Origin of the sequence: Mesorhizobium sp. M0923, assembly GCF_040319365.1 — a bacterium.
GTDB lineage: Bacteria > Pseudomonadota > Alphaproteobacteria > Rhizobiales > Rhizobiaceae > Mesorhizobium.
On the sequence record NZ_JAMYNW010000001.1, the window covers coordinates 394,840 to 450,880 of the forward strand.

60 protein-coding genes (2 of these 60 running past the window's edge) are annotated in these 56,041 nt (G+C 61.9%); 39 read left to right on the top strand and 21 right to left on the bottom strand.

All coding sequences use genetic code 11. The annotated features are described in order from the left end of the window. Together folB and folK are read left to right on the top strand one after the other, a co-directional pair. Positions 1-318, top strand: the 3' portion of a protein-coding gene (folB, locus tag NKH89_RS01850; protein WP_023717825.1) for a dihydroneopterin aldolase. The gene continues 42 nt to the left of window position 1, outside the view; 318 of the gene's 360 nt are visible here — the last part of the coding sequence; its start codon lies beyond the left edge, outside the window; the stop codon is at positions 316-318. Then, positions 302-823: a 2-amino-4-hydroxy-6-hydroxymethyldihydropteridine diphosphokinase gene (folK, locus tag NKH89_RS01855; protein ID WP_023717824.1), complete on the top strand. Its 522-nt coding sequence runs from the start codon at positions 302-304 to the stop codon at positions 821-823. The genes folB and folK overlap by 17 nt, the downstream gene beginning before the upstream one ends. A gap of 25 nt (positions 824-848) precedes the next feature. Here folK and NKH89_RS01860 read toward each other — a convergent pair whose 3' ends face one another. Next, positions 849-1,397, bottom strand: a complete 549-nt coding sequence (locus tag NKH89_RS01860) for a DUF924 family protein (protein WP_031193615.1) — start codon at positions 1,395-1,397, stop codon at positions 849-851. A 20-nt stretch (positions 1,398-1,417) separates the two neighbouring features. Continuing rightward, on the bottom strand, positions 1,418-3,253 hold the full coding sequence (locus tag NKH89_RS01865; protein WP_023717822.1) for a monovalent cation:proton antiporter-2 (CPA2) family protein: 1,836 nt from the start codon (positions 3,251-3,253) through the stop codon (positions 1,418-1,420). 230 nt (positions 3,254-3,483) lie between these two features. On the opposite strand from NKH89_RS01865, the gene NKH89_RS01870 reads away from it, so the two are divergent. Then, entirely contained in the window at positions 3,484-3,750 is a 267-nt protein-coding gene (locus NKH89_RS01870) for a hypothetical protein (RefSeq protein WP_023717821.1), read from the top strand. A gap of 62 nt (positions 3,751-3,812) precedes the next feature. Here NKH89_RS01870 and NKH89_RS01875 read toward each other — a convergent pair whose 3' ends face one another. From NKH89_RS01875 to NKH89_RS01890, 4 genes are all read right to left on the bottom strand, one after another. Further along, positions 3,813-4,367, bottom strand: coding sequence for a hypothetical protein (locus NKH89_RS01875; RefSeq protein WP_023717820.1), 555 nt, complete (start codon positions 4,365-4,367; stop codon positions 3,813-3,815). A gap of 87 nt (positions 4,368-4,454) precedes the next feature. After that, positions 4,455-5,549, bottom strand: a complete 1,095-nt coding sequence (locus NKH89_RS01880; RefSeq protein WP_352908353.1) for a YcjF family protein — start codon at positions 5,547-5,549, stop codon at positions 4,455-4,457. Beyond that, the gene (locus NKH89_RS01885; RefSeq protein WP_352908354.1) at positions 5,546-7,024 is read right to left on the bottom strand and encodes a YcjX family GTP-binding protein; all 1,479 of its coding nucleotides are present in this window, start codon (positions 7,022-7,024) and stop codon (positions 5,546-5,548) included. The genes NKH89_RS01880 and NKH89_RS01885 overlap by 4 nt, the downstream gene beginning before the upstream one ends. A 64-nt stretch (positions 7,025-7,088) precedes the next feature. Beyond that, positions 7,089-7,592 (bottom strand): SixA phosphatase family protein, encoded by a 504-nt coding sequence (locus NKH89_RS01890; RefSeq protein ID WP_023717817.1) that lies wholly within the window; start codon positions 7,590-7,592, stop codon positions 7,089-7,091. A 259-nt stretch (positions 7,593-7,851) separates the two neighbouring features. Here NKH89_RS01890 and dksA point away from each other — a divergent pair, with 259 nt between their 5' ends. Next, a complete protein-coding gene (gene dksA / locus NKH89_RS01895; RefSeq protein WP_023717816.1) occupies positions 7,852-8,268 on the top strand; it encodes an RNA polymerase-binding protein DksA in 417 nt (138 codons plus the stop codon). Positions 8,269-8,353: 85 nt separating this feature from the next. Here dksA and NKH89_RS01900 read toward each other — a convergent pair whose 3' ends face one another. Then, the gene (locus tag NKH89_RS01900; protein WP_031193614.1) at positions 8,354-9,106 is read right to left on the bottom strand and encodes a flagellar biosynthetic protein FliO; all 753 of its coding nucleotides are present in this window, start codon (positions 9,104-9,106) and stop codon (positions 8,354-8,356) included. Positions 9,107-9,308: 202 nt separating this feature from the next. Here NKH89_RS01900 and cckA point away from each other — a divergent pair, with 202 nt between their 5' ends. Beyond that, positions 9,309-11,882 (top strand): cell cycle histidine kinase CckA, encoded by a 2,574-nt coding sequence (cckA, locus tag NKH89_RS01905; RefSeq protein WP_352494572.1) that lies wholly within the window; start codon positions 9,309-9,311, stop codon positions 11,880-11,882. An 83-nt stretch (positions 11,883-11,965) separates the two neighbouring features. Next, positions 11,966-12,676 carry a purine-nucleoside phosphorylase gene (locus NKH89_RS01910; RefSeq protein WP_352844132.1) on the top strand — a complete coding sequence of 237 codons (711 nt, stop codon included), beginning with the start codon at positions 11,966-11,968 and terminating at the stop codon, positions 12,674-12,676. A gap of 51 nt (positions 12,677-12,727) precedes the next feature. Here NKH89_RS01910 and NKH89_RS01915 read toward each other — a convergent pair whose 3' ends face one another. Beyond that, complete coding sequence (locus NKH89_RS01915) at positions 12,728-13,123, bottom strand: hypothetical protein (RefSeq protein WP_352908355.1); 396 nt, start codon at positions 13,121-13,123, stop codon at positions 12,728-12,730. Positions 13,124-13,424: 301 nt separating this feature from the next. Here NKH89_RS01915 and urtA point away from each other — a divergent pair, with 301 nt between their 5' ends. From urtA to NKH89_RS01945, 6 genes are all read left to right on the top strand, one after another. Continuing rightward, complete coding sequence (gene urtA, locus NKH89_RS01920; protein WP_352448748.1) at positions 13,425-14,735, top strand: urea ABC transporter substrate-binding protein; 1,311 nt, start codon at positions 13,425-13,427, stop codon at positions 14,733-14,735. Positions 14,736-14,835: 100 nt separating this feature from the next. Next, positions 14,836-16,452: an urea ABC transporter permease subunit UrtB gene (urtB, locus tag NKH89_RS01925; protein ID WP_352908356.1), complete on the top strand. Its 1,617-nt coding sequence runs from the start codon at positions 14,836-14,838 to the stop codon at positions 16,450-16,452. Next, positions 16,449-17,681 carry an urea ABC transporter permease subunit UrtC gene (gene urtC / locus NKH89_RS01930; RefSeq protein WP_352855380.1) on the top strand — a complete coding sequence of 411 codons (1,233 nt, stop codon included), beginning with the start codon at positions 16,449-16,451 and terminating at the stop codon, positions 17,679-17,681. Before urtB ends, urtC begins: the two co-directional genes overlap by 4 nt. Positions 17,682-17,688: 7 nt before the next feature. Then, on the top strand, positions 17,689-18,435 hold the full coding sequence (urtD, locus tag NKH89_RS01935; protein ID WP_352789221.1) for an urea ABC transporter ATP-binding protein UrtD: 747 nt from the start codon (positions 17,689-17,691) through the stop codon (positions 18,433-18,435). 70 nt (positions 18,436-18,505) lie between these two features. Next, positions 18,506-19,201, top strand: coding sequence for an urea ABC transporter ATP-binding subunit UrtE (urtE, locus tag NKH89_RS01940; RefSeq protein ID WP_126041867.1), 696 nt, complete (start codon positions 18,506-18,508; stop codon positions 19,199-19,201). A 206-nt stretch (positions 19,202-19,407) separates the two neighbouring features. Continuing rightward, positions 19,408-19,608, top strand: coding sequence for a hypothetical protein (locus NKH89_RS01945; RefSeq protein WP_023717807.1), 201 nt, complete (start codon positions 19,408-19,410; stop codon positions 19,606-19,608). 45 nt (positions 19,609-19,653) lie between these two features. Here NKH89_RS01945 and NKH89_RS01950 read toward each other — a convergent pair whose 3' ends face one another. From NKH89_RS01950 to NKH89_RS01990, 9 genes are all read right to left on the bottom strand, one after another. Beyond that, positions 19,654-20,460 (bottom strand): DUF72 domain-containing protein, encoded by an 807-nt coding sequence (locus NKH89_RS01950; RefSeq protein WP_352494575.1) that lies wholly within the window; start codon positions 20,458-20,460, stop codon positions 19,654-19,656. Positions 20,461-20,489: 29 nt separating this feature from the next. After that, positions 20,490-20,960, bottom strand: coding sequence for a GNAT family N-acetyltransferase (locus NKH89_RS01955; RefSeq protein ID WP_352494576.1), 471 nt, complete (start codon positions 20,958-20,960; stop codon positions 20,490-20,492). Then, positions 20,957-21,367 (bottom strand): DUF302 domain-containing protein, encoded by a 411-nt coding sequence (locus NKH89_RS01960; RefSeq protein WP_352494577.1) that lies wholly within the window; start codon positions 21,365-21,367, stop codon positions 20,957-20,959. The genes NKH89_RS01955 and NKH89_RS01960 overlap by 4 nt, the downstream gene beginning before the upstream one ends. After that, a complete protein-coding gene (uvrA, locus tag NKH89_RS01965) occupies positions 21,367-24,288 on the bottom strand; it encodes an excinuclease ABC subunit UvrA (protein WP_352515887.1) in 2,922 nt (973 codons plus the stop codon). The genes NKH89_RS01960 and uvrA overlap by 1 nt, the downstream gene beginning before the upstream one ends. Positions 24,289-24,985: 697 nt before the next feature. Then, the gene (locus NKH89_RS01970; protein ID WP_352587084.1) at positions 24,986-25,279 is read right to left on the bottom strand and encodes a hypothetical protein; all 294 of its coding nucleotides are present in this window, start codon (positions 25,277-25,279) and stop codon (positions 24,986-24,988) included. A gap of 84 nt (positions 25,280-25,363) precedes the next feature. Then, complete coding sequence (locus NKH89_RS01975; RefSeq protein WP_352482251.1) at positions 25,364-25,969, bottom strand: ATP-dependent Clp protease proteolytic subunit; 606 nt, start codon at positions 25,967-25,969, stop codon at positions 25,364-25,366. 26 nt (positions 25,970-25,995) lie between these two features. Then, a complete protein-coding gene (locus NKH89_RS01980; protein ID WP_023717800.1) occupies positions 25,996-26,520 on the bottom strand; it encodes an SRPBCC family protein in 525 nt (174 codons plus the stop codon). Further along, positions 26,517-26,831: an ArsR/SmtB family transcription factor gene (locus NKH89_RS01985; protein WP_023717799.1), complete on the bottom strand. Its 315-nt coding sequence runs from the start codon at positions 26,829-26,831 to the stop codon at positions 26,517-26,519. The genes NKH89_RS01980 and NKH89_RS01985 overlap by 4 nt, the downstream gene beginning before the upstream one ends. Positions 26,832-26,912: 81 nt before the next feature. Next, on the bottom strand, positions 26,913-27,302 hold the full coding sequence (locus NKH89_RS01990; RefSeq protein ID WP_352908357.1) for a cupin domain-containing protein: 390 nt from the start codon (positions 27,300-27,302) through the stop codon (positions 26,913-26,915). Positions 27,303-27,510: 208 nt separating this feature from the next. On the opposite strand from NKH89_RS01990, the gene NKH89_RS01995 reads away from it, so the two are divergent. Beyond that, positions 27,511-28,023, top strand: a complete 513-nt coding sequence (locus NKH89_RS01995; RefSeq protein WP_023717797.1) for a single-stranded DNA-binding protein — start codon at positions 27,511-27,513, stop codon at positions 28,021-28,023. Between the two features lie 122 nt (positions 28,024-28,145). Further along, a complete protein-coding gene (locus NKH89_RS02000) occupies positions 28,146-28,568 on the top strand; it encodes an OsmC family protein (protein ID WP_352482253.1) in 423 nt (140 codons plus the stop codon). 8 nt (positions 28,569-28,576) lie between these two features. Here the strand turns inward: NKH89_RS02000 and NKH89_RS02005 are convergent, their stop codons facing one another. Both NKH89_RS02005 and NKH89_RS02010 read right to left on the bottom strand, forming a co-directional pair. Continuing rightward, positions 28,577-29,206 carry a MarC family protein gene (locus NKH89_RS02005; RefSeq protein WP_023717795.1) on the bottom strand — a complete coding sequence of 210 codons (630 nt, stop codon included), beginning with the start codon at positions 29,204-29,206 and terminating at the stop codon, positions 28,577-28,579. A 74-nt stretch (positions 29,207-29,280) separates the two neighbouring features. Beyond that, positions 29,281-29,811 (bottom strand): hypothetical protein, encoded by a 531-nt coding sequence (locus NKH89_RS02010; protein WP_352908358.1) that lies wholly within the window; start codon positions 29,809-29,811, stop codon positions 29,281-29,283. A gap of 86 nt (positions 29,812-29,897) precedes the next feature. On the opposite strand from NKH89_RS02010, the gene NKH89_RS02015 reads away from it, so the two are divergent. After that, positions 29,898-30,722 (top strand): helix-turn-helix transcriptional regulator, encoded by an 825-nt coding sequence (locus tag NKH89_RS02015; protein WP_352789237.1) that lies wholly within the window; start codon positions 29,898-29,900, stop codon positions 30,720-30,722. A 148-nt stretch (positions 30,723-30,870) separates the two neighbouring features. Further along, entirely contained in the window at positions 30,871-33,681 is a 2,811-nt protein-coding gene (gene gyrA / locus NKH89_RS02020; RefSeq protein WP_023717792.1) for a DNA gyrase subunit A, read from the top strand. A 56-nt stretch (positions 33,682-33,737) separates the two neighbouring features. Here gyrA and NKH89_RS02025 read toward each other — a convergent pair whose 3' ends face one another. Further along, positions 33,738-33,890, bottom strand: coding sequence for a hypothetical protein (locus NKH89_RS02025; RefSeq protein WP_023717791.1), 153 nt, complete (start codon positions 33,888-33,890; stop codon positions 33,738-33,740). A 196-nt stretch (positions 33,891-34,086) separates the two neighbouring features. On the opposite strand from NKH89_RS02025, the gene coaD reads away from it, so the two are divergent. From coaD to NKH89_RS02065, 8 genes are all read left to right on the top strand, one after another. After that, on the top strand, positions 34,087-34,587 hold the full coding sequence (gene coaD / locus NKH89_RS02030; RefSeq protein ID WP_023717790.1) for a pantetheine-phosphate adenylyltransferase: 501 nt from the start codon (positions 34,087-34,089) through the stop codon (positions 34,585-34,587). A 75-nt stretch (positions 34,588-34,662) separates the two neighbouring features. Beyond that, entirely contained in the window at positions 34,663-35,253 is a 591-nt protein-coding gene (locus NKH89_RS02035) for a peptidylprolyl isomerase (RefSeq protein ID WP_502895845.1), read from the top strand. Positions 35,254-35,280: 27 nt separating this feature from the next. Then, positions 35,281-35,793 (top strand): peptidylprolyl isomerase, encoded by a 513-nt coding sequence (locus tag NKH89_RS02040; protein ID WP_023717788.1) that lies wholly within the window; start codon positions 35,281-35,283, stop codon positions 35,791-35,793. Further along, positions 35,790-36,188, top strand: a complete 399-nt coding sequence (locus NKH89_RS02045) for a hypothetical protein (RefSeq protein WP_023717787.1) — start codon at positions 35,790-35,792, stop codon at positions 36,186-36,188. Before NKH89_RS02040 ends, NKH89_RS02045 begins: the two co-directional genes overlap by 4 nt. A gap of 12 nt (positions 36,189-36,200) precedes the next feature. Then, entirely contained in the window at positions 36,201-37,286 is a 1,086-nt protein-coding gene (gene queA / locus NKH89_RS02050; RefSeq protein WP_352587098.1) for a tRNA preQ1(34) S-adenosylmethionine ribosyltransferase-isomerase QueA, read from the top strand. Next, complete coding sequence (locus NKH89_RS02055; protein ID WP_023717785.1) at positions 37,276-37,545, top strand: hypothetical protein; 270 nt, start codon at positions 37,276-37,278, stop codon at positions 37,543-37,545. Before queA ends, NKH89_RS02055 begins: the two co-directional genes overlap by 11 nt. An 8-nt stretch (positions 37,546-37,553) precedes the next feature. Next, positions 37,554-38,684 (top strand): tRNA guanosine(34) transglycosylase Tgt, encoded by a 1,131-nt coding sequence (gene tgt / locus NKH89_RS02060; RefSeq protein WP_352482259.1) that lies wholly within the window; start codon positions 37,554-37,556, stop codon positions 38,682-38,684. Between the two features lie 221 nt (positions 38,685-38,905). Further along, positions 38,906-40,285 (top strand): glycosyltransferase family protein, encoded by a 1,380-nt coding sequence (locus tag NKH89_RS02065; RefSeq protein WP_352494583.1) that lies wholly within the window; start codon positions 38,906-38,908, stop codon positions 40,283-40,285. 26 nt (positions 40,286-40,311) lie between these two features. Here NKH89_RS02065 and NKH89_RS02070 read toward each other — a convergent pair whose 3' ends face one another. Continuing rightward, positions 40,312-40,731, bottom strand: coding sequence for a DUF4864 domain-containing protein (locus tag NKH89_RS02070; protein WP_023717782.1), 420 nt, complete (start codon positions 40,729-40,731; stop codon positions 40,312-40,314). Between the two features lie 242 nt (positions 40,732-40,973). On the opposite strand from NKH89_RS02070, the gene NKH89_RS02075 reads away from it, so the two are divergent. From NKH89_RS02075 to NKH89_RS02145, 15 genes are all read left to right on the top strand, one after another. After that, complete coding sequence (locus tag NKH89_RS02075) at positions 40,974-41,210, top strand: Lrp/AsnC ligand binding domain-containing protein (RefSeq protein WP_023674883.1); 237 nt, start codon at positions 40,974-40,976, stop codon at positions 41,208-41,210. A 172-nt stretch (positions 41,211-41,382) separates the two neighbouring features. Next, positions 41,383-42,795, top strand: a complete 1,413-nt coding sequence (locus NKH89_RS02080) for a circularly permuted type 2 ATP-grasp protein (RefSeq protein WP_023717781.1) — start codon at positions 41,383-41,385, stop codon at positions 42,793-42,795. Positions 42,796-42,847: 52 nt separating this feature from the next. After that, a complete protein-coding gene (locus NKH89_RS02085; RefSeq protein ID WP_352482308.1) occupies positions 42,848-43,207 on the top strand; it encodes a four helix bundle protein in 360 nt (119 codons plus the stop codon). Between the two features lie 63 nt (positions 43,208-43,270). After that, complete coding sequence (locus NKH89_RS02090; protein ID WP_023717779.1) at positions 43,271-44,212, top strand: alpha-E domain-containing protein; 942 nt, start codon at positions 43,271-43,273, stop codon at positions 44,210-44,212. Between the two features lie 61 nt (positions 44,213-44,273). After that, the gene (locus NKH89_RS02095) at positions 44,274-45,068 is read left to right on the top strand and encodes a transglutaminase family protein (protein ID WP_023717778.1); all 795 of its coding nucleotides are present in this window, start codon (positions 44,274-44,276) and stop codon (positions 45,066-45,068) included. A gap of 30 nt (positions 45,069-45,098) precedes the next feature. Beyond that, complete coding sequence (locus NKH89_RS02100) at positions 45,099-45,830, top strand: proteasome-type protease (protein WP_023717777.1); 732 nt, start codon at positions 45,099-45,101, stop codon at positions 45,828-45,830. Positions 45,831-45,888: 58 nt separating this feature from the next. Beyond that, positions 45,889-47,301: a pyridoxal phosphate-dependent decarboxylase family protein gene (locus NKH89_RS02105; protein WP_352642116.1), complete on the top strand. Its 1,413-nt coding sequence runs from the start codon at positions 45,889-45,891 to the stop codon at positions 47,299-47,301. Positions 47,302-47,429: 128 nt separating this feature from the next. Then, positions 47,430-48,197: a DeoR/GlpR family DNA-binding transcription regulator gene (locus NKH89_RS02110; protein ID WP_023717776.1), complete on the top strand. Its 768-nt coding sequence runs from the start codon at positions 47,430-47,432 to the stop codon at positions 48,195-48,197. Between the two features lie 125 nt (positions 48,198-48,322). Next, positions 48,323-49,849 (top strand): glycerol-3-phosphate dehydrogenase, encoded by a 1,527-nt coding sequence (gene glpD, locus NKH89_RS02115; protein ID WP_352482265.1) that lies wholly within the window; start codon positions 48,323-48,325, stop codon positions 49,847-49,849. Between the two features lie 39 nt (positions 49,850-49,888). Further along, positions 49,889-50,968, top strand: coding sequence for an ABC transporter ATP-binding protein (locus NKH89_RS02120; protein ID WP_352908359.1), 1,080 nt, complete (start codon positions 49,889-49,891; stop codon positions 50,966-50,968). 9 nt (positions 50,969-50,977) lie between these two features. Then, the gene (locus NKH89_RS02125) at positions 50,978-52,045 is read left to right on the top strand and encodes an ABC transporter ATP-binding protein (RefSeq protein WP_352908360.1); all 1,068 of its coding nucleotides are present in this window, start codon (positions 50,978-50,980) and stop codon (positions 52,043-52,045) included. A gap of 1 nt (position 52,046) precedes the next feature. Then, on the top strand, positions 52,047-52,913 hold the full coding sequence (locus tag NKH89_RS02130; RefSeq protein WP_023674893.1) for a carbohydrate ABC transporter permease: 867 nt from the start codon (positions 52,047-52,049) through the stop codon (positions 52,911-52,913). A gap of 1 nt (position 52,914) precedes the next feature. Further along, the gene (locus tag NKH89_RS02135) at positions 52,915-53,829 is read left to right on the top strand and encodes a carbohydrate ABC transporter permease (protein ID WP_023717772.1); all 915 of its coding nucleotides are present in this window, start codon (positions 52,915-52,917) and stop codon (positions 53,827-53,829) included. A 173-nt stretch (positions 53,830-54,002) separates the two neighbouring features. Continuing rightward, on the top strand, positions 54,003-54,269 hold the full coding sequence (locus tag NKH89_RS02140; RefSeq protein ID WP_031193610.1) for a DUF2160 domain-containing protein: 267 nt from the start codon (positions 54,003-54,005) through the stop codon (positions 54,267-54,269). 77 nt (positions 54,270-54,346) lie between these two features. Next, positions 54,347-56,041: the 5' portion of an ABC transporter substrate-binding protein gene (locus NKH89_RS02145; RefSeq protein ID WP_023717770.1), read on the top strand. The gene runs 33 nt beyond the window's last position; 1,695 of the gene's 1,728 nt are visible here — the first part of the coding sequence; its start codon is at positions 54,347-54,349; the stop codon falls past the right edge of the window.

Here is a 56,041-nt window from a genome sequence, read left to right on the forward strand (position 1 = left end):
CACGGTGTGCTGGACGAAGAGGAGACGCTCGGCCAGCGCTTTTATGTCGATGCGGCGCTCACGGTAGACCCCGGGCGGGCGCTGGTCGACGATTCTATCGAGGACACCGTCAATTACGGCATCGCCTTTGCGGTCATCGAAAAGATCATTACCGGCGAGCGGCGCTTTCTGATCGAAGCGCTGGCGCTCGAAGTGGCGAGGGCGCTGACGGCGCGGTTTCCGCAGATCAAAAAGGCCGAGATTACCGTGCGCAAGCCGAACGCCCCGGTGCCGGGTGTGCTCGATCATGTCGAGGTGACCGTTGTCTGGCCAGAATAGTAACAACAACACCGTCTATCTCAGCCTTGGCGGCAATCTCGGTGATCCGGCGAAGTCGATGGCTGCGGCACTGGGCATTCTGGATGCCGACGAGAGCACGCGCGTCGTTGCCGTTTCGTCGCTCTACCGAACGCCGCCCTGGGGCAAGCTCGATCAGCCGGATTTCCTCAATGCGGCGGCCGAGATCTCGACCGCGCTTGCGCCGCGGGCTTTGCTCGACCTTTGCCTCGACGCCGAGCGAAAACTGAAGCGGGTGCGGGAGGAGCGCTGGGGTCCGCGCCTGATCGACATCGACATTCTGGTGTTCGGTGACCGCATCATCCACGAGACCGGACTGGAGGTGCCGCATCCGCGCATGCTGGAGCGCGCCTTCGTGCTGGCACCGCTGGCAGAAATTGCACCGAAGCTTGTGGTCGACGGCAAGAGCGTGTCGGAGCGACTGGCCGCCGTCGACACGTCGGGTATTGAACGGCTGCCGTCAGGCCGGAAATGGTGGAAGACCTGACGCTGCCGCCATTGGTGGCCGAAAATCAGCCGGAAAACCCACCACCGTCGAGGAACATTTGTTCGTCCGGTGTCGTCTCCCGGCCAAGCATCCTGTTTCGGTGTGGAAAGCGGCCGAAGCGCTGGATGATGTCGCGGTGTTCTACCGCATATTTCAGATAGGACGGGGCTTTGGCGGCGGTAAGCTCCATCGATTTGAGCTGATCGGCGAGATCCTCCGAATGCTCATAGGGCAGATAAAGAAAGACGCGGAGCTCTTCGTCGAGCGCCAAGTCATGGCCGGCAGCGATCGCCTTCCCGGCAAAATGCCGCGCCAGCGGGTCCGTGGCGTACATGTGGCCAGTGCCGCGAAAGCAGTTTCGCGGAAACTGGTCGAGCAGGATCATCAGTGCCAGCGACCCTTCGGCGTGTTCGGACCAGCCGTCGCATTCGCGGCGGGCGGCGGCGAAGTGCAGATCGAGAAACCGGGTGCGGAAGTCGGCATCAAAAGCGTCGTTCTTCTCGAACCATGCGTCCTCCCCGGCGTGGCGCCAGAATCTGGTTACGGAGAGCGCGCGTTCGTCCAGTTCATCCATCATTCGCATCTTCCCAAGGATTAATCGGCCGGCTCGGATTTCTGCAGCACGCCGGCGGTTTCCTCATTGAGCGCCTGACCCGCGCGGCGTGGTGTGCTGAGCGGCGTCGGGATGGGGGTGCCAATATTGCCTTTGAGGAAGCGCCGTCCGGCGCGGATGCCTTCGGCCTGTTGAAGCTCGAAACGGGCAGCGTCGCGGCGGCGGACGTCCTCGACTACCTCGGCGACCTCTTCCGGGTCGACGCCGAGGGCTTCCAGCGTCGAGCCGCCGAAGACAAGCGCCGATTCGAACGTCTCGCGGAGCTGATAGTCAACGCCGGCACGGATGAGCTGCAACGCGGTGCCGCGGTCGAACGCCCGTGCCAGCACTGTCAGCAAGGGAAACTCCGCCTTGATCAGTTCCGCGATGCGCACGGCGGCATCGGGCTTGTCAACGCAGATCAGCACGGCGCGTGCCCGCCCGGCTCCCGCGGCTCGCAGGATGTCCAGCCGCGTGCCGTCGCCGTAATAGACCTTGAAGCCGAAATCGGCCGCTGCTTGGATCATTTCGACCTCGTTGTCGATGATCGACACGTCGATGCCGCGCAACAAAAGCGGCTGGCTGGCGATCTGGCCGAACCGGCCAAAGCCTATGATCAGCACGCTGCCGGTCAGGCCGTTGGCGACATCGACGCCTTCAAGCGACTGCTCGTCGCGCGGCGTCAGATACCGCAGTGCAATGATTGCCAACGGCGTCAGCACCATGGAAATGATGACAATGGCGGTCAGCATCGCATTGGCTTGGCCGTCGATAATGCCCACCGCAGCCGCCGCGGAATAGAGGACGAAGGCGAATTCGCCGCCTTGCGCCATGAAGACGGCGCGCTCGAGCGCTTCCCGATGGTCGGTTTTGAGGACGCGGGCAACGATATAGATGCCGATCGCCTTCATCACCATGTAGGCGACGACATAGATGGCAATGAGCTGCCAGTTGACGACGACGACATGCAGGTCGAGCGACATGCCGACGGCGAGGAAGAACAGCCCGAGCAGAATGCCGCGGAACGGTTCGATGTCGGCCTCCAGCTGGTGGCGGAAGGTCGATTCCGACAAAAGCACGCCGGCCAGGAAGGCGCCCATGGCCATCGACAGGCCGGAAAGCTGCATGGCGAGCGCTGACCCGAGAACGACCAGAAGGGCAGCTGCGGTCATCACCTCACGGGCGCGCGCATCCGCCAGGATACGGAAGAACGGATTGAGCAGATAGCGCCCGGCAACCACCAGCCCGACGATCGCGGCAAGGCCGATGCCGACCTCCGTCAACCTATCCGACAGGCTCATATCGGCGCCGCCCGGCGCGAGGAAGGCGATCAGCGCCAGCAGCGGCACGATGGCCAGATCTTCCAAAAGCAGGACCGAGACGATGCGCTGGCCCTTGGGCGTTGCCAGGTCGCCGCGTTCTTCCAGCAATTGCATGACGATTGCCGTCGAGGTGAGTACGAAACCGGCGCCAGCGACGAAGGATTGCGCGATCGGGAAACCTCCCGCCAGGCCGACGCCGGTCAGCAGAACCGCGCAGACGCCGACCTGCAGCGCACCAAGCCCGAAAATCTCGCGGCGCAGGCCCCATAGGCGTGACGGCTGCATCTCCAGCCCGATGATGAACAGGAACATGACGACGCCGAGTTCGGCGACATGAAGAATGGCTTCCGATTCGGAAAAGACGCGCAGCCCGAATGGGCCGATCACGACGCCGGCCGCCAAATAGCCGAGGATGGAGCCAAGTCCCATGCGCCTGAAGATCGGCACCGCAACGACGCCGGCGGCAAGCAGCGCCACCACCTGGATCAGATCGCTGTTCGATGCCTCTGCCGCCATGCCTGCCCTTCCGCTCTCCTGGGAGTCAAGCGGCCAAGATAGGGGCTTCGGAGCGGATCGAACAGTGTGAATCCGGCGCATTGTGCAGGCGATATTGCAGGCGCACTGCACAGGATAATGGCCTTCCAGGCGTTGCTTGTTTTCGCTATCCGGCGCTAAGGACGCCCGGCTTCGGCCAGTGGAGGGTGAGCGACGATCAAGTCACGGCCCTTTTTGAGGAGATGACTGACATGAAGAAGTTTTTGCTGGTTGCCGTTGGCATCGCGGCACTTGCCGGCTCTGCCTGTTCGAAGGCGCCGGAGTGCACGACCGAGATGCTGACCAAGAAGGCTCAGGACATGACTGCGGCACTTCAGGCTGCTATCACCAAGGATCCGGCCAAGGCAGCCGACCTCACAGCCAAGGTCCAGGCGGTCACAACCAAGTATCAGGGCGGCACGACAGCAGCCGAGGCCTGCAAGGCCTATGACGAGTTGATTGCAGCGATCAAGGGCTGAGCACCCATCTGCATGTCAAGGACGGCGGCGGCGTTTGGTTGCCGCCTTTTCACGCCGAAAGCTCAGTTCGGAGTTATGGAGCCGACCTCGACTGCATCGATCCGCTTCAACTTCATACCGATGACCGGGACCAGCTGCTGGTCGACCCGCACGGCAACGGTCACCGTCATCGAATTGTCGTCGGGGACAAGCGCCTGCATCACGCCGCGCAACTGATTACGATTAATGGTGAAAACCACCTTGTGCGCATCGACGACATTGCCGCCGATAATGTCGAGGCCGGAGCCGGCGGCCCCGCCCATGAAGCTGCCCTTGTAGCCCTGCCGGCCCATGTGTTCGATCGTTGCCGACATCTGCTGGGTGAACATACCGACCCGGCAGCCGCCGTCGAGCGACATGCCGACCTTGCCGTCAGGCGTCGAGCCAATGAAGCTGCAGGTGAATTTCGTGCCCTTGTATTTGCCGGCAACGATTTCTCCGGGGCCGACCCATTTGCCCTCGACCGATCGAAAGAACTGCTTGTCCGGTTCCGCCGCCGAAGCCTTTCCGGCAATGCCGATGGTTGCGACAAGGGCGAGCGCCACGTGCAGCACGTTGGACAAAATAACGCTTTTCATCGACGACACCCGGCAACAACGAGACTGGTTTGGACGCTTCCGACCATGAACAAGATTGGTTAATGCTTTGTCACCCCAAGGCGGTAGTCACGTCTCGGAAGCGGATGTTTCTTTTTCTTTCTTTGCCGCAAAGGAGGTCAGCGCGGAAAGGAAATCGCCCAATCCTGGACGCCTGACGGCGTTAAAGGGCAGGGGCCTTGCCGTTTCCATCGCTGCAATGCCGATGCGCGCCGTCATCATGCCGTTGACGACGCCTTCGCCGAGCTTGGCCGAGAGCCGAGCCGCAAGGCCATGGCCGACGATCTGCTGGACGAAACTGTCGCCGACGGCGATCGACCCAGTGACCGCGAGATGGGCGAGAACGCTGCGCGCCAGGCGAAAAAAGCCTAGCGTGCCGGGGCGGCCGCCATAGAGCTCCGACAGACGGCGAATCAGCCGGCCGGCTTCGAACACGACATAAGCGACGTCGACCAGCGCGCGCGGACTGACCGCGGTCACCAGGGACACGCGCTTCGCCGCTTCGAGGATCATCATCTTGGCGCGGGCATCGAGCGGGCCGAGGATCTCGGTCTCGGCCAGCCGCACCAGATTGCCGCCATCGATGATCTCGCCGCGCAATTCGGCCAGCGAGCGCCTGCCGGCCGCGGTTTCGGACTTGGCCGCGACAAATGCCGACAACTCGTCGACCACGGCGCGGGCGGCCTTCGGATCATCGCGGGCAATCGCATCGAGCGCCCGCTTCTGCAACTTTTCGACCTCGGCGAGGCGAGCAATCGCCACGAATTCGCGGATAAGGATGACCACAAGCGCCAGGATGGCGATCAATGCCATTCCGGCCGCCAGCCAGCCCAGCCACTCGGCGCGCTCGAACAGGTCGCGAATCAGCTGGTCGGTCCAGAGGCCAAGGGCGAGCGAAACCAGAACGCCCAGCGCGCCGAAGAACAGGCAGCCAAGCAGCGAACGTTTTCGCGGCGCAATCGCCGGCGGCGGTTCGGCAGCGACGACATCAGGCTCGTCGAAGACGTCGATCTCCGCCGGTGTGACCACGGCAAGATCCGCCTTCACGTTACGCGGCTTTCGCGCCGGCGCGGCCTCGGCCCCGGAATGGCGAGCCGTCGGATCTACCTTCGGCTGGGGCTCCGGCTCGATGCGAAAGGCCGCCGGTCTGCGGGGCGCGCTCATGCGAGATGATCTCCGATCAGGAACTGCACCGCGCGGTCGAGCCTGATATGCGGCAGCGACAGCGTCACGCCCTCGGCCGTGCGCTCGAGTTTCGGCGGGCGAAAGCGCACGAAGCGGATCGCCGGGTCGTCATCGTTCTGCTGGTGCTTCGATTCGAAACCATCGAACACCGCATCAACTTTCTCCGGCAAATCACCGGGAAATATGGCTGTTTCGGTCTTTCCGTCAAAGGTTTCGCCATTGATTTTTTCGCCACGCAATGGCGTGCCGATAATGACCGGCAAAGTCTCACGGCCCTGCTTGACCGTGCCTTCCCGAGTCGCGCGCATGGCCGCCATGGCGACGACGTCGACGTCGGCACCAGTGAAATTCGCCCGCGCCACGGCGCGGTCGGCAAGCCGCCGCACGATCGCCTGCAGCCGGTCGTGGCTTTCGTGGTGCAGATGGTCGGCCTTGGTCGCGGCCACCAATATGCGGTCGATGCGTCTTGAAAACAGGTCGGTCAGGAAGTTGCCCCGGCCGGGCCGGAAACAGGACAGGATTTCGGTGACCGCGCGTTCCAGATCGGCCATAGCACCGGGGCCGGCGTTCAATGCCTGTAAGGCGTCGATGAGCACGATCTGCCGGTCGAGGCGCGTGATGTGTTCGCGAAAGAACGGTTTGACGACATACGTCTTGTAAGCCTCGTAGCGCCGCTCCATCATCGCCTGCAGCGATCCGGAGCGGGCGCGCCCGAGGCCGAGTTTCGGCAGCGGCGCAAAGGTCAGCGCCGGCGATCCTTCAAGATCGCCGGGCATCAGGAAGCGGCCGGGCGGTAGGGTCGAAAGCGCCCGCTCGTCAAGCTTGCAGGCCTTGAGGTAGGCGGCGAAGCTCTCGGCGAGACGGCGCGCCGTCATCTCGTCGGCGTCGTCGTTGGGGTCGACGGAGGCAGAGAGCGCCTGCCATTCCCGCGAAAGATCGACACGCACCGGCAACACGGCCATCTCGAAGGCCTCACGCGAAAAATCGGCGTAGGACTTGCCGAGCAGCGGCAGGTCGAGCAGCCATTCGCCGGGATAATCGACGACGTCGACGGACAATTTGCCGGCGGAAAACATGCGGCTCCAACCGGAGGCCGATTCGTATTCGATGGTGAGCCTCAGTTCGGAAATCGCACGCGTCGAGTCCGGCCAGACACGGTCGTCGACAAGAGCCGCGATGTGATCCTCGTACTGGAAGCGTGGTACGGCGTCGTCCGGCTGCTCTTCGAGAAAGGCCCTGGCGATGCGCCCCGATTTTTGTGCCTCAAACAGCGGCAAGCGTCCGCCATGGACCAGATTGTGCACAAAGGCCGAGATGAACACCGTCTTGCCGGCGCGGGACAGCCCGGTCACGCCAAGACGCAGCGACGGAGCGAAAAGCCCGGCAGCGCGGCCTGACAACGTATCCAAGGCGATCTTCGCCTCGTCGGTGAAAGTCGTCAGCGATGATGCCAAAATCTGTTCTCGCGGGGCCGGTCAGCCACCGATATAGGCTTTGAGGCGCGGCTTTGAAATGGCCTCAGATATCGGCAGGCGTCAGGAAGGCTTCGAGATAGCCGGCGCCAGGCGCAGCCTCCGCAAGACTGCCGTTGAACCGGACCACCGCAAGTGCGGAGGTCGGGAAGCCGTGGTTCAGCATGGCCCGCGCGGTCTCGTTGCCGTCGCCTGAGAGCGCCATGGCGAGATCCTCAATCATCGGATTGTGGCCAATGACGAGCAGGGCGTCCAGCCCGCCATTCTGCCGGACGGCAGCGAGGTACGCGGCGGCATCGTCGTTGTAGAGCGCGTCAAAGAACAGCACCCGGCCCGTGTCCGTATGGCCAGCTAAGCTTTCCAGCGTCTGGCGGGCACGCCTGGCGCTTGAGCACAGGGTGAGGCCCGGTACGTATTTGCGAGAACGCATCAGCACGCCCATCGCTTCGGCATCGGCGAAGCCAGATGTATAGAGCGGGCGGTCGAAGTCGGCGACGCCGGGCAGCGCCCAGCCGGCCTTCGCATGCCTCAGCAGGTAAAGTCTGGTCACCGGATCCCCGTTGTGCCGGGCACCGAACCCGTCAATACGCCGCAGGATTTGCCATCAGAAGAGCTCCGTGCGCAATGGCAAGCGTCCTTCAAGCATAGCGAATCATGTATGAATTCGGTCGTATTCTTCGCAAAAAGGGCATCGCGGATGCCGTTTGTCCGGGACTAACAATTGCGTGAAACAGTCGTCGATTGACCTTGTGCAGTTTTCGGTCCGCGAATATATAGGCGCCAAATTTGGGGTTTGTTGGGTGAGTCGAATGAACGACATCGTTACCGCCGATTACGTACCCTCCGAAGACGAGCCGTTCATGAACGAGCGGCAGAAATCCTACTTTCGCCTGAAGCTCGTCACCTGGAAGAACGACATCTTGCGCGAAGCGCGCGAAACTCTCGAAATCCTGCAGCAGGAAAACGCCAACCATCCCGATCTCGCCGATCGGGCTTCCTCAGAAACCGACCGCGCCATCGAACTTCGCGCCCGCGATCGCCAGCGAAAACTCATCTCGAAGATCGATTCCGCCCTCCAGCGCCTTGACGAAGGCACCTACGGCTATTGCGAGGAAACAGGCGAGCCGATCGCGCTGAAGCGGCTCGACGCGCGCCCGATCGCGACCTTGTCGATCGAGGCACAGGAGCGCCATGAGCGGCGCGAGAAGGTGTACCGCGACGACTGAGTCGGCGGGAAAAACAGAGCGGCATCGGTAAAGCGTTCAAAATGGCCGGTTTTCCGGCCATTTTCATTGGCCGTTCGCTATCAGCCTATCTTTTCTGATTGGACAACTCGCCGAGGAGCTTCGTCATCTCGTCGTCGAGAGAGGGCGATGCCTTCGCCACCGGCTTGCTCGGCGTTTGGCTGAAGCGTGGCTCGTCGAGGGAAACCTCCAGCTCCTTCATCAGCGCATCGTCGATCGACTCGTGCTGTGCCGGCGGCTCGTATCTCGCCGGGGAGTCCTGTCTTGTCGGCGGCGGCGCATGCCGTGAAGCATTGGCGTTGACGGATCCATAATTTGGCAACGGTGTGACGTTCGATGGCGGTTTCGGCGCCGGTGCCGGCATTGTTGCCGGCATTGTCGCCGTCTGGCGGGCTCGGACAGGGGTTGCGGCTACGCTTGCCGCCTGCGGCGGCGCTTGCCTCACCGGCGCGGCTGTGGTCTGAGCCGATCTTGCTGCCGGCTGGTGGCTGTTATCTCCGGTCAATGCCGGGCGGCGCAGCGCCGAGAGCCTGATGTCGCGCTCGACGACGACGTCGGTCGGACCACCGATCAAGAGCAGGTGCTCGATATCGTCGCGGCGCACCAGCACCAGCCGCCGGTGACTGTCGACCGCTGTGGCATCCATGACCGCCAGCCGCGTCTTGCGGTTCCTGCCGCCGGCGACGAATGTTCCGAAGGTCAGGCTGCGGACCAGCCTGATGATAAGAAGAATGATGAGCAGAAGGACAAGTACTGCAAACGTCCACAGGATTGCCGCGGCATAACCAGGACCCGCCACGCCATCCAGCCATTGCAGCATTGGTTCCCCCAAAATCAGCTTTCGAAGAGACGCGACACTAGACTGTTGCGGCAGGCCACCGCAAGTTGCCTTTCACGCTTCGTGAACAGCTTGAAACACCGGGAGCGGAACGGCGTCTTTTTAGCGGACATTTGCCGCCGGGCCTTTTCCCGACCCTGAGAATATGATTCAACCGACACCGGAATTCACGAGCAGGGGGAACATGGCCAAGGAAGCGCGCGGCGATTTCTATCCGGTACCTATCGTCGACCAGAACACGCGACCGGGCGCGGTCACCCGGCTCATCGTCTTCATCGTCGTCCTGACGGGGGCAGCGATCGTCTTCGGCCTTTTCCGCGAGCGACTTGGCGACCCATTCCTGCTCGGCATGCTTGGCGTGTTGGCGATGATCGGCGTCGGCTTTCTGTTCGCCACTGCGATCGGCTTCGTGCACGTCACGCCGCGCTCGACAAGCGACGAACTGTCGAAAGCTTTCGTCGATTCGATGTCGCAAGGCCTCCTGGTCACCGATACCAAAGGCCGGATCATCTACGCCAACCGGACCTATGCCGACATGACTGGCGCCGAGTCGGCCGCCGACCTCAAGACGGTCGAAGGTTTGCTTTCAGACGTTCCCGAGGCCTCAGTGACCATATACCGGCTGGCGTCAGGCCTGCGCGACGGCCAGGCGGGCGACGGCGAGTTTCGGCTCGCGCAGTCCATTCGGCCAGGCGCCGAATCGGGCGCGCGCTGGTACCGCGTCCGGGCCCGCGCGTTCAGCGTTCCAGGCCAGCGGCTGCCCATGCTTGCTTGGCAGCTTGCTGATATCTCGCGGGAACGGGCCGAGCAGGAGCGGTTCTTTCTCGACCTGCAAAAGGCCATCGATCACCTCGACCACGCGCCGGCCGGTTTCTTTTCGGCCGACCAGGAAGGCCGCGTCACCTATATCAACGCGACCCTTGCGGAGTGGCTGGGCATCGACCTGGCCAGCTTCACCCCCGGCGCCATCACGCTGCCGGAGATCGTCGCCGGCGACGGCATGGCGCTGGTCCGTTCGGTCAAGGCCGACGCGGGTACCACGCGCAATGCCGTTATCGATCTCGATCTGACGACGATGACCGGGGAGGCGTTGCCGGTGCGCTTCATGCATCGTGTTTCGGCCAGCCGAGAGGGGCTCAACGGCCCGACTCGCACCATCGTGCTCAACCGGACGCAAGGCGAGGACGCTTCGGCCGACCTTCGCGCCTCGGAAATACGCTTCACGCGATTCTTCAACTCGACGCCGATGGCGATTGCCGGCGTCGACCATGCCGGTCGCATCCTGCGCACCAATGCGCCGTTCCTGTCGCTATTTTCCTCGGTCGTCGACCGCGACGCGGTCGATCGGCGTGTGCGGCTGGATACGGTGATCCACGAGCGCGACCGGCCGGCCTTCGCCGCGGCGTTCGAAAAGGCACGCCAGCAACAGGCTGATATCGAGCCGATCGATACGGTGCTGCCCGGCAATGAGGAACGACACATACGCTTCTACGTCAATGCGGTCGCAGACGGCACCGGCGGCGAGGGCGCCGAGGAATCGGCCATCGTCTATGCCGTCGAGACCACCGAGCAAAAGGCCCTCGAGGGCCAGATGGCGCAGAGCCAGAAGATGCAGGCGGTCGGCCAGCTCGCCGGCGGCATCGCGCATGATTTCAACAATGTGCTGACCGCCATCATCATGGCCTCAGACCTGCTTTTGACCAACCACCGGCCGTCCGATCCGTCGTTCCCGGACATCATGAACATCAAGCAGAATGCCAACCGGGCGGCCTCGCTGGTGCGGCAGTTGCTGGCCTTCTCGCGCAAGCAGACGCTGCGACCGGAGGTGCTCAACCTGACCGACGTGCTCGCCGACCTAAGGATGCTGCTTGCCCGTCTGGTCGGCAACGATATCAAGCTCAAGATCGACCATGGCCGCGACCTGTGGCCGGTCAGGGTCGATATCGGGCAGTTCGAGCAAGTGGTGGTCAATCTGGCGGTCAATGCGCGCGATGCGATGCCGGCCGGCGGCGACCTCACCGTTCGCACCCGCAACGTCAGCGCCGGGGAATGCAAGACCTTTTCCTATCGCGAACTTACTCCGGCCGACTATGTGCTGGTCGAGGTCGAGGACAGCGGCAGCGGTATCGCGCCTGATGTGCTGAAAAAGATCTTTGAGCCCTTCTTCACGACAAAGGAGGTTGGCAAGGGAACGGGCCTCGGCCTGTCCATGGTCTATGGCATCATCAAGCAGACAGGCGGCTTCATCTTCTGCGATTCCGAAGTCGGCAAGGGATCCCTGTTCCGCATCTTCCTGCCGCGGCACATTGCGGAGGCAAGGAAGGCGGGCGAGGCTGGAGAAGTGCCGGCCGCACCTGCCAAGATCGCCGACTCAGCCAAGGATCTGTCGGGCTCGGCCACGGTGCTGCTGGTCGAGGACGAGGACGCCGTGCGCATGGGCGGCATGCGTGCACTGAAGTCGCGCGGCTACACCGTCCACGAGGCGTCGTCGGGCGTCGAGGCGCTTGAAGTCTACGAAGCGCTCGGCGGCAAGGTCGACATCGTGGTCTCGGACGTGGTGATGCCGGAAATGGACGGCCCGACGCTGCTTGGCGAATTGCGCAAGCGGCAGCCCGACATCAAGTTCATCTTCGTGTCCGGATATGCGGAAGACGCGTTCGCCAAGAACTTGCCGGCCGACGCACATTTCGGCTTTTTGCCCAAGCCGTTTTCGCTCAAGCAATTGGCCACGATCGTCAAAGACATGCTGGAATCCTGACCCTTCCAATGCTCCGCTTGCGCAATGCCGTGAGACTGCCATGATTGCAGGCGAAACGGGCGACGGGTTTTGGAAAGCATACCGTGACGCCACACAACGAGGCCAGCAAGGGCGACTACGCAAGCACGGTGCTGCTGCCGGGCGATCCGCAGCGCGCTGAGTGGATGGCACAGACTTTTCTGGAGGCGCCGCGCTGCGTCAACCGCCGCCGCGGCGCGCTTGGTTTTACCGGCCTGTTTCGCGGCAAGCCTATCAGCATCCAGTCCACCGGCATCGGCGTCCCGTCATTCCTGGTCTACGTGCACGAGCTGCTGGATTTCTATGGTGCGAAAACACTGATCCGCACCGGCACCTGCGGCGGGCTGACCGCCGAGCTGGCGCTGCGCAGTCTGGTGATCGCGCAATCGGTGCGCGGTGAAAGCTCAGAAAGCGTTCAGAGTTTCGGGCTCTATCGTGCCAACGCCAGCCCCGATCCGGCATTGTTGGCCCAGGCGTTGACCCGGGCCGCCGAACTCGGCATCGACCAGCGGGCCGGCCTGACCATCTGCAGCGATATTTTTTATCATCCGCAGGGGCGTGAGCGCTTTGCCGAAGCGCAGGCACAGGGCGCGCTCGCCGTGGACATGGAAACCAGCGCGCTCTACCGCATCGCGGCCGATTTTGGTGCCCGGGCACTGTCGATCCTGACCGTCGTCGACAATGTGGCAACCGGCGAGCAGACCGACTATTCCGAACGCCAGGGGCTTTTCACCAATATGACCCGGCTGGCGCTCGACGTGGCGGCGGAGAGCTAGGCGGCTTTCTGCCTTCCGGTGCTAATTCTCACGAGGTTGCGCATATTTTTTTCAACGTTTGGTGCAGGTCGAGGCGGTAAAGGCACCGTCCGGCTGCTTCATGATGATGTCGAAGGAGGGGGTGGTTCCGCTTTCCAGCGTCGCTTGCGTAAGCGAGATCGAGTTGCCGCCGGCGGTGTAGCCGCCGAGCGGACCCAGCCAGGTGATCACGCCGTCTGCATCCATCTGATAATTATAACTCTGCGTCGCGGTGCCGAAGCTCACCGGACCGCTATAGACGTTTCCGTTGATGGTGATGTCGCCGAGGCTGAGGAACATGCCAAGCAGATAGACTTCGCAATGATAGGGGCCGTCCGGCAGCTTGCCGTCGCTGAAGCCGGCGCGCGCTACGGTCGTCGTCGCCAGCAGAAGCATGGTGATGAAAATGCAAGACGTTCGGAAGGCCATGGCGTCGCTCGTTTAAGGGTTCGAACTTGCCCCATTTCGCTGCGGCGCTGCAATCCTCGCCAGCGCTCAAATGATGCTGCTCAAAATTCGGGCATTGGCCCGTATATGAGTAAAACTTAGGCTGATACGGGTGATCTTTTCTCAGTTCGAACCTGGCAGGCGAGGTTCATCTCCTGCGCCTAATGCATTAACCGACTGACAGAGCTGGGAAATCTCAGATCCTCCGATTTTGCTCCGGTGATTGGCACAGCCGTTGCATGGTCTGTTCCGATGCAGTTAACCAGCTTGGGAGTTTAAAAGTATGAGGGGCAGTTTCTCGACAATAACAAAAATGTTTTCGGCCGGCGTGGTCACCGCCGGCCTGCTGATGAGCATTCCCGCCAAGGCGGCCGACGACACCATCAAGGTCGGCATCCTCCATTCGCTGTCAGGAACCATGGCGATCTCGGAGACGACGCTGAAGGACGCCATGCTGATGCTCATCGAAGAGCAGAATGCCAAGGGTGGCCTGCTCGGCAAGAAGCTCGAGGCGGTGGTCGTCGATCCGGCTTCCAACTGGCCGCTGTTCGCAGAAAAAGCGCGCGAGCTGATCTCGAAGGACAAGGTCGCGGCGGTGTTCGGCTGCTGGACCTCGGTGTCGCGCAAATCGGTGCTGCCGGTGTTCAGCGAACTCGACAACATCCTGTTCTACCCGGTTCAATATGAGGGCGAGGAGAGCGAGCGCAACGTGTTCTACACCGGTGCGGCGCCGAACCAGCAAGCCATTCCCGCGGTCGACTATCTGATGAGCGAGGATGGCGGTTCGGTGAAGCGCTGGGTGCTCGAAGGCACCGACTATGTCTATCCGCGCACCACCAACAAAATTCTTGAAGCCTATCTGAAGGCGAAGGGCGTTGCTGCCGAAGACATCATGGTCAACTATACGCCGTTCGGCTTCTCCGACTGGCAGACCGAAGTCTCGGCAATCAAGAAGTTCGGCTCGGCTGGCAAGAAGACCGCTGTCGTCTCGACCGTCAACGGCGACGCCAACGTGCCGTTCTACAAGGAACTCGGCAATCAGGGCATCAAGGCCGAGGATATTCCGGTCATGGCCTTCTCGGTTGGTGAGGAAGAGCTTGCCGGTCTCGACACCGCGCCGCTCGTCGGCCATCTCGCCGCCTGGAATTATTTCGAGAGCGTCGACACGCCCGAGAACGCGAAGTTCATCGCCGATTGGCACAAATTCATCAAGAACGACAAGCGCACCACCAACGACCCAATGGAAGCCCACTATATCGGCTTCAACATGTGGGTGAAGGCGGTAGAGAAGGCCGGTACCACCGATCCGGACAAGGTCATCGACGCCATGGTCGGTGTCTCGGTGCCGAACCTGACCGGCGGTTATTCGACCATGATGCCGAACCATCATATCACCAAGCCGGTGCTGATCGGCGAAATCCAGGCCGACGGCCAGTTCGAAACCGTCTCGCAGACGCCGGGCCTGGTGATGGGCGACGAGTGGTCCGACTACCTGCCTGATTCCAAGGATCTGATCTCCGATTGGCGCGCGCCTCTATCCTGCGGCAACTTCAACGTTGCCACCGGCAAATGCGGCGGCAAGGGAACCAACTAATCCTCCCGGTCTGTCCTCCCAGACCGCAAAGCCTCCGGGCGGGCTCCTTCTCCAGCCTGCCCGGAGGCGACATTCAACCTCCAAGAGCCACCAGAAACCGATGATCCTGATCCGCGCGATTGGCCTGATGCTGCTGCTCCTCCTGGGGGCGCTGCTGCCGTCGAACGCCAGCGAAGCAGATCTGCGCGCCGTCATCGCCAAATTCGCCACTGCCGCCAATTTTCCGGCGATCGAAGCCGTCGTGCGCGAGCTTGCGGCTTCCGGCGATCCGGCCGTCGAACGGCCGCTTGCCGCGCTTGCGGAGGGCAGCCTTTACGTCCGCAAGGCCGATTCACTGGTCTTTGTCGGCAAGGAGAGCGGCGACGGTATTGAGCTGCTCGATGCGCTCACCGGCGAAAAATCGGGCGAAGCTGCCAAGGCCGACATCACCAAGATCAAAGTCAACAACACGCTGCGCCGCGTCATCCGCGACGCGCTGGGCACACTGACGCTTGGCTCCAAGGACCCGGCCGTGCGCATTGCCGCCGCCGACACCATGTTCAAGACGCCGGACGCGGCAAACATCGAGCCGCTCGACACCGCCATCGCCAATGAGAGCGTGGCAAGCGTCAAGGCGCTGCTCGAACATGCCCGCGCCGCGTCGGTTCTCGTTTCCGACAGGCTGGAGGCCGACAAACTGGCGGCTATCGCTCTCATCGGCGCGCGCGGCGACCGCGATGCGGTGTCGCTGCTCACGCCTGTAGAGGCCAATTCCGAAGGTGCGGTGAAGGACGCGGCGACGGCTGCGATCGCCAATATCAATTCGACGCTGGCGCTGTGGGATGCCGGCCAGAATATCTGGTACGGCATATCGCTCGGATCGGTGCTGCTGCTGGCGGCGATTGGCCTGGCCATCACCTTCGGCGTCATGGGCGTCATCAACATGGCGCATGGCGAGATGGTCATGCTCGGTGCCTACACGACCTTCGTCGTGCAGGAGGTGATCCGGAATTCCTTTCCCGGTCTGTTCGACTGGTCGCTGGTCATCGCCTTGCCGCTGGCCTTCCTAGTGGCGGCGCTCGTCGGCCTTGTCATTGAGCGCGGGCTGATCCGCTTCCTCTACGGCCGGCCGCTGGAGACGCTGCTGGCGACATGGGGTGTGTCGCTGATCCTGCAGCAGGCCGTACGCACCATCTTCGGGCCGACCAACCAGGAGGTAGGCAACCCGTCATGGATGTCCGGCTCGTTCAATATCGGCCAGCTTGCCGTGACATGGAACCGGCTCTGGATCCTGGTATTCGCGCTTGGCATGTTCGCGGTGCTGCTTCACGTGATGAAGCGCACGCCTTGGGGGCTGCAGATGCGTGCCGTCACCGCCAACCGCCGCATGGCCGCCTCGATGGGCATCAGGACGCCGTGGGTCGACGCCCTGACGTTTGCACTCGGCTCCGGCATTGCCGGCATAGCCGGTGTCGCGCTCAGCCAGATCGACAACGTCTCGCCCAATCTCGGTCGTGGCTACATCATCGATAGCTTCATGGTCGTCGTCTTCGGCGGTGTCGGCAATCTCTGGGGCACGCTGGTCGGCGCCTTCTCGCTCGGCATCGTCAACAAGTTCCTCGAACCTTATGCCGGAGCGGTGCTCGGCAAGATCGTCGTCCTGGTGCTGATCATCCTGTTCATCCAGAAACGCCCGCGCGGCTTGTTTGCGCTCAAGGGCAGGTCGGTGGAAGCATGATCACGGGACGTTTCTTTGCCGCCGGCGCCGATCGTCGCGTCGCCATCACCATCTTCGTCCTGCTGGCGGCCGCCATCGTCGTGCCGCTGCTCAACCTTGCGGTCTCGCCGACAAGTTCCTTCTACGTGCCGTCTTATATCGTGGCGCTCACCGGCAAATATCTCTGCTACGCACTGCTCGCCTTGGCGCTCGATCTCGTCTGGGGCTATTGCGGCATCCTCTCGCTCGGCCACGGCGCCTTCTTCGCGCTCGGCGGCTATGCGATGGGCATGTACCTGATGCGCCAGATCGGCTCGCGAGGCGTCTACGGCAATCTGCTGCTGCCCGACTTCATGGTGTTCCTGAACTACAAGGAATTGCCGTGGTTCTGGTATGGCTTCGACCATTTCTGGTTCGCGGCGGTCATGGTGCTTGCGGTGCCCGGCCTGCTCGCCTTCGTCTTCGGCTGGTTTGCGTTCCGCAGCCGCGTCACCGGCGTCTATCTGTCGATCATCACCCAGGCGATGACCTATGCGCTGCTGCTTGCCTTTTTCCGCAACGACATGGGTTTCGGCGGCAATAACGGCCTGACCGATTTCAAGGACATTCTAGGCTTCAACGTGCAGGCCGACATGACACGCTCGGCGCTTTTCGCGGCCAGCGCCGTCATGCTCGCGTTTGCCGTCTTCGTCACCTGGGCAATCGTCGGTTCCAAATACGGCAAGCTTTTGATGGCGGTGCGCGACGCCGAAAGCCGCACGCGCTTTCTCGGCTGGCGGGCAGAGAACGTCAAACTGTTCGCCTTCACCGTGTCGGCGGTGATGGCCGGCATCGCCGGTGCGCTTTACGTGCCGCAGGTCGGCATCATCAACCCTGGCGAGTTCGAGCCGTCCAATTCGATCGAGGTGGTGGTGTGGGCGGCCGTCGGCGGGCGCGGCACCATCGTCGGACCGATCATTGGCGCGCTTCTGGTCAATGCCGGTAAATCCTGGTTCACCGGCGTGCTGCCGGAGTTCTGGCTGTTTGCGCTGGGCGGCCTGTTTGTCGCCGTCACGCTGTTCCTGCCCAAGGGCATCATCGGCATGTGGGATTCCTGGCGCGGCAATGCCAAGGCGCTGCGGGCAGCCTCGATTGCCGAGGAAGCCGGCACCGATCCTGACACGCCGGTGCCGCCGAAAACCGATCGCTCGGCGGCGAGAAGGCCGGGCGACTGGTCGGCCTCCGGTGCCGAACCGCAGCCGGCGGAGTGATGGCCTGATGTCGAAGAGCAACACCATCCTCTATCTCGACGGCGTGTCGGTTTCCTTCGATGGTTTTCGCGCCATCAACAACCTGTCGCTGGTGCTCGACAAGGGCGAGATGCGGGCGATCATCGGCCCCAACGGCGCCGGCAAGACGACGATGATGGACATCGTCACCGGCAAGACGCGGCCCGACGCGGGCGAGGTCTTCTTCGACGGCGAGGTCGACCTGACTAAACACGACGAGGCCGAAATCGCCATGATGGGCATCGGCCGTAAATTCCAGAAGCCGACCGTCTTCGAAAGCCACACGATCGAGGACAATCTGATGCTGGCGCTGAAAGGCCCGCGCTCGATCTTCCCGGCACTGTTCCATCGTCGCTCGGCCGCGGAAGCGCGGCAGATCGACGACATTCTCGGCATCATCCGGCTTGGCGACAAGCGCGACGAACTCGCCGCCAATTTGAGCCATGGCCAAAAACAATGGCTCGAGATCGGCATGCTTTTGGCGCAGGATCCGAAGCTGCTGCTGGTCGACGAACCGGTTGCCGGCATGACAGACGCCGAGACTGAGGAAACCGCGCGGCTGCTTAGAGACATCGCGCGCGACCATTCGATCATCGTCGTCGAGCACGACATGCATTTCGTGCGCGAGCTCGGCGTCAAGGTTACCTGCCTGCACGAAGGCTCGGTACTTTCCGAGGGCTCGCTCGACTTCGTTTCGGCCGACGAGCGCGTCGTCGAAGTCTACCTGGGGAGATGAGCATGGTCTGGCGCGTTCCGTTCCATCATTTCGACCTTTCGTTTTTCAGGCGTTGGAGAAAGCGCTGACCATGCTCGAAGTCTCCAATGCCACGCTGCATTACGGCGCCGCCCAGGCGCTGCGCGGCGTCTCGCTAAAGGCCGGCGCCGGCAAGATCACCTGTGTGCTCGGCCGCAACGGCGTCGGCAAAACCAGTTTGATGAGATCGATCGTCGGCCATCACCGGCTGACGAGCGGAAGTGTTGCCTTCGAGGGGAAGGCGCTCGACCGGAGCGCGGCGTATGATCGCGCCCGGTCGGGCATCGCATTCGTGCCGCAGGGCAGGGAGATCTTTCCACTGCTTACGGTGCGGGAAAACCTCGAATCGGGATTCGCGCCGCTGAAGCGCGCCGACCGCAACATTCCCGGTCACGTCTTCGAGCTGTTTCCGGTGCTGAAGCAGATGCTCGCGCGCCGCGGCGGCGATCTGTCCGGCGGCCAGCAGCAGCAGCTTGCCATCGGCAGGGCACTGGTGATGCGGCCGAAACTGCTGGTGCTCGACGAGCCGACCGAAGGCATCCAGCCGTCGATCATCAAGGATATCGGCCGCGCCATCCGCTATCTGCGCGACCAAGCCGGCATTGCCGTGCTTTTGGTCGAACAATATCTCGATTTCTGCCGGGAATTGGCCGACGAGGTCAATATCATGGACCGCGGCCAGATCGTCCATACCGGCCCCGCCGAGGATCTCGACCGGGCGGACGTGCGGAAATTCCTGACCGTCTGAATTCTTATTGATTCTATTACTTTGCAACTCTGGCGCGCCGAAGATTGCGTGCTAGATTTTGCTTGGCCTTGGTGAGTCGGCCGCTTTCCGTACCAGTTCCAAATTGGCAGATCAGGGGAAGGCGCGGGCCGCTTGCGCGCAAGCCGCTCCCTCCAGCGATCTGTTGTCGTCCAACATTTCGGGTGCTTGGGAGCCAGGGCCAGACGATGGAGCGCTATGTCGAGGACTACCAGAAACGACGGCTCACGGAGCGTGTCGACATCATAACCGCCATCAATATTCTGAAATCGCAGGGATATGAACACGACGAACTTATCGCGGAGATCACCAAGGTCTTCTATGTCGATCTCGATGCTTTCAACGAGATCGTCAGGGTTGATCGGCGTCCGGACGAGCGCGCCGCATAGGCGGTAGTCTAGGAGCCGGCCAGCCGGACCGCCGACAGCGGGGCGTCAGCCTGCGACCCGCTTCATCAGCGCGATGGCGCCGAATGGAGCGCGGACCTTGCCCTCGGTGATGAAGTAGACGAACACGTCGCGTGGCTTGACCGGCGCGTCGGTCGAAGGATCGGCGCGCGGCAGCTCGGCCGGTACCTTGCCCTGCGCCCAAGTCTTGGCGCGGGCCGCCCATTCGTCGAGCGCCTTGGGCGTATAGCAATCGGGATTGTCGTCGCTGCCGGTCTGCAGCCGCGCATAGATGAAATCGCCGGTGACGTCGGCAATCGCTGGATATTTAGCATGATCAGCAAAAACGATCGCGACCTTGTGCTTGCGTGCCAAGGCGGCGAACTCGGGCACGACGAAGCTGTCATTGCGCACCTCGACCGCGTGGCGCAGCGCAACGCCGTCCTGCTTCTCCGGCAATAGCTTGAGGAACGCCTCGAAGTCGTCCGGGTCGAACCGCTTGGTCGGCGCGAACTGCCACAGGATCGGCCCAAGCTTGTCGCCAAGTGCCGCGACGCCCGACCCGAGGAAGCGCATCACCGATTCGCCGGCCTCGCCGAGCACGCGGCGGTTGGTGACGAAGCGGTTGCCCTTCAGCGAATAGACGAAACCATCCGGCGCCTCGTTGGCCCATTTGACGAAGGTCGGCTCCTTGAAGCTCGAATAATAGGTGCCGTTGACCTCGATGGTCGGCACCTGCCGGCTGGCGTAATTCAGCTGCTTGGCCTTCGACAATTTGTCCGGGTAGAAGGACGTGTCCCAGGGCTCGAAGGTCCAGCCGCCCATGCCAGCGCGGATTGTTCCTGATTGAGTCATGGTAGTCCTCCCGGTTTGCAGAAAAAGGATCACGCGATGGCGGTCGTCTCGACGGCTTTCGCCATGTCGACGACCGTCCATCCTGGCCGATATGGATTGGGCCGGCGACCCGTTTCGCGAAAGCCGTAGGCCTTATACAACGAAACGTTCCGTTCCATTCTGGAATTGGTGTAGAGTCGGATTTCAGGCAAGCTCCACAGGCGCGTCTGTTGCTCGGCCCAGTCGAGCAGCGCTATGCCGAAACCCTTGCCTTGAAAGGCGGGCGCAACGGCGACGCTGAAGATCACTGTGTGGTCATCGTGCCGTTCGAGAACGATCAGGCCGGCCGGCTGTCCGTACTGCTCCGAAAGCCAGACCTCGCCGCGTTCTATGCGCGGCGCATAGTCCTCGGTGACGGGGATCGGCGGCGCTCCGAACAGGGCAGTGTAGGGCGCGTAGGCGTCGGTGGTGAGCGAGATCACCGTAGGGAGATCATCGGCCCGAGCGGCTCTCATGATCAAAACTGGCCCGCGCCGGCAGCGGCCGCAATCACCTTGTCCATGCCGGCGGCGATCGCAGCGACGGCATTGCGACTAGCGTCGCCCAAGCCGTGGCGTTCCGCCAGCCAGTGTGCGTCATTGTAGGAGAGCCAGACCGTGCCTTGCTCGTCCTCCCAAGCCAGCGCCTTGACCGGCAGATCGATGCCGGCAAGCTGCCGGTCCTGCATCAGTGGCGTACCGCCTTTGGGATTGCCGAAAATCAGGAGCTGGGTTGGACGCAGTGATGTTTCGACATTGCGCGCACCGGCGGCGTGGTCAATGCGGGCGAAGACCAGCAATCCTGCACGTTCCACAGTCTCGACCAGGCGATCGATGGTTTCGGCCACGCCGAAGCTGCTTTGGACCGTGATGAGACCGTTCTTTGCCATCACTCCGCCGCTTCGCGCTTGCCTCCGGGGCGCCGCTCCAGCAATTCCCTCAGGAACTGCCCGGTATAGCTGCGCTTTTCGCGAACGATGTCCTCCGGCGTGCCGGACGCCACCAGCTCGCCGCCGCCGTCACCACCTTCGGGGCCAAGATCGAGAACCCAGTCAGCGGTCTTGATCACCTCTAGATTGTGCTCGATGACGACGACCGTGTTGCCCTGGTCGACCAGCTCGTGCAGCACTTCAAGCAGCTTGGCGACATCGTGGAAATGCAGGCCGGTGGTCGGTTCGTCGAGGATGTAGAGCGTTTTGCCGGTTGCCTTGCGCGACAGTTCCTTGGCGAGCTTGATGCGCTGCGCTTCGCCGCCCGATAAAGTCGTCGCCTGCTGGCCAACATGGATGTAGCCGAGGCCGACCCGTTTCAGCGTCTCCAGCTTGTCGCGCACGCCGGGCACGGCGGCGAAGAAATCGACGCCTTCCTCGACCGTCATGTCGAGCACGTCGGCGATGGACTTGCCCTTGAACAGCACGTCGAGCGTCTCGCGGTTGTAGCGCTTGCCGTGGCAGACATCACAGGTGACATAGACGTCGGGCAGAAAATGCATCTCGATCTTGATGACGCCGTCGCCCTGGCAGGCCTCGCAGCGGCCGCCCTTGACGTTGAACGAGAAACGGCCCGGCTGGTAGCCGCGCGCCTTGGCCTCCGGCAGGCCGGCGAACCAGTCGCGGATCGGCGTGAAGGCGCCGGTATAGGTTGCAGGGTTGGAGCGCGGGGTGCGCCCGATCGGCGACTGGTCGATATCGATGACCTTGTCGAGGAATTCCAGCCCTTCGATGCGGTCGTGATCGGCAGGATGCTCACGCGAGCCCATGATGCGGCGTGACGCCGCCTTGAACAAGGTCTCGATCAGGAAGGTCGACTTGCCGCCGCCGGACACGCCGGTGACGGCGGTAAACGTGCCGAGCGGGATTTCAGCGGTGACGTTCTTCAGATTGTTGCCGCGCGCGCCGACGATCTTCAGCCGGCGGTTCTTTTTCGCCTCGCGCCGAACCGCAGGCGTCGCCACTTCGAGCTCGCCCGACAGATATTTGCCGGTGATCGAGGCGGGCGTCGCCATGATCTGCTGCGGTGTGCCCTGGGCGATGATGTGACCGCCATGGATGCCGGCGGCCGGGCCGATATCGACGACGTAGTCGGCATGCAGGATGGCATCCTCGTCGTGCTCGACGACGATGACCGTGTTGCCGATGTCGCGCAGATGCTTCAGCGTGTCGAGCAGGCGGGCATTGTCGCGCTGATGCAGGCCGATCGACGGCTCGTCGAGCACGTAGAGCACGCCGGTCAGGCCGGAGCCGATCTGCGAAGCGAGGCGGATGCGCTGGCTCTCGCCGCCCGACAGCGTGCCGGAGTTGCGCGACAGCGTCAGATAGTCGAGACCGACATCGTTGAGGAAGCGCAGCCGCTCGCGGATTTCCTTGAGCACGCGCACTGCGATCTCGTTCTGCTTGTCGTTAAGCGAAGCAGGCAAATCGGTGAACCACTGGTCAGCCTTGCGGATCGACAGCTCGGTGACCTCGCCAATGTGCTTGCCGGCGATCTTGACTGCGAGCGCCTCGGGCTTCAGCCGGTAGCCGCGGCAGGCCGGGCAGGGCGTGGCCGACATGAAGCGCTCGATCTCCTCGCGCATCCAGGCGGATTCGGTTTCCTTCCAGCGGCGCTCGAGATTGGGGATGACGCCCTCGAAGGTCTTGGTCGTCTTGTAGGAGCGCAGCCCGTCATCATACTGGAAGGCGATTTCGCGCTCGCCAGTGCCGTGCAGGATGGCTTGCTTTGCCTCTTCGCTCAAATCCTTGAACTTGTCGCCGAGCTTGAAGCCATAGGCAACGCCCAGCGCTTCCAGCGTCTGCGCATAATAGGGTGAGGTCGACTTCGCCCACGGGCTGACGGCGCCGGCACGCAGCGAGACATTCTCGTCGGGCACGACCAGGCTGGCGTCAATGGCGCGCTGGCTGCCGAGCCCGTCACAGGTCGGGCAGGCGCCGAACGGATTGTTGAACGAGAACAGCCTGGGCTCGATCTCGGGAATGGTGAAGCCGGACACCGGGCAGGCGAATTTTTCCGAGAACAGCATGCGCTCATGCGTCTCGTTCTTCGACTTGTTGACCGAATCCTCGCCGGTCTGGCTGGCGTCGAGCGGCTTGTCGGCAAATTCCGCCACCGCCAGCCCGTCGGCCAGCTTCAGCGCAGTCTCGATGGAATCGGCGAGCCGCGTCGCCAGATCGCCGCGCACGACGATGCGGTCGACGACGACGTCGATGTCGTGCTTGTACTTCTTGTCCAGCGCCGGCACGTCGGCGATCTCGTAGAAGACGCCGTCGACCTTGACGCGCTGAAAACCCTTTTTCTGCAGCTCGAGCAGTTCCTTGCGGTACTCGCCTTTGCGGCCGCGCACCATCGGTGCCAGGATGAACAGCCGGGTGCCCTCTTCGACCGCAAGCACCCGGTCGACCATCTGCGAAACCGTCTGGCTCTCGATCGGCAGGCCGGTGGCCGGCGAATAGGGGATGCCGACGCGGGCGAACAAAAGCCGCATATAATCGTAGATCTCGGTGACGGTGCCGACCGTCGAGCGCGGGTTCTTCGAGGTGGTCTTCTGCTCGATGGAGATGGCCGGCGACAGGCCGTCGATCTGGTCGACGTCCGGCTTCTGCATCATCTCGAGGAATTGCCGTGCGTAGGCCGAAAGGCTCTCGACATAGCGGCGCTGGCCTTCGGCATAGATGGTGTCGAAGGCAAGCGACGACTTGCCGGACCCCGACAGGCCGGTCATGACAATCAGGCTGTCACGCGGCAGGTCGAGATCGACATTCTTCAGATTGTGTTCGCGTGCCCCGCGAATGGAGAGATATTTATGGTCGGCCATCGCCGGTCGCCGCCTCAGAATCTGGAATTCGTGGGATGGGCGGGTTTTCCCGACCACCCCCTATGTAGGTAATTTCGCCGCCTTTTCGAGAGACGCCACAACTCTCGACCAATGCGTTTAACCGCCTTTCGCGCGAACGGGCAAGCGGAAAGAACAAAGGCCGAACACGCTCCTGACAAAAGCTGCCCCTACAGCCGGCTTCACAATGCGTCTCGCGATCACATTTTTCGGTAATCGGCTATTCAAGGTTGACGTCCATGGGTCACGGGGGCAGACTCCAAACGTCAACGAAGCCGGCCGTCTTTCGATGGCCTCGCGGCCTGGGGCTAGCCAGCGAGACGCCGCGGGTTATGCGATGAGCGCTTCGACGACGACAGTCGCAACGAACAGAAGGAGAGCAGAGGCATGACTCCACCGGATAGTTCCTTGAGGCTCCACGTGTCGCTGGAGCCGCGGCAGGTATAAGTAGCCAGGTCAGGCGTTTAGCGCTACCTGCCAACGTTGACCTGCCGATCCCCACAACAATCAGAGACTGCTAGTCGGATCGTCGGCTGAATGCCGCGAAGCATCCGAAATAAAAAGCCGGCAGTACACTCCCGGCAATTTGGATTTTAGATCCAAGAAGCCCCGTCAGTTGCACAAGCAATGGCGGGGCTGTTCGTTTGAAGCGCACATTTGTGGTGCATACCAGGCGAACTTAGCGGCTGGGAGGCCTGATCCCGCCGGTGGCGACATCGATGGTGATGCTACCGGAAATCCGAACTTCGGTATCGCCGATCTTGAATGTGCCGTAGCCGCTGCTGGGAACCGCCCCGTCGGGCTCGGGCTGCAGCGCTGGCTCGGCGATGCGATAGTCGCTGGTCACACCGGGCAGGGCGCCCCTTTGCGCCGACGTCGAATTATCTTGGGCAAATGCCGTGCCCACCAGCATGTTCGTGCCCGCAATGGCGGCAATGGCAAGGTATAGGCTGGGTGAACGGCTGGCGGTCATCACCTGACTATAGTGCGGCGATAGCGCCGAAGCCAGACCGGCGGCGCTGAAAGTTGCCGGCCCTTATATCGCTTCGAAGGTGCTTCACGCGGCCTGTTTGCGAGTGTCGAAAACATGGTCGACGAGGCCCCAATCCTTGGCCTCCTGCGCGGTCATGAAAAAGTCGCGGTCGAGCGTGCGTTCCACTTCTTCGTAGGTGCGGCCGCAATGCTGGGCGTAAAGATCGGTCATGCGCCGCTTGGTGCGAAGGATGCCCTCGGCATGGCGCTGGATGTCGGAGGCCTGGCCCTGGAAACCGCCGAGAGGCTGATGCAGCACGATGCTGGCGTTGGGCAATGCGATGCGCCGCCCCGGCGTGCCCGCCATCAAGAGGAACGAGGCCATCGAGGCGGCGAAGCCCATACAAACGGTGGAGACCGGGCAGCTGATGTACTGCATCGTGTCGTAGATGGCGAAACCGCTGGTCACCACGCCGCCCGGCGAGTTGATGTAGAGCGAGACCTCCTTGTCGGGATTGTCGGATTCCAGCGACAGAAGCTGGGCGCAGACCAGCGCCGAGGTGCCGTCGTCGATCGGGCCGTTGATGAAGACGATGCGCTCGCGCAGCAGCCGCGAAAATATGTCGAAGGCGCGTTCGCCGCGGCTCGACTGCTCGATCACCATCGGCACCAGATTGGCAAGGCCGCTCATCGTTTCTCTCCGTTGACTATTGTCGTTCAGGCCGCGCGCAGGAAGAGGCGCGGGATGTTGGCGGCGATCTGCTTGTGCCTGGGATTGCGCGCTTCAAACGAAAGCCGACAGCCGGCGCCTGCCATCGCGATCTCCGGCATCGCTGCCCGAGCAAAACCATCATGGACGATGCGCAGATGCGTGCCGCCGGAAACGGTGCGATCGAGCGTAAAGGTGACGATGCTGTCCACCGGGCTGTCGTCCATTGGGCTGTCCACCGGGCTGCCGGGCGGCGCCTGCGTATCGCCGGGCGCCGGCCGTTCCCGCCAGGAATAGCGCAGCAGCCGTCCGGGATCGGCGTCGAGGATTTCGCATTCGATCGGCGCCTCCGGCGCTTTAAAGGCAAAGCGGCTACCGATCTTTGGTTCAATGTCGTTCGGCATCATCCAGGCCGCGAGCAGGTCCGGCACCGTCAGCGCCCGCCACACCTTTTCCGGCGGCTCCGGCAGCTCGCACTCGAACTCGATCTTGTCTGCCGCCATTTCCGCGCGTTCTTTGCCTCGGCTGGTCATTGGTCCATGTCCTTCAAAACCGTCTTGAGCCTTTCGATGCGCTCTGGCCAGAACGCGCGGTAGCGTTCGATCCAGCCGAGCAGTGGCGCAAGCCCCTTCGGATCGGCGCGGTAATAGGCGTTGCGACCGGCCCGGCGCTCGACCACGAGGCCGGCGCCGCGCAGCACGGCGAGGTGTTGCGATACCGCCGGCTGCGATACCGGCATGCCAGTGCGCAGTTCCGACACCGTCATCTCGCCGCCGGCGAGCCGCTCATAGACGGCGCGACGCGTCGGATCGGCCAGTGCCCGAAAAATCTCTGCTTCGATCATGTCAAAAGCATAAGTCGATACTTATCGGTTTGGCAAGCCGTGTTTTTAAGACAGGCGGTGTTTTTTAAGACGGGCGAGGTTTTACAAACTCGCTGGAAGCCAGCGTCTCACCATGTCAGGGGATCCGTTGAACGTCGCCTCGAAAACTGGTGACGCGAGCACGGCATGGATATGAAGCATTTCGGAGCCGACGTTTCGGAAGCCATGTCGCCTGCGCGCGGCAACAACAAGCGACTGTCCGGCAGTCAAGACGACATGCTCTTCGTCGATCCACATCTCGGCCTTGCCAGCGATGACGGTAAGCACTTCCTCGACCGGGTGCCAATGTGTCGGGGCGCCAACCGCTGGTTCGACCCATTGTTCGAATATGCAAAGTTGAGTTGCGCCGTTGCGGGCCGAGACATGCATTCGGGTCTTTACCCCCGCCCGCCATTCTTCTTGCGGCTGATAGTCATGCGCGACCGTCTTCATGCGTTCGCCTCGATCCCATGGTCTGTGGAAATTCGACGCCAAGACACTACTTCTTACTGACAACTATTGACAGTGCAGGGCCTGTACTATAGAACGAAAAGAGAACAAAAACGTTGTGGGAAAAGGCAGCGACGGCAGGCAGGGCTTATCCATAGCCTGTAAGGTGCAGCGACAGAAATCTGGTTTCGGATGAGCGCGGAGAAGTATCATGGCGGGTAGCGTCAACAAGGTCATTCTGGTGGGCAACCTCGGGGCGGACCCTGAAATCCGCCGCCTGAATTCGGGTGACCCGGTTGTCAACATCCGCATCGCGACGTCGGAAAGCTGGCGCGACAAGACGTCCGGAGAGCGCAAGGAAAAGACCGAGTGGCACAATGTCGTGATCTTCAACGATCAGATCGCCAAGGTGGCCGAGCAGTATCTGAAGAAGGGCATGAAAGTCTACGTCGAGGGCCAGTTGCAGACGCGCAAGTGGCAGGACCAAACCGGCAATGACCGCTATACGACCGAAATCGTGCTGCAGAAATTCCGCGGCGAGCTGCAGATGCTCGATGCACGGGGCGAGGGCGGCGGCCAGGTCGGCAACTATGCCGGTGGTGGTGCCAGCCGCGGGTCCGATTTCGGCCAGTCCGGCCCGGGCGAAAGTTTCAATCGCGGTGGCGCCAACAAGGGCACCGGCGGTGGTTCGTCGCGCGAACTGGACGACGAAATCCCGTTCTGATTTCTCGGGGCGGACTGCCCTTGCGGCGAAAAGCGCCAGCACCTTGGCCACGAAATGGCGTCCCGAAAATCTGTCTTGGATTTTCGGGACGTTGTGCGTTTGAGCGGTGAAAGGACGGATCAGTGAAAGCAAGGGTCAAATGGGTCGAGGAGCGCACTTTCGTCGGCGAGTCCGCCAGTGGGCACAAGCTGGTGCTAGGCACTGCGTTCGGGCCGGAGGGCAAGACGCCGGGGCCGAGCCCAATGGAGCTGGTGCTGATCGGCACCGGCGGCTGTTCGGCTTATGACGTGGTCCATATCCTGGAAAAGGGGCGCGAGGCGGTCGAAGATTGCGTCGTCGAACTCGATGCCGACCGTGCAGAAGCCGATCCCAAGGTGTTCACCCGCATCCACATGCATTTCGTCGTCAAGGGCCGGGCGCTGTCGCACGACAAGGTAAAGCGCGCGATCGAGCTTTCGATCGAGAAATACTGCTCGGCCTCGGCAATGATGGCCAAGACCGCCGTGATCACCCATGACTTCGAAGTGATCGAGACGGCGAAGTAGGGCGGTTCCTACGTCGCCATCAGTGCCTTGATGCCGTCGGCGACGAACTGCACGGCGAGCGCCGCCAGTATGACGCCAAGCAGCCGCGTGAGGATCGAACGGCCGGTCTGGCCGAGGATACGGTCGATGCGCTCTGACAGCACGAACACCAGGTAGGTGATGACAAGGCAGATCGCGATGATGCCGACAAGTGCTGTCTGCGCGCTAAAACCCTGAAACGAGCTTGAGAGCAGGACGGTCGCCGAAATCGCGCCGGGACCCGCAATAAGCGGGATCGCCAGCGGAAAGGCGGCGATGTTGTGGATCATGTCCCTGGTGATGGCGACATCGCCGATCTTCTCCTTGCGGTCCTGCCGGCGCTCGAACACCATTTCGAAGGCGATGAAGAACAGCAGAAAGCCGCCGGCGACGCGGAAGGCCGGCAGGGTGATGCCGAAGACTGACAGGATCGACGCGCCGGCGACTGCGAACAACGCCATCACCAGGAAGGCGATGACCGAGGCGCGCACGGAGACCTGGTTGCGCTCCTCGCGGTTCATGCCGCGGGTCACGGCGAGGAAGAGCGGCGCCAGGCCGGGCGGATCGATCGTCACCAGTATGGTGACGAAGGCGTTGAACAGGCTGTCGAAGCTCGGCATGCTGACCCTCCCCGCCGGCAATGCCGGATAACGGGATTGGTAGAGCAAAGCGGTGCCAGTGGAAACCGTGCGGATCAGGGGCTGGCGGCGCGCCGCGCCAGAAACTCGACTTCGACACGCCAGGCCGCGCCGTCGTCATACGACCGCTCGCCCAGCCAGCGGAAGGAATCTCCGGTGATCCGGGAAAAGCTCCAGCGTACCGAAGCGCCGGTGCCGTCTGCGCCCAATTGGACGATCGTGTCGCCTTCGACGCGGCCCAGCTGACGGCTGTAATACTGGTTGCGCGGGTCGCTCCAGAAGATGTGCCAGGCGTCGACGCCTGAGTCATAGACGCGCAACGTCGTGCCATAGAAGGTCCATTTGCCGAGCGACGGCGAGGGGCCGGCGTCGCGAGCGGGCAGGATCCATACGTCCTGGATCGCGCGGCCCTCGAGCACCCAGCCGAAATGCACTTCGCCGCGCCCGGTCAGCACCTGGCCGTCCTCGAGATGGCGCGTGGCGTCGAACGTCCAGGCGCCGACGAAGCGGCCATAAAGGTTCAGTTTCTCGGCAAGGGCCGGTACGGGCCCATCGCTGTGCAGGGCCTTGGCAAAGGAATTGGACATGGCTTCGCTCTCATCTTGTCAGGAGACCCGTAAGCATAGAGGCCGACCGGGGTTCTGCGCTTGGGAAAAATTGCTATGTTTCGGCGATGACGACGAGCGCGCATAGGCTGGCGTCGGGCCGAGGCTGGCAGGTGTTGGATGTCGTCTGCACCGCTAGTGCCGCCGACAGGCCATTCGAGGAGGAGCATCGGGATTTCTGCGTCGCCGCCGTGACCAGCGGCACGTTCCGCTATCGTGCGCGCCAGGGCACGGCGATGCTGGCGCCGGGCGCGCTCCTGCTCGGCAATCCCGGCACCTGCTACGAATGCGGGCATGAGCATGGCACCGGCGACCGCTGCCTCTCCTTCCATTTCGGACTGGCCTATATGGAGCGGATCGTCGCCGACGCGGGCGCAAAGCAGCTTGATTTCAGCATGCCGCGCCTGCCGCCTTTGTCGGCGCTGGTGCCGCTGCTCGCCGAAGCGGAGGCGGCGCGCGAGATGGCCGACACCGGCGCGTTCGAGGAACTCGCCCTGCGCATTGCCGGCGCAGCCGTGACAGCGGCTTGCGGCGATACGGATCGGGGACGGGCGCCAAGTCGCCGTGACCAGAAGCGTGTCGCCGAAGCGGTGCGCCGCATCGAAATCGATGCCGACCGGCCGATCTCGCTTGCCGAACTCGCCGACGAGACCGCCACCAGCCCTTACCATTTCCTGCGCACCTTCCGGCACGTTGCCGGCATGACGCCCTATCAGTTCCTGCTGAGAGCGCGGCTGCACAGGGCAGCCGTGCGGCTGCGGACGTCAGATCAGGCGATCTCGGCGATCGCCTTTGCGGCGGGATTCAACGATCTATCAACCTTCAACCGCCGTTTCCGGCGGCTGATGGGCGAGACGCCGGGAACTTATCGCGCCCGCCGGCGACGCTCGTGAAAGGGTGCCACGGCCATATCGTCGCAATTGGTGTATCCTTTTGAATTTGCCGCTAAAAACGACACTGGAAAACTGCCGCGATTATTGGAGTTTCGGGCCGGCTTCCTATATAAGCACCAAGTGATTCCTGATTAGATTGTGATCCGATTTGACCGACCAAAAGACACCGCGCGGCGCCGACGGCGGCCCCACCGGCATCGAGCCGATATCCATCATCGAGGAGATGCAGCGCTCCTATCTCGATTACGCCATGAGCGTAATCGTCAGCCGTGCGCTGCCGGACGTGCGCGACGGCCTCAAGCCGGTGCATCGCCGCATCCTCTACGCCGCCTATGAGAGCGGCTATCACTGGAACCGCAAATATGTGAAATCGGCACGCCCGGTCGCCGACGTGATGGGTAAATACCATCCGCATGGCGACGCCTCGATCTATGACGCTTTGGTGCGCATGGCGCAGGATTGGTCGCTGCGCGTTCCGCTGATCGACGGGCAGGGCAATTTCGGCTCGATCGACGGCGATCCGCCGGCGGCGATGCGCTACACGGAATCGCGGCTGACCAAGGTCGCGCATGAGTTGCTGGAAGACATCGACAAGGACACCGTCGATTTCCAGGACACTTACGATGCGTCGGGCAGCGAACCGAAAGTCCTGCCGGCGCGCTTCCCGAACCTGTTGGTCAACGGCTCCGGCGGTATCGCCGTCGGCATGGCCACCAACATCCCGCCGCACAATCTGGGCGAGGTCTGCAACGGCGCCATTGCCCTCATCGACAATCCGGCGATCGACCTGCCGGCGCTGATGGAGATCATTCCTGGACCGGATTTCCCGACCGGCGGCATCGTGCTTGGCCGCTCCGGCATCTACAGCGCCTATTCGACAGGCCGCGGTTCCATCGTCATGCGCGGCCGCGTCAACGTCGAGCCACGCGGCAACGACCGTGAATCGATTGTCATCACCGAGGTTCCCTACCAGGTGAACAAGGCGTCGATGATCGAGAAGATGGCCGAGCTGGTGCGCGATAAGCGCATCGAGGGCATTTCCGACATTCGCGACGAGAGCGACCGCCAGGGTTACCGCGTCGTTATCGAACTGAAGCGCGACGCCGTCGCCGATGTCATCCTCAACCAGCTTTACCGCTTCACCCCGCTGCAGACGTCCTTCGGCGCCAATATGGTGGCGCTGAACGGCGGCAAGCCGGAATTGCTGACGCTGACCGACATGCTGAAGGCGTTCGTCGCCTTCCGTGAGGAGGTGATCAGCCGGCGCACGAAATTCCTGCTGCGCAAGGCGCGCGACCGCGCCCATGTGCTGGTCGGCCTTGCCATTGCTGTTGCCAACATCGATGAAGTCATCAAGCTGATCCGCACGGCGCCGGACCCGCAGACGGCGCGCGAGCAGTTGATGGAGCGGCGCTGGCCTTCGGGCGACGTGGAATCGCTGATTCTGTTGATCGACGATCCGCGCCATCGCATCAACGAGGACGGAACCTACAATCTCTCCGAGGAGCAGGCCCGCGCCATCCTCGAACTGCGCCTGCAGCGCCTGACCGCGCTCGGCCGCGACGAGATCGCGGACGAGCTGAATACGATCGGCGACGAGATCAAGGATTACCTGGACATCCTGTCGTCCCGCGCCCGCATCCAGCAGATCGTCAAGGACGAACTCATCGCCGTGCGCGACGAGTTCGGCACACCGCGCCGCACCGAGCTCGCCGAGGGCGGGGCCGACATGGAAGACGAGGACCTCATCCAGCGCGAGGACATGGTCGTCACCGTCAGCCATTCCGGCTACATCAAGCGCGTGCCGCTGTCGCTCTACCGGGCGCAGCGCCGCGGCGGCAAGGGCCGCTCCGGCATGTCGACCAAGGACGAGGATTTCGTCACCCGGCTGTTCGTCGCCAACACGCACACGCCGGTGCTGTTCTTCTCCTCACGCGGTATCGTCTACAAGGAAAAGGTCTGGCGCCTCCCGATCGGCAACCCGCAATCGCGCGGTAAGGCGCTGATCAACATGCTGCCGCTCGAACAGGGCGAGCGCATCACCACCATCATGCCGCTGCCGGAGGATGAGACGAGCTGGGGCGAGCTCGACGTGATGTTCGCCACCACGCGCGGCACGGTGCGTCGCAACAAGCTTTCGGACTTCGTCCAGGTCAACCGCAACGGCAAGATCGCCATGAAGCTGGACGAGGAAGGCGACGAGATCCTCGGCGTCGAAACCTGCACCGACAATGACGACGTGCTTTTGACGGCAAGTTCCGGCCAGTGCATTCGCTTTTCGGTCAGCGACGTACGCGTCTTCCAGAGCCGCAATTCGGTCGGTGTACGCGGCATAGCCATGGCCGATGGCGACCGGGTGATCTCGATGGCGGTGATCGAGCATGTCGATGCGCCGCCGGCCGAGCGGGCCGCCTACCTCAAGCGGGTGGTGGCTGAACGCCGGCTTGTCGTCGACATTGCCGCCGGTGAGGAGGAAGAAATCCAGCTTACCAATGAGGAGGTCGGCGAAGAGGCGGAGCTTTCCGACGAGCGCTACGAATTCCTCAAGGCACATGAGCAGTTCGTGCTGACGGTTACGGAATATGGCTACGGCAAGCGTTCGTCGTCCTACGATTTCCGTCTGACCGGCCGTGGCGGCAAGGGTATCCGCGCCACCGACGTGTCGAAAACGGCCGAAATCGGCCGCCTGGTGGCGACTTTCCCGGTCGGCAATGACGATCAGATCATGCTGGTTTCGGATGGCGGCACCGTCATCCGCGTCCCGGTCAACGGCATTCGTTTTGCCAGCCGCGCCACCAAGGGCGTTACGATCTTTAATACCGCAGAGGGCGAGAAGGTCGTTTCGGTGGAGCGGATTTCAGAGCCGCAAGCCGACGAAGAGATCGAAGAGAGTGTCGATGCTGAAGGTGGCGCTGCTACCGATGCCGAAGGTGGGGAGCCTGACACTACCGTCGAGTGAGTTTGCCGCGACGGCGCCAGCCCTATGGGCCGGCGTTCTCAAGAAACCCCAGCAATCTAGAAGTGGCGATAAGGCTTGCGGATGCCGAAGCCTTCGAACCGTTTGGTATTGGCCTTGGCGCGGACTCGCTGTGCTTCCTGATGCAACCCGAATACGGTAGCGATCAGCATGGCGACGGTCATTGCGGTGGCGAGCATGTAGATCAGCATGTGCGTGTTCTCCTGCGCCTAACAACGGTTAGATGGGTGTTTGGTTTCATCTTTCGAAGCTGCAACTTAGTGAACACTGCGTGAAGCCGTTGTGAGCGGCACATTCATCTGTCGTTCACGTCGGCCAAAAGGTTCATGGGGCGGGCCTGCCGATCGGATTTGCCTTTAGGGGAGAGGCTCGCTAGAAGCACCTGCCATGACCGAACGCATCGCCCTTTATGCCGGCTCTTTCGACCCGCTGACCAACGGCCATCTCGACGTGCTGAAGGCGTCGCTGGCCGTGGCGGACACCATCTATGCGGCGATCGGCATCCATCCCGGCAAGAAGCCATTGTTTTCCTTCGAGGAACGGGTCGATCTGATCGAAACGGCAACGAAGGCGGAATTCGGCAGCGACGGTGCGCGCATCAAAGTGGTCGCCTTCGACGGTCTGGTCATCGACGCGGCCAGGAAGCATGGCGCCTCGATCATGATCCGCGGCCTGCGCGACGGCACCGATCTCGACTACGAGATGCAGATGGCCGGCATGAACGAGACCATGGCGCCGGAGCTGCAGACGGTCTTCCTGCCCGCCAGCCCCTCGGTGCGCACCATTACCGCCACACTTGTGCGCCAGATAGCTTCGATGGGAGGCGACATCCGCCACTTCGTGCCGGCGGCCGTGGCCGGCGCGCTCACCGCCAAATTCGCGAAATAAATGCATGTCGCCCAAAAGTGGAGCCCGGTTTTGGGTAACGACATGCATGAACGAAGATATTCGGAGAAAGATCCCATGCAGCTGAAAAAGCTTGCCTTCTTGCTTGTCATGCTTGCCGGTCTTGTGACCGCATCGGTGTCGGCGTTTGCCGCCGATCCCGAAAACACCATGATCGTAACGCTGAAGGACGGCGACGTGACCATCGCGCTGAGGCCCGACCTTGCGCCGAAGCACGTCGCGCAGATCAAAAAGCTGGTGCGCCAGGGCGCCTACGACAACGTCGCCTTCCACCGCGTCATCGACGGCTTCATGGCGCAGACCGGCGACGTCAAGTTCGGCAATATGAAGAGCGGCTTCAATGCCGACGCCGTCGGCACCGGCGGTTCCGATCTTCCCGACCTGCCGGCCGAATTCTCCAGCACCGAGCACTACCAGCGCGGCGTGGTCGGCATGGCCCGCTCCGACGATCCGAATTCCGCCAATTCGCAATTCTTCATCATGTTCGCGCCGGCACCGCCGCTCGACGGCCAGTACACCATCGTCGGCAATGTCGTCAGCGGCATGGAGCTGGTGGACCACATCAAGAAAGGCGAAGCGGCGCAGAACGGGACGGTGACCGACCCCGATCGCATGATCAAGGTGCGTATCGCCGCTGACGGCAAGTAAACCCAAGTTTCAAAAGGATATTCTGACATGGCCGAGATCAAGGACCGCGAGAACGCGCTTATCATGGACACGACCAAGGGCAAGGTCGTCATTGAATTGTTCCCAGACCTGGCGCCCGGCCATGTCGGCCGCATCAAGGAGCTGGCGCGCGAAGGCGCCTATGACGGCGTAGTCTTCCACCGCGTCATCGACGGCTTCATGGCGCAGACCGGCGACGTGAAATTCGGCAATTCCAATAAGCCGTCTTTCGCGCCGACCCGCGCCGGTACGGGCGGTTCCGACAAGCCCGACTTGAAGGCCGAGTTCTCCAACGCCAACCACGGCCGCGGCACCTGCTCGATGGCGCGCTCGCAGAACCCGAACTCGGCCAATTCGCAGTTCTTCATCTGCTTCGACGATGCCGCCTTCCTCAACCGCCAGTACACGGTGTGGGGCCAGGTCATCGAAGGCATGGACAATGTCGACAAGATCAAGCGCGGCGAACCGGTGCAGGATCCCGACAAGATCGTGTCGCTCAAGGTCGCGGCCGACGTGAAATGACCAGCCGGGCTGTCGCGGCCATCGCATTTGTGCTCGTCGCGGCGGCCACTCCGGCGGTGGCGACGGAATCGATCGTTTGCAGCGCCGACGGCGGCGCGGCATCGATCGACGTGTTGATGGGACACACAGCCGTCATTGCAGTGGCGCGCGTGTGGCTGGATGCCGGCGGCAAGACATGGACCACGGACGGCCAGCCGGGTTCAACGAAAGTCATCGTCGGACAGGCATTCGAGGACGACGAGCGTATGCTGATCGATCTCACTGATGAGGGCCTCAGCTCGATCGTCGCCAGATTGCGGCTGGTCAAGGCCAGCGAGCAGTCCAGTTTCGCGATGGGCGGCACATTGAGCATAGACGGTGTCGGCGCCTGGGCGGTGACCTGCCCGGAACCTTGAGGCGGGGATTTCTTGCGCGTCGACCTTTTTGACTTCGATCTGCCGGAGGAGCGCATCGCGCTTCGCCCAGCCGAGCCGCGCGACAGTGCCAGAATGCTGGTGGTCAGCCCGGGCGCGGGGCTCGAGGACATGACCGTGCGCGACCTGCCGTCCCTGCTCAAGGCTGGTGATGTGCTGGTTTTCAACGACACCAAGGTCATTCCTGCGCAGCTGAAAGGCATCAGGCGGCGCGGCGAGGCAGCGGCGCAGGTTGAAGCCACGCTGCACATGCGGACGGCGCCCGACCGGTGGCTCGCCTTCATGCGGCCGGGCAAGCGCGTCGCCGCCGGCGATCGCATCCATTTTGGTCATGATGCCAATTCCTGCTTTCTCGGCCAGCTCGACGCGACCGTGATCGAGAAGGGTGAAGGTGGCGAGGTGCTGCTCGGCTTCGACCTGTCGGGTCCGTTCCTCGATGAGGCTCTGCACGCCGTCGGCCACATCCCGCTGCCGCCCTACATCGCCTCCAAGCGTGACGACGACGAGCGCGACCGCAGCGATTACCAGACCATCTATGCCAGGGAGGAGGGCGCCGTGGCCGCGCCGACGGCAGGGCTGCATTTCACGCCGGAGCTGTTTGCGACGCTCGACGCCAAGGGCATAGAGCGCCGTTTCGTCACGCTGCATGTCGGCGCCGGCACGTTTTTGCCGGTGAAGGCGGACGACACCGCCGACCACAAGATGCACGCCGAAACCGGTTCGGTCAGCCCGGAAACCGCCGAGGCGCTGAATGCGGCGAGAGCAAAAGGAGGGCGCATTATCGCTGTCGGCACGACATCGCTGCGTTTGTTGGAGAGCGCGGCTGGCAAGGACGGCAGGCTGGCCGCATGGTCAGGCCCGACCGACATCTTCATCACGCCCGGCTATCGCTTCAAGACCGCCGACATGCTGATGACCAATTTCCATCTGCCGCGTTCGACGCTGTTCATGCTGGTTTCGGCCTTCTGCGGTTTGCAGACGATGCACGCGGCCTATGCGCATGCCATTGAGAACCGCTACAGGTTCTATTCCTATGGAGACGCAAGTCTTCTGTTCAGGGAGGATAACGATGGACGATGACCTGGAAACTTTCGGCCGCGAAGCCTTGCTCGCCGAGGTCAGGAAACTGCGCGCCGGCATCCGCCAACACCGCGACGCCACCGGCCATGATCTGTGCTGGCATCACCCCGACCTCTGGTCGCTTTTACCCGAAAAGACCGAGCCGGCGATTGCCGTGCCGCCCTGGCCGAAATTCATGCGCGGCTGCATCCGCTACCGGCAGTCGCTCGACCGACAGGCTCCGGACGCGCCGGTGTTCGACAAGGAGTTCGATGGCTAGGGAATTCAATGACTAACGCATTCGCCTTCAAGGTGCTGGCGACCGAAGGCAGAGCCCGGCGCGGCTCAATCACCATGCCGCGCGGGGAAATCCGCACGCCCGCTTTCATGCCGGTCGGCACCGGCGGCACGGTGAAAGCCATGTATATGGATCAGGTGCGCGGTGTCGGCTCGGACATCATCCTTGGCAATACCTACCACCTGATGCTGAGACCCGGCGCCGAGCGCGTGGCTCGGCTCGGCGGCCTGCATGAATTCGCCCGCTGGCCCTATCCGATCCTCACCGACAGCGGCGGCTTCCAGGTGATGTCGCTGTCGAAGCTGAGGAAACTGACCGAGAACGGCGTGACCTTTCGTTCGCATATCGACGGCGGCGCCTACGAGATGTCGCCGGAGCGTTCCATCGAGATCCAGGGGCTGCTCGATTCAGACATCCAGATGCAACTCGACGAGTGCACGGCGCTGCCGGCCAAGGAAAAAGAGATCGAGCGTGCCATGGAGTTGTCGTTGCGCTGGGCCGAGCGCTGCAAGACGGCGTTCGGCGAGCAGCCCGGCAAGGCGATGTTCGGCATTGTGCAAGGCGGCGATATACCGGACCTGCGGCTGCGCTCGGCGCAGGCGCTGAAGGCGATGGAGCTGAAGGGCTACGCGGTCGGCGGGTTGGCCGTCGGCGAGCCGCAAGCGGTGATGCTGGAGATGCTCGACATCACTTGCCCGGAGTTGCCGGCTGATCGGCCGCGGTACCTGATGGGTGTCGGTACGCCGGACGACATCTTGAAGTCGGTGGCGCGCGGCATCGACATGTTCGACTGCGTGATGCCGACGCGGGCAGGGCGGCATGGCCTTGCCTATACACGGCGCGGCAAGGTCAATCTGCGCAACGCCCGCCATGCCGACGATCCGCGCCCGCTCGATGAGGAAAGCGACTGCCCGGCCGCACGCGACTATTCGCGCGCCTATCTGCACCACCTGGTGCGCTCGCAAGAGGCGCTCGGGGCGATGCTCCTGACCTGGAACAATCTGTCCTACTACCAGCAGCTGATGCGCGACGTTCGCGAAGCGATCGGGGCTGGCAGGTTCGCCGGACAAGCTGAGATCATCACGCAGCAATGGGCAAACGGTGACCTCCCCGTCCGGTAGGCGTGCTCGCCAGGAATCCGGCTCCAGGAAGGAGTCGCACCTGCCATGAACTGTTTTGAAACGTCTGCCTAATAAGCATTGCCGGACGACATCGGGCGAGGATCAAGAACCTGTTCGTTTCGGGGCAAGTTTCAGTTCCTGGCACGACGGTGCGGACGAATGGCAGCGCCGAGCCTTCGCCTTCGCCCTCCGTGGCGGTCCAGCAATGGACGGCGGGGTCGTTGCTTGCCGTTCTGGTCATCGCCGTGACCGGCTTGGTTTTGCGCTTGCTTGGCGCGCGCGGCGACCTTTGGCTGGACGAGATCTGGAGCTTTGCGCTGATTGAGCCGCTGACCTCGATCGACCAGATATTCTGGCGCGTCAATCACGACAACAATCATTTCCTCAACTCGGTCTATCTCTATCTCATCGGCCCCGACGCTTCGCCTTTGATCCAGCGAGGCCTGTCGATAGCACTAGGTGTTGCCACGACAGTTGCGGCGGCAGCGACCGCCGCACCGCACGGACGACGGGCGATGATTGCCACAAGCCTGTTGTTTGCCGTGAGCTATCCGATGGTGCACTACGGCTCGGAGGCGCGTGGCTATGCCGGCCTTGTGCTCTTCACGCTGCTTTCGGTGGTTTTTCTGGAGCGCCGGCTCGACAACAAACGGTTGTCTGGCACGGCCTTGGCAGCGGCGATCCTTTTCGGGTTCCTATGCCATCTCACCATGATCGGAATGGTGGCAGTCCTCGCAATCTGGACCGCGTGGCTCGCCTGGCAGCGTACGGCGAGGGTCAGCCGTGTCGTTGCGGATCTGGCGTCGATCTTCCTGCCGGCCTTGCTTGCCGTGCTGCCGCTGGCTGCCTGCGTGTTTATCGGCGGCAGGCTGTTCGGCTTCAGTGTCGGTGGTGTTTCGCCGTTCTCGATTGCCGCCTTCGCGCAGGGCTATGGCGGAATGATCCGCTCTCTGTTCGGGCTGCCCCCCTGGTTCGGCGACTGGCCGTATATCGTTGCCGCCTGCGGTCTTGTTGGCCTCTCCGCTGGTGTCTGGTGCGATCGCCGGGCCAGCCTCTATGTCATCGGGATTATCGGACTGCCTTTGCTCATGGCGGCGACACATCTGCCCAATCTCGAGTTTCCGCGCTATTTCATCATCAGCGGAACATTGCTGCTGCTCTGGGCCGGCGAGATGATCGGTCGCGGCTTGGCTGCTCGCGGGACTGCCAGGCTATTTGCGGTGGGAGCACTGGCGATCGTGGTGAGTGGAAGCATTTCGTCGCTGCTCCAATTCTATCAGTACGGACGCGGCTCGTACGCTGCTATGGTCGATGAAATGACCAGGAACGGCGCTGCCGCCTATGCGAGCAACAGTGATTTCCGCACCGCCATGGTCGTCGATTATTTTGCGGCGCGGACGGATCGTCGGGCTTGGCTGGTTCCGGAAAACAGGATGTGCGCCGACCGGCCGGCTTGGCTGATCCTCGAGGGGGATGTGGACAAGCAAGCCGAACATGTTGAACCGACGGCCGCATGCGCTTTGGCGTATGAACGGGCCGACGCGTCGAGACACTGGGGGTTTTCAGGCCTGAGCTGGACGCTCTACCGGCGACAGGATTGAGACAACTTTGCCCTCCTCAAGCACCCTCAGGTGCTGAGCGACGTGGACGCGCGCAGGCTGCAGCCGGTGATCCGAAAGCTGCCGTCAGGCTGTAGTTCGAGCGTGTAGACCGCCTCATAGTCCTTGCCATCCGGGCCGACGATCAGCACCTGCTGGATGATCGAGGTCGGGCTCGTCTCGCGAACCTTGCCGAAGGAGTAGGTCTGCGGTTGGCGCACCGGCGGGTAGCCGTTGGTCACCATGTTCATGAAGGTATCGACAGTTGGAAAGATGCGTTTCACATTTGGTGCGGCAAAGCTGTAGGCCGTCGCTCCGTCGTTGGCGATGAAGGCCTTCAATTGACCATCGATGACCGTTTGCGCCGCCTTGACTTCGGCGTCGCCAGCAAAGGCCTGGGATGCGAAAATGAATGGAACGACTGCGAATGCGAAAAACGCGCGGCGCATGGCCTGTCTCCGTTGTCCCTGAGAAATCGCTGTCCGAGGTACATGATACTATACGCTTTGCAGTGCTCGAGGGTTTCAGCCGAGCGCAAACATTCGGCGCCGCGAGCTGTGTCCAGACCGAGAAAGCATTGTCGAGGCTAGAACAGCCTGAGCGATGGCCGATGCTTGAAAGCCGGGCGGCAGTCTGCCACAAGGGCCGCTCGATTTTACCTAGAGCGTGCGATGTTGGGCAGGACCAGGCAATGAAAGCATTTTTCGTGCAGATAAAGTGCGATCTGGGCAAGGCCTATGACGTTGCCAGCGCCCTGGCCGATGCCGAGATCGCTTCCGAAATCTACTCGACAGCCGGAAACTACGACCTGCTCGCCAAATTCTATGTCGACGACGAGGAAGACATCGGCCACTTCGTCAACGAGAAAGTGCAGATTCTTCCCGGCATCAAAGACACGTTCACGGTCGTCACCTTTCGCGCGTTTTGATCCGCATCCGGCATCTGCCCGGACACGAAGCAAAGCCTGACTACGGCCCTATCGGCACTGCCTTAATTTTAGGCAAGAGCGATATACTGATCGCCGGCGCCCACCAAATCACCGATTGCGCTTGATTTTCTCCAGCGAGGCCAGTGAAATGGCGCCACAGGGGAGTATACGATTGGCAGCGTTCGATGAAATGCTTCCGGAAGTTTCCGGGCTGAGAAAACCGTATTCGGCTTACGATCGCTGGCTGAAGGAACAGGACCCGGCCAGGCTTAACGAGAAGATGCAGGACGCCGAACGCGTCTTTCGCAAGACCGGCATCACATTCGCCGTTTACGGCGAGCAGGAAGCATCGGAGCGGCTGATACCCTTCGACATCGTTCCGCGCATCATTTCCGGCAACGAATGGCGACGGCTGACGCAAGGCATCGAGCAGCGCGTCCAGGCGCTGAACGCCTTTCTCGACGACATCTACCATCGTCAGGAAATCTTGCGTGCCGGCCGTGTGCCGAAGGAGTTGATCGCCAAGAACGAGGCGTTCCTGCCCGAAATGATCGGGGTGCGGCCGCCGGCCGGCGTCTATACCCATATCATCGGCGTCGACATCGTACGCATCAGCGAGAACGAGTTCTACGTGCTGGAGGACAATGCGCGCACGCCGTCCGGCGTCTCCTACATGCTGGAGAACCGCGAGACGATGATGCAGCTCTTTCCCGAGTTGTTCCAGCAGATCAAGGTGCGGCCGGTGGAGAATTATCCGCAGCTCTTGCGCCAGTCGCTGGCCGCAGTGCGGCCGCAAAGCACCAAGGGCGCGCCGACCATTGCCGTGCTGACGCCGGGCAGCTTCAACTCGGCCTATTTCGAACATGCTTTCCTTGCCGACCAGATGGGGGTGCAACTCGTCGAAGGGCAGGATCTGCGCGTCGTCGATGGCCATGTCGCGATGCGCACGACCGAGGGCTACAAGCAGATCGACGTGCTCTACCGGCGCGTCGACGACTCGTTCCTCGATCCGCTGACCTTCCGCCCGGACTCAGCCCTTGGCGTGCCGGGCATTATGGACGTCTACCGCGCCGGCAATATCACGATCGCCAATGCGCCCGGAACCGGCATTGCCGACGACAAGGCGATCTATTCCTACATGCCCGAAATCGTCGAATTCTACACCGGCCGCAAGGCGATGCTCGGCAACATCCCGACCTGGCGCTGCTCGGAACCGGACAGCCTGAAATATGTGCTGGAGCACATCGACGAACTGGTGATCAAGGAGGTCCACGGGTCCGGCGGTTACGGCATGCTGGTAGGACCTGCGGCGACTAAGAAGGAATGCGAGGATTTTTCCAAAAAGCTCGCGGCAAAACCGTCGAACTACATTGCCCAGCCGACGCTGGCGCTGTCGACCTGTCCGATCCTGACGGACAAGGGGCTGGCGCCGCGCCATGTCGATCTGCGCCCCTATGTGCTGGTGTCCGACCGTATCCAGATCGTGCCCGGTGGACTGACGCGAGTAGCGCTCAAGGAAGGCTCGCTGGTCGTCAATTCCTCGCAAGGCGGCGGCACGAAGGATACTTGGGTGTTGGATGATTAGAGCGAATAGCGAATAGTGAGTAGCGAATAGGGAAGAGGGCACCAACACGACTATTAACTCTTACAGGGACTTGATTGTTTGGAAGGCGGCCGTTGAATTGGCTGTAGATTGCTATTCGGCAACGAAAGCCTTTCCGAGCAGCGAAGTTTACGGGATGACGTCTCAGATACGGCGATCATCTGTATCGATTGCGGCAAATGTCGCCGAAGGGCACGGGCGAGAAAACACGGGATCGTTCGTTCAATATCTTCGCATAGCGCAAGGTTCTCTCAAAGAGTTGGAAACGCACCTAATCTTGTCTGGAAGGGTAGCGCTGATGGTTGAGCAGGACGTATTGCGTTTGCTTGGCCAGGCCGATGAGATCGGGAGAATGCTGCGTTCGATGATCAGGAGTCTGCAACAGAAATCATGAAGCCGATTTTCCCCTATTCGCTATTCGCTATTCGCTACTCACTCAGCATCGAGGCACGTTGACATGCTTCTCGGCCGCACCGCCAACGGGCTCTATTGGATGAACCGCTATATCGAGCGGGCGGAGAACATGGCGCGGTTGGTGGATGCCGGCCTGCGCATGGCGCTCACTCGCACGCAGAATGCTTCGGAGGAGTGGAATTCGGTGCTGCTCAGCGCCGGCTCGGACGCCAGCTTCACGCAGAAATATTCGGACTACACCGCCGCCAATGTCGCCGACTACCTGCTGCGCGATACGTCGAACCCGTCGAGCACGATGTCGTCTATCGAAACGGCCCGTAACAATGCCCGCATGGTGCGCACAGCATTGACGCGTGAAACCTGGGAAAGCATCAACGAAGCCTGGATGTCGCTGAAACGGATGTTGGCCAAGCCGATCGACGAGCGCGACCTGCCCAGCGCGCTCGACGCAATCAAGCGCGAGACGGCGCTGATCCGCGGCTCGTTCTACGGCACCATGCTGCGCAACGAGATCTTCGATTTCTCGCAGCTCGGCACCTATGTCGAACGCGCCGACAACACCGCGCGCATCCTGGACGTGAAGTACTATGTTCTGTTGCCGTCCATCTCCTGGGTCGGCTCGACGCTCGACAACTACCAGTGGGAATCGATCCTGCGCTCGGTGTCGGCGCACCGCTCCTACCGCTGGGTCTATGACGCCGACTACAAGCCGAGCAACATCGCCGACTATCTGATCCTCAATGTCCGCATGCCGCGCTCGCTGACCTTTTGCTACCGCTTCCTGACGGAGCATCTCAAATTCCTGGGTGACGACTATGGTGAGCGCCACGCCTGTCATGCGACGGCCGCCAAGACCCATTCCATGCTGACGGCCGGCTCGATCAAGGATATTTTCGACGCCGGCCTGCACGAATTCCTGGCCAATTTCATCCGCGACAACACCAGGCTCGGCGATGAGATCGCGCAGGATTACAGGTTCTATTGAGCATGATCCCAAAAAACGAAGACCGGTTTTCGGTAAGGCTCATGCTCCAGGGACGAGAGCGATGCGGCTGAAGATCACCCACCGGACCGAATACCGCTACGATGCGCCGGTGCATTATCTGTTGCAGCGTTTGCGGCTGCTCCCGGTGAACGGGCGCACCCAGACGGTGCTGTCCTGGGCGCTGAAGATCGAAGGCGCGCGCGAGGAAGTGCGGTTCACCGACCATTTCGGCAATGATACCCGGCTGTTGAGCGTCGAGGGCGAGCGCGACTTCATCACAGTCGAAGCAGCTGGCGAAGTGGTGACGCGCGATACCGCCGGTGTCTGCGGACCGCATCAGGGTTTCGCGCCGCTCTGGCTGTTCGGCCATGAAACGCCGCTGACGACGATCGGCAGCGGCATTCGTGAGCTTGCTGCCTCGGTGGGCAAGGGCACCGACATCGAAAGGCTGCACCGGCTAATGGCCGTGATCGGCGAGCGTGTCGCTTATACACCCGGCACCACCAACGCGACGACGCCGGCCGAAGAGGCCCTTGCGCTCAAGACCGGCGTTTGCCAGGACCACAGCCATATCTTCGTTGCCGCGGCTCGCGCCATGGATTTCCCGGCGCGCTACGTCAGCGGCTATCTGATGATGGATGCAGCGATCGAGCAGGCGGCAAGCCACGCTTGGGCCGAGGCGCATGTCTCGGGCCTGGGCTGGGTCTCCTTCGATGTCGCCAACGGCATTTCTCCCGACGAGCGCTATGTAAAGGTGGCGATCGGCCGCGATTATCGCGACGCCACGCCGGTATCGGGAATTCGGCTGGGACAGGCGGAAGAACAGCTTGCGGTCACCGTCACCGTGGAGCAGTAATCCCGGCAAGATTGTTGCCAAAGAGATTCGATGACCTATTGCGTCGGCCTGAAGATCGATCGCGGGCTCGTGTTCATGTCGGACACGCGCACCAATGCCGGCATGGATTCGATCTCGACCTTCAGGAAGATGCATGTCTGGGAGGAGCCGGGCGAGCGCGTCATCGTTTTGATGTCGGCCGGCAATCTGGCGACAACCCAGGCCGTAGTCAGCCTGCTCGACGAACGCACCAAGGCAGTGGCGGAGCGCCATGCCACGCTGCTCGAAACGCCCTCCATGTACCAGACAGTCCGGTTGGTCGGAGACACCGTCAAGGAGGTCATCGCCAGTTCGTCGCCGGCCGGCGAAAAGGCGGATTCCTATTTCAACGCCTCCTTCATCCTCGGCGGTCAGATCAAGGGCAGCGCGCCGCGCCTGTTCATGATCTATCCGGAAGGCAATTTCATCGAATCGACCGACGATACGCCGTTCTTCCAGATCGGTGAGACCAAATACGGCAAGCCGATCATCATCCGGACCTACGAAAAGACGATGAGTTTCGCCGAGACGGTAAAGCTGTTGCTGGTGTCGTTCGATTCGACGCTGAAGTCGAACCTGTCGGTCGGCCTGCCGCTCGACCTGCTGTTCTATGAAAAGGACACTTTCAAGGTCGGCCTCAAAAAGCGAATAAACCATGACGATCAATATTATCGCACGATCTCGGATAGCTGGTCGAACGCGCTGAAGACCGCCTTTGCGAGCTTGCCTGATTTTCCCGAATGAAAACCTTCGTTTTTCGTGCTCTTTGATCGCGGCTCGCTGAGGCGCTACGGAGGCGAAGATGAATAGCAACGAATTCCGCGAATGGTCGCTGCGAGCGGCTGAATGGGGCGCCGACTACAGAAACAGCCTTCGCGAAAGACCGGTGCGGCCGCTTGTCGAGCCGGGCGAAATCTTCAAAAGCATCGATGTCGCGCCGCCGGAAGACGGCGAAACGATGCAGGCAATCTTCGCCGATTTCGAGCAAAAGATCCTGCCGGGCATGACGCACTGGCAGCATCCGCGTTTCTTCGCCTATTTTCCGGCCAATGCGGCCCCGGCCTCCGTCGTGGCCGAGTATCTGGTTTCCGCGATGGCTGCGCAATGCATGCTCTGGCAGACCTCGCCGGCCGCAACCGAGCTCGAGATGCGGGTCGTCGACTGGATGCGGCAGGCGCTTGGTCTGCCGGAGGGATTTTCCGGCGTCATGCAGGATTCGGCTTCATCGGCGACGCTTGCCGCCGTGCTGACCATGCGCGAGCGCGCGCTCGACTGGCAAGGCAACAAGAGCGGCCTGCAAGGCCAGCCGATCGTGCGGGTCTATTCTTCCGACCAAGTCCATACTTCCATAGACCGGGCGATCTGGGTGTCGGGCATCGGCGAGGCGAACCTCGTGCGCATTCCGGTCGCCGGACGCTTTCGCGCCATGCAGACGGCGGCTCTGGAAGCGGCGATCGTCACCGACCGCGAAAACGGCATGCTGCCGGCCGGCATCATCGCCAGCGTCGGCGGCACCAGTACCGGCGGCACCGACGATGTCGCGGCTGTTGGCGCGGTGGCGAAGCGGCACGGGCTCTACCTGCATGTCGATGCCGCATGGGCCGGCTCCGCCATGATCTGCCCCGAGTTCCGGCATTTCTGGGCCGGCGCCGAACATGCGGATTCGATCGTCTTCAATCCGCACAAATGGCTGGGCGCACAGTTCGATTGCTCGATGCAGTTCGTTCGCCAGCCGGAAGACCTCGTGCGTACGCTGGCGATCAAGCCCGAATTCTTGAGAACACATGGCCGCGACGGGGTCATCAATTATTCCGAATGGTCGGTGCCGCTCGGACGGAGGTTCCGCGCGCTGAAACTTTGGTTCCTGCTGCGTGCACATGGCTTGGAAAATCTGCGAACCATGATCCGCAATCATGTCGCCTGGAGCGAGAGCCTTGCCGCGCGGCTGGCTCGGGAACCGGATTTCGAGATCGTAACGGAGCCGATGCTGTCGCTGCTCTCGTTCCGGCATCTTACGGCTGCGGGCATCGACTCTGACGAGCACAATTTGCGGTTGGTCAGCGCGATCAACGATGACGGCCGCATCTACCTGACGCAGACTCGGGTGGACGGGCAGGTGGCGATCCGCTTTCAGGTCGGGCAGTTCGAAACGACTGCGGCGGACGTCGATACTGCTTTCGAGGTCATCACTGAGATCGCGCGGGGCCTGAGTTGATAGCCTCGTCGAGATTGCGCCGGAGCTTTTCTCTCTGCAGTCGCCCGATTTTCATTAGCCGGCTCATACCTGTTCATGGCTTTCGTTTTCAGCTATAGACGAGAAAAACGAAAATGAGAGGTTGCTAGATGTATCTGTCGCCGCGTCATTCCGAAATCATCCAGATGGCCAAAGATCATGGCCGCGTACTGGTCGAGGAGTTGGCGACGCATTTCAACGTGACGCCGCAGACGATCCGCAAGGATCTCAACGATCTCTGCGACCAGCGGCTTTTGTCCCGCATTCATGGCGGGGCATTGTTCCCGTCCGGCATCGAGAACATGGAATATGAGGCCCGGCGCAAGATCGCCGCCGAGGAGAAGGAGGCGATCGGCCGCGCGGCAGCCCGGCTGATCCCTGACAACGCCTCTCTGTTCATCAATATCGGGACCACGACGGAAGCGGTCAGCAAGTCGCTGCTCGATCATATTGGCCTGATGGTCATCACCAATAACATCAATGTTGCCAACAGAATGCGCATATATCCTTCGATCGAGGTGGTGATCGCCGGCGGTGTCGTGCGCGGTTCCGACGGCGGCGTGGTCGGCGAGGCAGCGGTCGATTTCATCAGGCAGTTCAAAGTCGATTTTGCGGTGATCGGCGCCTCGGCCATCGACCATGACGGCGCACTGCTCGACTTCGATTTTCGCGAGGTGAAGGTGGCTCAGGCGATCATCGCCAACGCGCGGCATGTGATCCTGGTGTCGGACCAGACCAAATTCGAGCGCACCGCGCCCGTCCGCATCGGCCATCTGTCGCAGGTCAACACCTTCATCACCGATCGTTGCGACATCCCGTCGGTGCGCAAGATCTGCCAGGAGGCAGAGGTTCAGCTGATCGAAACGTCGCTCTCCTAGAGATGCCGCTGCGGCATCTGCCGCCGATCATATTTCGTTTGACATTCGTTATCATTTCGAAATAATCCCGCCACGGTTTCGCAAAACTCAAAAATGCTGCAATGCGAAATCGAGGGAGGACTTCTTTGGGCGCATCACCGATCCATGACATTTTCGTCATCGGTGGCGGCATCAATGGCTGCGGCATTGCCCGCGATGCCGTTGGGCGTGGCTTTTCGGTCTTCCTTGCCGAGATGAACGATCTGGCCAGCGGAACCTCTTCCGGCTCGACCAAACTGATCCATGGCGGCTTGCGCTATCTCGAATTCTACGAATTCCGCCTGGTGCGCGAAGCGCTGATGGAACGCGAGATCCTGTGGAGGAACGCGCCGCATATCATCTGGCCGATGCGCTTCGTGCTGCCATACGCCAAGGGGCTGCGTCCGGCCTGGCTGATCCGGCTCGGGCTTTTTCTCTACGACCATATTGGCGGGCGCAAATTGCTGCCGCCGACGAAAACGCTGGACATGGCCAAGGATCCGGCCGGCAAGCCGCTGAAGCCGCTTTTTCGAAAGGCGTTCGAATATTCCGACGGTTGGGTCAACGATGCCCGGCTGGTTGTGTTGAACGCCCGTGACGCTGCCGAGCGCGGTGCAACCGTTCGAACCCGAACAAGGGTCGTCAGCGCACGCCGCGAAGGCAATCTCTGGACGGTCAGGCTTGAAAACGTGCGGACCGGCGATACCGAGGAGGTCAAGGCGCGGCTGCTGGTCAATGCCGCCGGCCCGTGGGTCGATCAGGTGCTTTCAGCCACCGTCGGCTTGAACGACGTGCACAATGTCCGCCTCGTGCAAGGCAGCCACATCGTCGTTGGCAAGAAATTCGACGACCCACGCGCCTATTTCTTTCAGAACAAGGACGGGCGCATCATTTTCGCCATCCCATACGAAGACGAGTTCACGCTCATCGGCACCACCGACCGGGACTATCCCGGCGATCCGCACGACGTCAGGATCAGTGATGCCGAGATCGACTATCTCTGCGCTGCGGCAAGCGAATATTTCGCGCAGCCGGTCAAGCCGTCGGATATCGTCTGGACCTATTCCGCGGTGCGCCCGCTCTACGACGATGGCGCCTCAAAGGCGCAGGAAGCCACCCGCGACTATGTGCTGAAGGCCGATGGAGGCGAGGGTGCCGCCCCGATCGTCAACGCCTTTGGCGGCAAGATCACGACCTACCGCCGATTGTCGGAATCGATGCTCGAGAAGATCGAGGGTTTTCTCGGCAAGCGCGGCAAACCATGGACGGCAAACGCGCCGCTGCCCGGCGGTGACTTTCCCGTCACCGGCTTCGATGCCGAGGTGGCGAAACTGAAAACGGCGTACCCGTTCCTCGACGCGCGGCTGGCCCGCCGGTTGACTCGGCTCTACGGCACCCGCGCAAGGAAGCTGCTGGGCCTCGCCAAGTCGAACGTCGATCTTGGCCGCAACTTCGGCGCCGATCTCTACGAAGCCGAGGTGCGCTACCTCGTCGAAAACGAATGGGCGATGACCGCCGAGGATGTATTGTGGCGCCGGACCAAGCGCGGCCTGCGTCTCAGCCGTGAGCAGGCGGCAGTGCTCGACGAGTTCATGCGCGGAATAAGCCGGCAGCACGTAGCGGCTGCCGAATAGGGACGGCCGACTAATGCAGAAAGCCTGGGAGGAGGCATCATGCTTGAACTGAGAAACGTGACGAAGACGGTGGGTGCGGCGGAACATATCCGCGACGTCTCGCTGACGCTTCAGCACGGCTCGCTCAACGTCCTGCTCGGGCCGACTCTCTCCGGCAAGACCAGCCTGATGCGGCTGATGGCGGGCCTCGACGTGCCGACCTCCGGCTCGGTCTGGTTCGATGGCAAGGATGTCACCGGCATGCCTGTGCAAAAGCGCAACGTCGCCATGGTCTACCAGCAATTCATCAACTATCCGGCGATGACGGTCTACGAAAACATCGCCTCACCGCTGCGGGTGGCCGGCACGGATCAGGCAACGATCGACAGGGAGGTGCGCAATGCCGCCGCCCTTCTCAAACTCACGCCCTATCTCGATCGCACGCCTCTCAGTCTGTCGGGCGGCCAGCAGCAGCGCACCGCGCTGGCCCGCGCCATCGTCAAGAATGCCAGCCTCGTGCTGCTCGACGAGCCGCTCGCCAACCTAGACTACAAGCTGCGCGAAGAATTACGCGCGGAACTGCCGAAGATATTCGCGGCCGCCGGCACAATCTTCGTTTATGCCACGACCGAGCCGCACGAGGCCTTGCTGCTCGGCGGCAACACGGCGACGCTTTCCGAAGGCAGCATCACCCAGTTCGGGCCGACCATCGAAGTGTTCCGCAAGCCGGTCGATCTGGTGACGGCGAGAACCTTCGCCGATCCGCCGCTCAACACCATCGTGCTTGCCAAGAAGGGCCTGGATTTCCTGCTCGAGGGCGGCGTGAAATTGCCGGTGCCGGCCGAACTCTTCGGCATTGCCGATGCGATCTATACGATCGGCTTCCAGCCTCATCATCTTTCCCTCGATCGGCCCGACGCCGACGCGGTGCCGGTGCGCGCAAAGGTGACGATCACCGAGATCACGGGATCGGAAAGCTTCATCCATCTCGATTTTGCCGATGCGCGCTGGGTCATGCTGACCCACGGCATTCGCGACTTCGAGCCGGACGAGGAGGTCGAGGTGTTCATCGACCCGCGCCACATCATGGTCTTCGACGAGCACGGCCGCGCCGTGGCCGCGCCGAAGCTGGCGGCTTAGGAGGAAGCGATGGCGCGCATCGATGTCAATCATATCCGCCACTCTTATCTGCAGAACCCCCGCACGGATGCCGATTTCGCGCTGAAGGAAGTGCACCACACGTTCGAGGATGGCGGCGCCTATGCGCTGCTAGGCCCGTCCGGCTGCGGCAAGACTACGCTGCTCAACATCATTTCGGGATTGCTGCATCCCTCGCACGGCCAGTTGCTGTTCAACGGCAGGGACGTGACTAATCTGTCGACCCAAGAGCGCAACATTGCCCAGGTCTTCCAGTTCCCGGTGATCTACGACACGATGACCGTCTACGACAATCTGGCGTTCCCGCTGCGCAATCGCGGCGTGCCGGAGGCCGACGTCGACCGCAAGGTGCGCGAGACGCTGGAGATGACCGGGCTGGCCGATATGGCCAAACGAAAGGCGCGCGGACTGACCGCCGATCAGAAGCAGAAAATCTCGCTCGGACGCGGGCTGGTGCGCTCCGACGTCAATGCCATCCTGTTCGACGAGCCTTTGACCGTCATCGACCCGCATATGAAATGGGTGCTGCGCTCGCAGTTGAAGCAGCTTCACCGCCGCTTCGGCTACACCATGGTCTATGTCACGCACGACCAGACTGAGGCGTTGACCTTCGCCGACAGGGTGGTCGTCATGTATGACGGCGAAATCGTGCAGATCGGCACACCGGCGGAGCTGTTCGAGCGCCCGCGCCACACCTTTGTCGGCTATTTCATCGGCTCGCCCGGCATGAATGTCATGCCGGTGGCGATCGACGGCAAGACCGCGAAGCTGGGCTCGCAGCAGATCGAACTGCCGGGCGTGCCCAAGGCGGGCGGCGGCGTCATCGAGCTCGGCATCCGTCCCGAATATGTGCGCCTGGGCAGCCAGGGCATGGCCGTCCGGGTCAGCAAGGTCGAGGACGTCGGCCGCCACAAGGTGGTCCGTGCCAATCTCGAAGGGCGCGAGATCGCCGCCATCATCGGCGAGGACGAGACAGTTCCGGCTGATCCGAAGGTGCGGTTCGACCCGGCCGGCATCAACATCTATGCCGATTCCTGGCGCGTCGAGATGGGAGCCTGAAGTGGAAAAGACCTGGAACAACAGAGCCTGGTTCCTGGTGCTGCCGGTGCTGCTGCTGGTGGCGTTCTCGGCGGTCATACCGCTGATGACGGTTGTCAATTATTCGGTGCAGGACACTTTCGGCAACAACGTCTTCTTCTGGGCCGGCACCGAGTGGTTCGAGGAACTGCTTTCCTCCAGCCGCTTCTGGCAGGCGATGATCCGCAACCTTGTCTTCTCCTTCATCATCCTGGCGATCGAAGTGCCGCTCGGCATCTTCATTGCGCTCAATATGCCGAAGAAGGGTTGGGGCGTGCCTGTTTGCCTTGTTTTGATGGCGTTGCCGCTGCTGATCCCGTGGAACGTCGTCGGCACCATCTGGCAGGTGTTCGGGCGCAACGACATTGGCCTGCTCGGCTATTACGTCAACGCGCTCGGCATCGACTACAACTATGTGCAAGATCCCTATGACGCCTGGGTCACGGTCATCATCATGGACGTCTGGCATTGGACCAGCCTCGTCGTTCTGCTCTGCTATGCCGGCCTGGTCTCGATCCCGGATGCCTTTTATCAGGCGGCCAAGATCGACGGTGCCTCGCGCTGGGCGGTGTTCCGTTACATCCAGCTGCCGAAGATGAACCGCGTGCTGCTGATCGCCGTGCTGCTGCGCTTTATGGATAGCTTCATGATCTACACCGAACCGTTCGTGGTGACCGGCGGCGGACCCGGCAACTCGACGACCTTTCTTTCGATCGATCTCGTCAAGACGGCGCTCGGCCAGTTCGACCTCGGCCCGGCGGCGGCGATGTCGCTGGTCTACTTCCTTATCGTCCTGTTGTTGTCATGGGTGTTCTACACCGTGATGACCAATTACGACGCGGAGCGCTGAGATGAGCCGCGCTGACGAAAGAGCCGACAGAGTGAGCGAGACGACAGCTTCGCAAGGATTAGCCAGCACGCTGCGGCAGGACGAGATCGCACGGCTGATGCGCCGTCGCGGCGAGGAGTCGCGTTGGTGGTGGATCGTGCCGACGCTCTACATCATCGTTCTGCTTTTGCCGATCTACTGGCTCATCAATATGAGCTTCAAGACCAATGGCGAGATCGTCTCGTCGCTGACGCTCTACCCGCACGCACCGACATTGGCGAATTACCGCACCATCTTCACCGACGCGTCCTGGTATTCGGGCTACATCAACTCGATCACCTATGTGGTTATGAACATGGTGATTTCGGTGGCCGCAGCACTGCCTGCTGCCTATGCTTTTTCGCGCTATCGCTTCCTCGGCGACAAGCATCTATTCTTCTGGCTGCTGACCAACCGCATGGCGCCGCCGGCGGTGTTCGCGCTGCCATTCTTCCAGCTTTATTCGGCCTTCGGCCTTATCGACACCCATATCGCCGTGGCTCTGGCGCATTGCCTGTTCAACGTGCCGCTGGCGGTGTGGATCCTCGAAGGCTTCATGTCGGGGGTGCCGAAGGAGATCGATGAGACCGCCTATATCGACGGCTATTCGTTCCCGCGCTTCTTCATCAAGATCTTCATGCCGCTGATTGCGAGCGGCATCGGCGTGGCGTGCTTCTTCTGCTTCATGTTCTCGTGGGTCGAGCTGCTGATCGCCCGCACGCTGACGACCACGGACGCCAAGCCGATCGCCGCGACCATGACCCGCACCGTTTCGGCCGCCGGCATGGATTGGGGGCTGCTCGCCGCAGCCGGCGTGCTGACGCTGATTCCCGGCGCGCTCGTCATCTGGTTTGTGCGCAACTACATCGCCAAGGGCTTTGCCCTGGGGAGGGTATGATGGAGCAGGTCGACAGAAGCCCATGGTGGTGGGCCGTGCTGTTTCTCGCCCTGGTCGTCGTGGCCTGGGTGGCCCTTCAAATCGATTTCGTGGCAATAACGGTAGGCTTCAGCGATCCGGCCAATATCCGCCTGTGGGGATTTAACCTCTCGTCCAACCTCGATTTTTCGTGGATGGCGTGGACGTGGCCGACCGCGGCCTTCTTTGGAACCATCTTTCTGCTGCTTTGCGGCATGGCGGTGTGGGAATACGTCTCGCCGGGCGGCAATCCGCGCGTCGGCGTGCTGCGCTTCGAAACGACGCGCGGCGACCGCTTGTTCCTGTCGCTGCTTGGCAGTGCCTTTATCCATCTCGCTTGGCTGGGTCTAGTCGGACCCAATCTGTGGTGGGCTCTCGCTCTCTCCGTGGTCTACGCCGTCGGCGTGTTCCGCTACGTATAGAGGGGGAAACTGTTGGAACGGCGGCGTGCCGGCCGCCGATCCAGATCGCACTTTGAACTTAACAGTGGAGGAAATACATGCGACGGCAATTCTTGACATCAACAACTGCGCTTGTCCTGTTGCTCGGGGCAAGCAACGCCTATGCCGGAATGGACGAGGCCAAGGCCTTCCTGGACAAGGAAATCGGCGACCTGTCGACGCTCGACCGCGCCGGCCAGGAAGCCGAAATGCAATGGTTCATCGATGCCGCGAAACCTTTCGCCGGCATGGATATCAAGGTGGTTTCCGAAACCATCGCCACGCATCAGTATGAATCGCAGGTGCTGGCGCCGGCCTTTACAGCCATCACCGGCATCAAGGTTACGCACGACGTCACCCAGGAAGGCGACGTTGTCGAGAAGATCCAGACCCAGATGCAGACCGGCCAGAACCTCTATGACGGCTGGGTCAACGATTCCGATCTGATCGGCACGCACTGGCGCTACCAGCAGGTGCGCAACCTGACCGACTGGATGGCAGGCGACGGCAAGGATGTCACCAATCCGAATCTCGACCTGAAGGATTTCATCGGCACCTCGTTCACCACCGCGCCCGACAAGAAACTCTACCAGCTTCCTGACCAGCAGTTCGCGAACCTCTACTGGTTCCGTTACGACTGGTTCAACGACGAGAAGAACAAGGCGGACTTCAAGGCCAAATACGGCTACGACCTCGGCGTGCCGGTGAATTGGTCGGCCTATGAGGACATTGCAGCGTTCTTCACCGGGCGTGAGATCGACGGCAAGAAGGTCTACGGCCATATGGACTATGGCAAGAAGGACCCGTCGCTCGGCTGGCGGTTCACCGACGCCTGGCTGTCGATGGCCGGCAATGGCGACAAGGGCATTCCGAACGGTCTGCCCGTCGACGAATGGGGCATCAAGGTCGACGAGAATTCGCGTCCGGTCGGTTCCTGCACGGCGCGCGGCGGCGACACCAATGGTCCGGCTTCCGTCTACTCCATCCAGAAGTATCTCGATTGGCTGAAGGCCTATGCACCGGCGGAAGCCCAAGGCATGACCTTCTCCGAATCGGGGCCAGTTCCGGCGCAGGGCGCGGTTGCCCAGCAGATCTTCTGGTACACCGCCTTCACCGCCAGCATGGTCGACGCCAGCGCCAAGGCCGTGCTGAACGACGACGGCACGCCGAAGTGGCGCATGGCGCCGTCGCCGCATGGCGTCTACTGGAAGGACGGCATGAAGCTCGGCTATCAGGACGTCGGTTCCTGGACGCTGATGAAGTCGACGCCGACCGACCGCGCCAAGGCCGCCTGGCTCTACGCGCAGTTCGTCACCTCGAAGACGGTCGACGTGAAGAAGAGCCATGTCGGCCTGACCTTCATCCGCGAGAGCACGATCCACGACAAGAGCTTCACCGAACGTGCGCCAAAGCTCGGCGGCTTGATCGAGTTCTACCGCTCGCCGGCGCGCGTCCAGTGGTCGCCGACCGGCACCAACGTGCCGGACTATCCGAAGCTGGCACAGCTCTGGTGGCAGGCGATCGGCGATGCTTCGTCGGGCGCCAAGAGCCCGCAGGAAGCGATGGACTCGCTCTGCGCCGAGCAGGAAAAGGTGATGAGCCGCATCGAGAAGTCGGGCGTCCAGGGCGATATTGGCCCGAAGATGGCCGAAGAGCATGACCTCGCCTACTGGAACGCCGACGCGGTCAAGAAGGGCAATCTCGCTCCTCAGCTCAAGATCGAGAACGAGAAGGAAAAGCCGGTCACCATCAAC

Excerpts from the sequence above, each read along its gene's own strand:
- NKH89_RS01860 (WP_031193615.1), bottom strand. The coding sequence starts at position 1,397 with ATGGATGAACTGGACGAACGCGCGCTCTCCGTAACCAGATTCTGGCGC.
- NKH89_RS01865 (WP_023717822.1), bottom strand. The coding sequence starts at position 3,253 with ATGGCGGCAGAGGCATCGAACAGCGATCTGATCCAGGTGGTGGCGCTG.
- NKH89_RS01870 (WP_023717821.1), top strand. The coding sequence starts at position 3,484 with ATGAAGAAGTTTTTGCTGGTTGCCGTTGGCATCGCGGCACTTGCCGGC.
- NKH89_RS01875 (WP_023717820.1), bottom strand. The coding sequence starts at position 4,367 with ATGAAAAGCGTTATTTTGTCCAACGTGCTGCACGTGGCGCTCGCCCTT.
- NKH89_RS01880 (WP_352908353.1), bottom strand. The coding sequence starts at position 5,549 with ATGAGCGCGCCCCGCAGACCGGCGGCCTTTCGCATCGAGCCGGAGCCC.
- dksA (WP_023717816.1), top strand. The coding sequence starts at position 7,852 with ATGAACGACATCGTTACCGCCGATTACGTACCCTCCGAAGACGAGCCG.
- NKH89_RS01900 (WP_031193614.1), bottom strand. The coding sequence starts at position 9,106 with ATGCTGCAATGGCTGGATGGCGTGGCGGGTCCTGGTTATGCCGCGGCA.
- cckA (WP_352494572.1), top strand. The coding sequence starts at position 9,309 with ATGGCCAAGGAAGCGCGCGGCGATTTCTATCCGGTACCTATCGTCGAC.
- NKH89_RS01915 (WP_352908355.1), bottom strand. The coding sequence starts at position 13,123 with ATGGCCTTCCGAACGTCTTGCATTTTCATCACCATGCTTCTGCTGGCG.
- urtA (WP_352448748.1), top strand. The coding sequence starts at position 13,425 with ATGAGGGGCAGTTTCTCGACAATAACAAAAATGTTTTCGGCCGGCGTG.
- urtB (WP_352908356.1), top strand. The coding sequence starts at position 14,836 with ATGATCCTGATCCGCGCGATTGGCCTGATGCTGCTGCTCCTCCTGGGG.
- urtC (WP_352855380.1), top strand. The coding sequence starts at position 16,449 with ATGATCACGGGACGTTTCTTTGCCGCCGGCGCCGATCGTCGCGTCGCC.
- urtD (WP_352789221.1), top strand. The coding sequence starts at position 17,689 with ATGTCGAAGAGCAACACCATCCTCTATCTCGACGGCGTGTCGGTTTCC.
- urtE (WP_126041867.1), top strand. The coding sequence starts at position 18,506 with ATGCTCGAAGTCTCCAATGCCACGCTGCATTACGGCGCCGCCCAGGCG.
- NKH89_RS01945 (WP_023717807.1), top strand. The coding sequence starts at position 19,408 with ATGGAGCGCTATGTCGAGGACTACCAGAAACGACGGCTCACGGAGCGT.
- NKH89_RS01950 (WP_352494575.1), bottom strand. The coding sequence starts at position 20,460 with ATGACTCAATCAGGAACAATCCGCGCTGGCATGGGCGGCTGGACCTTC.
- NKH89_RS01960 (WP_352494577.1), bottom strand. The coding sequence starts at position 21,367 with ATGGCAAAGAACGGTCTCATCACGGTCCAAAGCAGCTTCGGCGTGGCC.
- uvrA (WP_352515887.1), bottom strand. The coding sequence starts at position 24,288 with ATGGCCGACCATAAATATCTCTCCATTCGCGGGGCACGCGAACACAAT.
- NKH89_RS01970 (WP_352587084.1), bottom strand. The coding sequence starts at position 25,279 with ATGACCGCCAGCCGTTCACCCAGCCTATACCTTGCCATTGCCGCCATT.
- NKH89_RS01975 (WP_352482251.1), bottom strand. The coding sequence starts at position 25,969 with ATGAGCGGCCTTGCCAATCTGGTGCCGATGGTGATCGAGCAGTCGAGC.
- NKH89_RS01980 (WP_023717800.1), bottom strand. The coding sequence starts at position 26,520 with ATGACCAGCCGAGGCAAAGAACGCGCGGAAATGGCGGCAGACAAGATC.
- NKH89_RS01985 (WP_023717799.1), bottom strand. The coding sequence starts at position 26,831 with ATGATCGAAGCAGAGATTTTTCGGGCACTGGCCGATCCGACGCGTCGC.
- NKH89_RS01990 (WP_352908357.1), bottom strand. The coding sequence starts at position 27,302 with ATGAAGACGGTCGCGCATGACTATCAGCCGCAAGAAGAATGGCGGGCG.
- NKH89_RS01995 (WP_023717797.1), top strand. The coding sequence starts at position 27,511 with ATGGCGGGTAGCGTCAACAAGGTCATTCTGGTGGGCAACCTCGGGGCG.
- NKH89_RS02005 (WP_023717795.1), bottom strand. The coding sequence starts at position 29,206 with ATGCCGAGCTTCGACAGCCTGTTCAACGCCTTCGTCACCATACTGGTG.
- NKH89_RS02010 (WP_352908358.1), bottom strand. The coding sequence starts at position 29,811 with ATGTCCAATTCCTTTGCCAAGGCCCTGCACAGCGATGGGCCCGTACCG.
- NKH89_RS02015 (WP_352789237.1), top strand. The coding sequence starts at position 29,898 with ATGACGACGAGCGCGCATAGGCTGGCGTCGGGCCGAGGCTGGCAGGTG.
- NKH89_RS02025 (WP_023717791.1), bottom strand. The coding sequence starts at position 33,890 with ATGCTGATCTACATGCTCGCCACCGCAATGACCGTCGCCATGCTGATC.
- coaD (WP_023717790.1), top strand. The coding sequence starts at position 34,087 with ATGACCGAACGCATCGCCCTTTATGCCGGCTCTTTCGACCCGCTGACC.
- NKH89_RS02035 (WP_502895845.1), top strand. The coding sequence starts at position 34,663 with ATGCAGCTGAAAAAGCTTGCCTTCTTGCTTGTCATGCTTGCCGGTCTT.
- NKH89_RS02040 (WP_023717788.1), top strand. The coding sequence starts at position 35,281 with ATGGCCGAGATCAAGGACCGCGAGAACGCGCTTATCATGGACACGACC.
- NKH89_RS02045 (WP_023717787.1), top strand. The coding sequence starts at position 35,790 with ATGACCAGCCGGGCTGTCGCGGCCATCGCATTTGTGCTCGTCGCGGCG.
- NKH89_RS02055 (WP_023717785.1), top strand. The coding sequence starts at position 37,276 with ATGGACGATGACCTGGAAACTTTCGGCCGCGAAGCCTTGCTCGCCGAG.
- tgt (WP_352482259.1), top strand. The coding sequence starts at position 37,554 with ATGACTAACGCATTCGCCTTCAAGGTGCTGGCGACCGAAGGCAGAGCC.
- NKH89_RS02070 (WP_023717782.1), bottom strand. The coding sequence starts at position 40,731 with ATGCGCCGCGCGTTTTTCGCATTCGCAGTCGTTCCATTCATTTTCGCA.
- NKH89_RS02075 (WP_023674883.1), top strand. The coding sequence starts at position 40,974 with ATGAAAGCATTTTTCGTGCAGATAAAGTGCGATCTGGGCAAGGCCTAT.
- NKH89_RS02090 (WP_023717779.1), top strand. The coding sequence starts at position 43,271 with ATGCTTCTCGGCCGCACCGCCAACGGGCTCTATTGGATGAACCGCTAT.
- NKH89_RS02095 (WP_023717778.1), top strand. The coding sequence starts at position 44,274 with ATGCGGCTGAAGATCACCCACCGGACCGAATACCGCTACGATGCGCCG.
- NKH89_RS02100 (WP_023717777.1), top strand. The coding sequence starts at position 45,099 with ATGACCTATTGCGTCGGCCTGAAGATCGATCGCGGGCTCGTGTTCATG.
- NKH89_RS02105 (WP_352642116.1), top strand. The coding sequence starts at position 45,889 with ATGAATAGCAACGAATTCCGCGAATGGTCGCTGCGAGCGGCTGAATGG.
- NKH89_RS02110 (WP_023717776.1), top strand. The coding sequence starts at position 47,430 with ATGTATCTGTCGCCGCGTCATTCCGAAATCATCCAGATGGCCAAAGAT.
- NKH89_RS02120 (WP_352908359.1), top strand. The coding sequence starts at position 49,889 with ATGCTTGAACTGAGAAACGTGACGAAGACGGTGGGTGCGGCGGAACAT.
- NKH89_RS02125 (WP_352908360.1), top strand. The coding sequence starts at position 50,978 with ATGGCGCGCATCGATGTCAATCATATCCGCCACTCTTATCTGCAGAAC.
- NKH89_RS02135 (WP_023717772.1), top strand. The coding sequence starts at position 52,915 with ATGAGCCGCGCTGACGAAAGAGCCGACAGAGTGAGCGAGACGACAGCT.
- NKH89_RS02140 (WP_031193610.1), top strand. The coding sequence starts at position 54,003 with ATGGCGTGGACGTGGCCGACCGCGGCCTTCTTTGGAACCATCTTTCTG.